This window comes from Cryobacterium zongtaii (genome assembly GCF_002909375.1).
Lineage (GTDB): Bacteria > Actinomycetota > Actinomycetes > Actinomycetales > Microbacteriaceae > Cryobacterium > Cryobacterium zongtaii.
In genome coordinates, this window is the sequence record NZ_PPXD01000023.1 from 1 (window position 1) to 56,849 (window position 56,849).

Below are 56,849 nucleotides of genomic sequence, written 5' to 3' on the forward strand. Positions count from 1 at the left end.
ACCGAGCTCCTCGTGATCGATGAAACCACCACCCTGCGGGACTTCTCCCGCGAGGTCCGATGGAACCAGGCGTACTACCGCCTGGCGCAAGGCCTGTAACGCTCGGCCGCCGACCACTTGGGCGAAATGGGTCAGGCGCCGGCGTGCACCACGCGGTTGCGGCCGTCCCGCTTGGCCACGTACATGCGCACATCGGCGGCCCGCAACAGCGACGAGCTCGTGGCCGCATCGTCCGGGGCGAGCGCGACGCCCAGACTCACGGTGACCCGCAAGCCGGCGTCGATGGGCGACCAATCGTGACCGGCCACATCCAGCCGCACCTTTTCACACAGTGCGCCCGCGGCGGCCGCGTCGTGGGCGGGCAGAATGAGAAGGAATTCTTCCCCGCCCAGACGCGCCGCGATCGCCCCGGGAACCGACGCGACAGCCTGCGTCAGAATGCGGCCGAGCGTCCGCAGCACGTCGTCACCGACCTCGTGCGAAAGCGTGTCATTGATGCGCTTGAAATGGTCGACGTCGATCATCGCGATGGCGATGGGTGCGCCACCCTCGCGGAGGAGGGACAACAGGTTGCTGAGGTGCTCGTCGACGAACCGACGATTGCGCAGCTCTGTCAACGGGTCGCGTTCGGCCATCTCGCGGTAGCGCTCGCTTTCCCGGCGGGACTCAGCGGTCTGGAACATCGCCTCGAGGATGCGTCCGCGCGCCTCGTTCTCGCTGGCGCCGAGAGCGATGGACTGTTCGTGGTAACTGCGGTAGGCCTGGAACGCCGCCCGAAAATCCTCTCGTTCGGCGTAGATCTCCGCCTGCTCGCGCATGAGCTCGGTGGCCCAGCGCACGAGCCCGTTCTCCCGGGTGAGCTCCCGACACTGGTCGACGACGGCCTGGGCCTCATCCAGATGACCCCGCCTGCGACAGGTCTCGGCCAGGGTGACCTGGGCGGCGGCGATGCTGTCGGGGTGGAAGTCGACCGGCTTGGCCTCGATGGCCGCCACCAGGGTCGCTTCGGCTTCCTCCAGCCGTCCGGCAGAGAGGTAAACCCTGGCGATAGTGTCGCGGGCGTACATGCCGATCGGGCGGTTGTTGAGTTCGGACAGCGCGAGCAGGCTCTCGACAGCGACGAGTGCGTCGTCCTGATTGCCGGCCAGGTACTCCGTGAAGGCGAGGTTGTTCAAGATCATGTAGCGGATGCTGGTTTCAGGGTCGTCGATGACCAGACGAAGTGCCTCGTTGTAGCGGCGGCGTGCCTCGTCGAACGATCCGGTGGAGCCGAGGGCGTCGGCCAGGGTCAGGCGGGCGGCGGCCCGCATCAGGGGGCTCTCGGACTCGCTCAGAAGGTCGTTCGTGGCGACGGCGTGTTCCAGGGCCAGGGCCCGGTCGCCCACCATCTCGAATACCGATCCGAGAACGTCGTGGCAGCGGGACTGCAGGGTGAGCTCGCCGTGCCGCTCTGCCCAGCGCAGAATGCGCTGCACATCGGTGGCTCCCTGGCTCGGATCTCCCCTGCGGGTCATGATCGAGGCGATCTGCACCTCGAGGCGCCGGCTCAGCGCACCGTGCTCGCCTGCTCCCAACTCCGCCAGCCAGTCTTCGGCTGCAGCGAGCGCGACATCCTTGTCGATCCAGTACTGGCGCTCGACCCACGCCAGCCGGTCATCGACCGTCAGTTCGATTGCCGTCACTGCGTCCCCCTCCCCAACAGTCGGTTCCGATGTGTCAAAACCCGCCGGAGGTCTTCTCGAGGGAGAGGACGCACTGTTGACGCTCAGCCTAGCCGTCCACAGCCTCCCCCAACCCAGGTTGACGCGGTGCCCTTCTCACCCATTCCGGGTGATCCAGAACCGCCCTGTGTGATTAACGTGATTACCAGCCAAGGACTGTGACACGCTGCCCCATGCGGCGGCAGGGCCTCGGCCAGACGTTACAGGGAAAGGTGCCGACCATGAGTTTCTGGTCTAATTTTTGGGATTTCATCGGATTCTTCTTTTGGACATTCGTGTTCGTGTCCTACCTATTCGCACTGTTCGCTGTGATCATCGACGTGTTCCGGGATCGAACCCTGAACGGATGGGCGAAGGCGGCATGGCTGCTGTTCATGGTCTTCGTGCCCATACTGACCGTGCTCGTGTACGTCATCGCACGCGGCCGCGGTATGGCGGAGCGCCAGGTCAGCGCCGGGATGCAGGAGAGGGCGAGTACCGACGAGTACATCAGAAGTGTCGCCGGCAGCAATCCCGCGCAGGACATCGCCCAGGCCAAGCAGCTCCTCGACTCCGGAGCGATCAGCCAGGGCGAGTACGCGGTCTTGAAGGACCGGGCGCTGGGTAACACCCAGGCCCGATCCGACGTCGTCTGATCCGGTCGACCGACGAGCACAGACAGCGGGCGGCGCATCCGAGATGCCGCCGCCTGCTGTCGCTGCGTTCGCGCTCGGGTTAGAACGCGCGTCCGCCGGTGACCGGCAGCACGGCACCGGACGTGTACGACGAGTCCGTCGACGCCAGGTAGACGTACGCCGACGCCAGCTCGGCGGGCTGCCCGGCCCGGCCCAGCGGTGTGTCCTGACCGAAAGTGGGCAGTTTCTCCGGCCACGAGGTCGCGGGGATCAGCGGGGTCCAGATCGGCCCGGGTGCTACGGCGTTGACTCGCACCCCGGTGGATCCCAGCTGCTGGGCGAGGGCCTGGGTGAACGCGACCAGCGCCGCCTTGGTCATCGCGTAGTCGATCAGTTCCGGTGACGGGCTGGACGCCTGGATGGACGTGGTCGTGATGATCGACGACCCCGCATTGAGGTGCGGGATCGCGGCACGGGCGATCCACAGCGTCGCGTAGAGGTTGGTTTTGAAGACCCTGTCGAACTCCTTGGTCGAGAGCGTCTCCAGACCGTTGCGGTTCTCCTGGTACGCGGCGTTCAGCACGAGAACGTCGAGACCGCCGAGCTGAGCCGTGGTGTGCTCCACAATGTCGATGCAGTGCTGTTCGTTGCGGATGTCGCCGGCCAGCAGCACCGCGGTGCGGCCGGCAGCCCGCACGAGCGACGCGGTGTCTTCGGCGTCTTCCTGCTCTTCGGGAAGGTAGGAGATGGCCACGTCGGCACCCTCCCTGGCGAAGGCGATCGCGACGGCACGGCCGATCCCCGAGTCACCACCGGTGATCAACGCCCGCTTGCCCACGAGCTTCCCGGTGCCGACATAGGTGTCTTCGCCGTGGTCGGGGCGCGGCACGGTCGCCGTGGTGAGGCCGGGCTGGTCCTGCTGCTGCAGCGGGAAGCCGCCGGTGTGATAACTGGTGACGGGGTTCTGGACGTCGGTCATGAAAGCTCCTTGCTGGCGAAGGGTCGAAGCCGGTACTCGGCTTGCCAGGTTCATGACTAAGACGCGTCCAGCCCGCCGATCGTCACGGCAGGAGCCGGATTCAGTTCACGGCGCCCGGTTCCAGATCGTGGCGAGTCGCTAACCACTCGTCCAGTTCCAGGGCCGGAATCGGCCGCGACATGAAGAAGCCTTGCGCATGATCGCAGCCGTATCGGGCCAGCTCGTCGTACGCCACACTGCTCTCGACACCCTCGGCAACCATTCGCAGGCCCAGGCTGTGCGCCAGCTCGATGGTGGACGCCACCAGCGAGGCCGCGCGGGCGTCATGGGTCATCGGCAACACGAATGACCTGTCCAACTTGAGCTCGTCGATGGGCAGGTCGCGCAGGTAGGAGAGCGAGCTGTAGCCGGTGCCGAAGTCGTCGACCGCGATCTGGATTCCGGCTTCCCGCAGCCGGGTGAGCACGTCCCTAGCCCGGTCCCGGTCGCTCATCAAGAAGTCTTCGGTGACCTCCAGCATCAACGCCGACGCCGGCAGCCGTCGTGCGTTGACCATGCGCACGACCTCCTCCGGGAACTCGACGTTGACGAGGGAGCTGGCCGAGATGTTGACCGCGATGGTCAGGGCGTGGCCACCAGCGTGCCAAAGCACGGCTTGATCGAGAGCCTTGGTCAGCACGATCCGGGTGAGTGTGTGCATCAGCCCCGATTCCTCGACGAGGTCGAGGAAGTCCTCGGGCAGCAGCAGCCCGCGGGTCGGATGCTGCCAGCGCACGAGTGCCTCGACACCGGTGACCTCACCGTTTTGCAGGCCGATCTTGGGCTGGTAGTACACCACGAGTTGGTCGTCGGTAAGGCCCAGGCGCAGGTCTTGCAGGGTGCGCAGCCTGGTGTCGCCGTGACTGTCATCTTCGGACTGGTACACGTGGTGGCCGTGCCGGCCGGACTTGGCCTTGTACATCGCCATGTCGGCACGGCGCAGCAGATCGCTGAGGTCGCGGCCCTGCTCGGGGAACAACGCGATGCCGATGCTGACACTGGTCTGCACGGCCAGCCCCTCGAGGGCGAAGGTTTGGGCGAGCGCGTCCCGAAGGCCTAACGCCACGACGGTGGCCTCGGCCTCGCCGGCATCAGCGAGCAGGATGGCGAATTCGTCGCCGCCGAGCCGGGCCAGCCTGGCTCCCGGCGGCAGCGCTGCCGCCAGGCGGCCGCTCACCAGCACCAGCAGCCTGTCGCCGACGTCGTGTCCGAGGCTGTCGTTGACTTCCTTGAACCTGTCGAGGTCGAGTAGCAGGAGCGCACTGTGCCGTTGACGGGAGGGTGTGCGACTGAGGGTGAGCAGCGCGGGCGCATCCGTGTACAGCGCCCGCCGGTTGGGCAGCCCGGTCAGGTCGTCGGTCCGGGCCTGCCGGCGCAGCAGCCGTTGCCGGAATACCAGCGGGATCGCGGCCAGGGACACGGTGAGGCTGGCCAGGATGACCGCGGCAACCGGCTGGACGACCTGCGTGCCGAGGATGAGTACGCCCAGTCCGGCGGCGACGGCCACCGCGGGAACGAACAGGGCCGGGGTCTTTCGGTCGCCCACGACGGTGCCGCGTTGAGGGCGGTCGGTCGCGTCGACCCACACCGCCATCAGGGCGAGACCGAGCGCCCACGCGGCATCGAGCGGAACGCCGACGATGTAGGTGCCGCTCACCTCAAGCAGCGCATAGACCACGTCGGCGCCGGCGAAGACGACGAGGCCGCCGACCAGAAACGCCCAGCGCGGGCCGATGTGCAAGCCCGGGGCGGCGGCGATGCCGGCGATCGCGGCGACGAGGAGCAGGTCGAAGACCGGGTAAGCAACCGCGACGGCTGTGGCCAGGATGGCGGACTCATCGGCCGCCTCGGTGAGCACCGGGCCGAGGACGGCAGCGAGGACCGCGGCAGCGCCGAGGGCCCCGACCGCGCTATCCAGTAGGACGGACCAGGCCAGGCCGCGCATCTGTCTGCGGACAAGAGCCACGAGGGCGACGAGCATCAGCGGGTAAAACAGCAGATACCCGAAATCGGCCGGGGACGGGAACGGCAGTTCGCCGCCCGCATCCATAGCGAGCACGTAGTAAGTGTCGGCGGCGGCATTGAACGTCACCGCGAGCGTGGCGAAGAGCACGTCGCCGCGGGTGAAGCCCGTGCGCACAACGGCCACCCAGAAGACCGCGACGGGCACCCATTGGGTGAGCTCGCCCAACCAGATGTCAACGAGGGGGCTGGGGCCCGTACCGTGCAGAAGCAGTCCGAGCGTGTACGCCGCCACAAGCACAAAAACGGCCCAGATCAGCCATCGGTCCCCGTCGCCGCGATGCGTTCTGTCACGCCAGCTCACCCACACGTGACTCTCCCTCAGATCTCCGCTCAGCCTACCGCCCGGCCGGCCGTGACTTTGGTCCCTGGCGACCGGAACGGGCCCCGCGACCGTGCGGTCGCGGGGCCCGGGTGATGCGAATTGTTATTTGCGGGTGCCGGCGATCAGGGCGCGCACAAGGTCGAGCTGGGCGTCGTCGGCGAAAGCGCCGGAGAGGCCGACCACGCTGGTGCCCGCGGCCAGGAATTCCGGCGCGTTCAGGGCGGTGACGCCGCCGGTGGCGATGAAGTTGGTGTCCGGGTACGGACCCTTCTGGGCCTTGACCCAGGCCGCTCCGAGCAGGGACGCGGGGAACGCCTTCACCCAGGTGAGACCCAGGGCGCGGGCCTGCAGGATTTCGGTGGCCGTGGCGATGCCCGGCAGGTGCGGGATGCCGCGGCGCACGCTTTCGGCCACGATGGCCGGGTCGAGGCCGGGCGAGACCGTGAACGCGACGCCCACGTTCGTCGCAGCGTCGAGCTGGTCGATCGTGGTCACGGTGCCGGCGCCGATCACGAGGCCTCGTTCGGCAGCAGCGTCGGCGACGGCCTGCAGCACGGGGACGGCGTCGAGGGTCTGGATCGGGATTTCGACGTGTTCAACCCCGGCGTCCCAGGCGCGCACCGACAGGCGTACGGCTTCGGCGGCCGACAGCCCGCGGAAGACCGCGATGACGGGGACTCGGAAGAAGTCGCCGGGGAACCACTGGGTGGCGCCAAGCGGCTGGGTGGTGGTGGTGCTGGTGAACGAGGTCATGCGGGTTCTCTCCTGAGGTCGAACGTACGGTCGTGGGTGGCTGGCGCGGACGGTTCGTCGGCCGACATCCGCTGGCCGAGTCCCGGGCGGAAGTCCTGGCGGCTGCCCAGCGCCCAGGCGGCGCGGGAGTGACCGCGCTCCAGGCGCTCCGCGGAGGGTTCCGCAGAGAGCAGGCTGGACAGGTAGCCGGCGGCGAAGGCGTCGCCCGCGCCGACGGGTTCGACGACGTCGACCTTGCGGGCCGGCACCACCGTGACGGTGTCGGTGCCGTCCGCGGCGAGGGCGAATTCGGTGGCATCGATCGAGGAATCCTTCACCACCAGATACGGCAGCCGGGGCAGCAGGGCCCGCACGTCGGCCGCGGTGGCACAGCCCCACAGCACGGCGGCTTCATCGAGTCCGACGAGCACGACGGTTGCCTTCTCGGCCAGGGCGAGCAGCCGCGGCGCGGCATCCAGAACCGACCAGATACCGGGGCGGAAGTTGATGTCGAACGAGACCGACGCCCCCCAGTCCGCGGCGTGGTCGAGCACGTGTTCCACAAGAGCGGAGCAGCTGTCCGACAACGCGGGGGTGATCCCGGTGGTGTGGATCCACCGGGCGCCGGCCAGGGGCCAGCCGGCGGCATCCGCGATCTTCAGCGTGGATGCCGCCGAGCCTTGGCGGTAGTAGAACACGTGTGCTCCGCTGCCGGTGTCGGGCTCCTTGAGGTAGAGCCCGGTTGGTGCGTCGGCGGTGCGGCCGACCCACCGGGTGTCGACGCCGGCGGCGCCGAGGGCGTCGATGATCTTGGTGCCGACCGGGTCGGTGCCCACGGCGCTGGCCCACGCCACGGCGTGGCCGAGTTCGGCCAGGTGCATGGCGACGTTCGATTCGGCACCGCCGGTGCCCAGGGTGAAACCGGTCGCGGTGTTCAACGGCACCGAGCTGGTGGGCGTGAACATGCCCATCGTCTCGCCGAAGCAGACCACGGTTGGCGCTGAGGCACCCATTAGGTCACGGCCCCGATGTGCCACGGCACGAACTCTTCCTGGCCCACGTCGAATTCTTCGCTGACGGTCTGGGTGCCGCTGGCGACGGCGATGATCATCTCGAGGATCTCGGCGCCGACCTCGTCTACGGTGGCGTTGCCGTCGGCGATCCGGCCGGCGTCGATGTCGATGTCGTCGCCCTGGCGCAGGAACAGTTCCGTATTGGTGCCCACCTTGATGCTCGGGGTGGGCTTGCAGCCGAAGACCGAGCCGCGGCCGGTGGTGAAGACCACGACGGTGGCCCCGCCGGCGACCAGGCCGGTGACCGAGACCGGGTCGTACCCGGGGGTGTCCATGAAGCCCAGGCCGCGGGTGTCGATCGGTTCCGCGTACTCGTACACGGCGGCGAGATCGGCGTGGCCGGCCTTGGCAACGGCGCCCAGCGACTTCTCCAGAATGGTGCTGATACCGCCGGCCTTGTTGCCCGGGGAGGGGTTGTTGTCCATGGTGCCGCCGTTGGCGTGGATGTAGGTTTCCCACCAGTCGATCCGGTCGATCAGCTTGTGACCGACCGCGGGGGTGGTGGCGCGGGCGGTGAGCAGGTGCTCGGCGCCATAGATCTCCGGGGTCTCGGCGAGAACGGATGTTCCGCCGTGCGCCACGAGCACATCCGACGCCCAGCCCAGGGCCGGGTTGGCCGTGATGCCGGAGTAACCGTCGGAGCCGCCGCAGTTCAGGCCCAGCACCAGCTCGGAGATGTCGATGGGTTCGCGGTGGCGGTTATTGATCTGTTCGGCCAGGGCCAGGATCTTCTCGACGCCGGCGGCGACGGTGTTGCGCATGCCGCCGGTCTCCTGGATCGACAGGGACTCCACCACGGTGTCGCTGGGCAGGGCTCCCTCGGCGAGGACCAGGCTGGTCGGGGTCATCTCGCAGCCGAGGCTGAGCATCAGGACGCCCGCGATGTTGGGATGGCTGGCATAACCGTTGAGCGTGCGGAGCAGCACCTGGGCGCCTTCGCTTTCCAGCACGAGGCCGCAGCCGCTCTGGTGGGTGAGGGCGATGACGCCGTCGACGTTCTCGAACCCGTCCAACGCGCCACCGCGGAATCTGTCGGCGATGAGCTTGGCAGTGGTTCCGGAGCAGTTGACCGTGGTGAGGATCGCGATGTAGTTACGCGTACCGGCCCGGCCGTCGGCCCGGCGGTAACCGTCGAAGGTTCGGCGGGCCGTCGGGGCCGGCAGCTCGGTGTGCACGGTGCCGAATTCGTGGGTGCGGGCAGCGAGGTCCATGCCGATGTTGTGGCTGTGCACCTGCTCGCCCCGGCTGATCGGCGCCGTGGCAACCCCGATCGACTGGCCGTACTTGTGCACGGTGGCGCCGACATCGAGGTCGGTGAGGGCGACCTTGTGGCCGCTCGGGATGAGCGTGGTGACGGTGAGGAGACCGTCGCCGACGGGGAGGGTCTCCCCTGGCTGGAGGTCTCGGAGGGCGACCGCGACGTCGTCGCCCTCGGCCATGACCAGCACGGAAGTGCCGGTGGTGATGCTGTCGATGTGTGACATGAAATGAGTCCTTAGATAAGCGAGACGGTCGGGCTTACGCCTGGCCGATGATTCCCTTTTCCCAGCGGCCTGCTTCGAGGTCGTGGGCGATGGCGGTGTACTTGTCGTCGGACAGGTTGTAGAGGAAGTAGACGATCACGGCGGCCAGGGCGAGGGCGACGGCCGGGTAGAGGGTCATCACGGCCTTGATACCGAAGAGGGTTTCCTCCGACTGGCTGGCGCCCTGGGCGATGTAGCCGGTTACTGCGAGCATCCCGGCGCCCACGAGGGCGGCAATGGACTGGGCGATCTTGCGGGAGAAGTTGAAGGCCGCGTAGGTCATGGTCTCCTTGCGCACTCCGGTGTGCCATTCGCCGTAGTCGATGGTGTCGGAGACGAACGCCCAGGTGACGGCGTTCGGGATGGCCAGGGCCATGTAGCCGATGGTCACCAGCAGCATGAAGGTCCACAGGTTGGTGGGGATCATGAAGTTCAGGCCGTTGGCGATCACACCGATGATGAATCCGCCCATGGCGGTGCGCTTCTTGCCGAATCGGCCGACCAGGCGGGGCACGAACATGATGCCTACGATGGAGGCGCCGATCATGACCAGGTTCAGCACCGGTTGCAGGGCGATGTTGCCGAGGTTGTATTCGGCGAAGAAGATCATCATCATGTTGTTCACATTCATGGCGGAGATCGTGAACAGGGTCATCAGCACCAGGCCGAGCAGCGGCCGGTTGGTGAAGATCGCCTTGGCGTAGTCCTTCATGCCGTTCTGCTCGAAGCCCACGGCGCGGTTGACGTAGACGCGTTCCTTGGTGCCGCGGTAGCAGATGTAGAAGGAGATGATGCCGATGAGGGCGAACACCGCGGACGCCCACATGTAGTTGGCGCCGGTCATGCCGCCGAACACCATCATGATCGGGATGAAGGCGAAGCCGCAGATCCACTGAGCACCGAGCGAACCGGCCTGGCGGGTGGTGGCCAGCTGGGCGCGGTCCTTGATGTTGCGGGTCATCACCGAGGCCAGCGACCCGTAAGGGTCGTTGGTGAAGGAGTAGATGAGGCCCCAGATGGCGTAGGTGCCGGCCGCGTAGGCGATCTTCCAGCCCATGCTGACGTCGGGCATCGTGAAGGTGACCACGGTCATCACGCCGAGGAGGATCGAGGAGACCATCATCACCGGGCGGAACTTGCCGCGCTTGCCGAACTTGCGGCTGTCGATGTAGGCCGCCGCGATCGGGTCCATGAACGCGTCGAAGATCTTGGCGAGCGAGAAGATGAGGGCCACGACGCCCGCGGCAATGCCGGCGGTGTCGATCCAGAACTTGGTCAGGTACGACTGGCCCAGGTCGAACATGAAGCCGTTGCCGAAGTCGCCGAACCCATAAGAGACCTTCTCCTTGGTGGAGATGCGCTCGATGGTGGCGGTGCCGGGCTGAGGAGCAGCTGGGGCTGATTCCCCAGCTTCAATACCAGTTTGAATTGCCATGACTCACATACACACTTTCGATTTGAACGGATATCGGGGAGTGGCCTGGTTACAGACCGAAGTAGTTGTTCGCGTTGTTGAAGCAGATGTCTTCGACCATCCGGCCGAGGATGGCCTCGTCGTCGGGGACCTCGCCGAGTTCGACCCATTCGCCAATCAGCTCGCAGAGGATGCGACGGAAGTACTCGTGCCGCGGGTAGGACAGGAAGCTGCGGGAGTCGGTGAGCATGCCGACGAAGTTGGAGAGCAGGCTCTCGTCGGCGAAGGTGGACAGCTGCAGCCGCATGCCGTTGCGGGTGTCGTTGTGCCACCAGGCGCTGCCCAGCTGCATCTTCTGAACGGTGTCCTTCTGGTAGGCGCCCATCAGCGTGACGAGCGGCATGTAGTCGTTGGGGTTCAGGGAGTAGAGCATTGTGCGCGGGATGGCGTCTTCGAGTTCCATCGAGTCGAACAACGCGGCGAGCGGCTCGGCGACACTGCGGTCGTTGAGGCCGTCGTAGCCGGTGTCCGGGCCGAGCTTGCCCAGCATCACGGTGTTGGTGTTGCGCAGGGCGTGCAGGTGCAGCTGCATGGTCCAGTTCTTGCGGTGGTACATGCGCATCAGCGCCTTGAGCACCGCGGTGCGGTACTGGGCGATGCCGAGGTCGGTGAGCGTGCCGCCGGTCCTGGCCGTCGTGACGATGACGTCGAGCTCGGCTTCGGTCGACTCCGCATATACGACGGTGTCCAGGGCGTGGTCGGAGAGCCGGGCGCCCATGGAGTGGAAGAAGTCGACCCGGGCCGACAGGGCGTCGACGATGTCGGCGAAGGAGCCGATCTTGACCCCGGCGGCCGTGCCGAGGGTGACCAGGTAGTCCGCGAAACCGGCGGCGTGGATGTTCATGGCCTTGTCCGGGCGGAACGCGGGGACGACGGTGAAGGCCGTCTCGCTCTGGAGCAGTTTGTGGAAGTGCAGGTCGTCTGCGGGGTCATCCGTGGTGCAGATGGCCGTGACGTTGCTGGACCGGATCAGGCTGCGGCGGGAGAACCCGGCCGTGGCCAGCAGGGCGTTGGCGCGGTCGTAGACCTCGCGGGCGGTTTCGCGGCTGAGGACCAGGTCGATGTTGAAAAAGCGCTTGAGTTCGAGGTGGGTCCACACGTAGAGCGGGTTGCCGAGAGCCTTTTCGACGGTACCGGCCCACGCGTAGAACTTGTCGAAGTCGTCGCCGTCGCCGGTGATGAGGTTCTCCGGCACGCCGTTGGCACGCATCAGGCGCCATTTGTAGTGGTCGCCTTTCAACCACACCTCGGTGATGCTGGCGAAGTTCTGGTCTTCGTAGATCTCCTGGGGGTTCAGATGGCAGTGGAAATCGATGATCGGCATGTGCTTGGCGTGATTGTGAAACAGCTTCTTCGCCATGTCGGTGCCGAGCAGGAAGTCGTCGTTGAGGAGCATGATCTGCGGTCCTTTGTCTGGGGTCGGTCGGGGGTTAGGCGCGGACGGCGAGGTCGGCGATGGTGGCGCGCACGCCGCGGTCGCGCAGGGCGTCGAGGCCGGCAGCGACCTGGTCGACGAGGCCGTCGAGCTCGGTGAGGTCGGTGCCCCACAGGGTGGTGTCGGCCAGGATCGTGGCGACGTAAGCATCCGTGGCGTAGGCGGCGTGGAAGGCCGCGATGGTCTCAGCGCTGTCGACCGGGGTGATCGTGACGGCCGGGTCGCCGCTGTAGGCGAGCAGGATGGCGGAAAGCGCGAGCGTGACGCGGGGCGGGAAGGTGCCGTTCTTGGTGTGGAAGCCGGTGAGGACCGGCAGCAGGCGGCTCTTGAACTTGGAGGCGCTGTTCAGGGCGATTGCGGAGAGCTCGTGGTGCATGAACGGGTTCTCGAAGCGCTCCTTCACCGACTCGGCGTATGCGGCGAGTTCGTCGTGCGGCAGGTCGAGCACGGGCATGATCTCCTCGTACATCACCGCTTCGACGAGCGGGCCGAAGTCGGCATCGAGCATCACGTCGCGCACGGTCTCAACGCCGGCGAGGCGGGCGAGGGAGGCCATCGTGGTGTGCGGGGCGTTGAGCAGGAACACCTTGCGTTCGCGGTACGGGGTCATGTCGTCGGTCACGGTGACGTTGAGGCCGGCCCGGGCCAGCGGCAGGGTCTCGGTGAGTGACTGCGGGCCCTCGATGACCCAGAGCAGGAACGGTTCGGCCTTGACGATGAGGCGGTCTTCGAAGCCGAACTCGGCGCAGAGTTCCTCGGCGCGGTCCTTGGGGTAGCCGGGGACGATCCGGTCGACCAGGCTGGAGTAGAAGGTGTTGTCGGTGTTGACCCACTGGATGAAGTCGGCGCTGAGGCCCCAGTTCGCGGCGGTTGCGAGAACGGTTTCCTTGAGTTTGTCGCCGTTGCGCTCGATGAGCTCGCACGGAATCAGCTGGAAGCCCTTCTTGCCGAGCTCGAACCGGCGGAACAAGAGCGCGGTGAGCTTGCCGGGGAAGCTGGCGTGGGGCGTGTCGGCCGGCTTGTCTTCTGCGTTGTAGACAATGCCGGACTCGGTGGTGTTGGAGAAGATGAACTCGATGTCGTCGTCTTCGGCGAGGGCGAGGTAGGCGTCGTAGTCGGTGTACGGGTTGACGGTGCCGTTGACCAGAGTGATCACCTCGTGGGACTGCACTTCTTCGCCGTCCTGCTTGCCTTCCAGCAGCACCGTGTACAGGCCGTCCTGCTCCTCGAGCATGGCGACGAGGCCGCCGGCCAGGGGCTGCACGATCTTGACGCCACCGTTGAACAGCCCCTGCTTGTTCATCTGCTGCAGCTGCCAGTCCACGAATCCGCGCAGGAAGTTGCCCTCGCCGAACTGGATGGCGCGGGTGGGCAGGGTCTGAACCGGGTGGATGGCGCTGGTGAGTCGTTCCATGACGAGCTGTCCTTCGTGGTGCTGTTCGGTGTGTTGCGGGTGGGGTGCGACAGCGATGCTGACGCTCATGCTGGTGCTCTGGCCCGGGGCGAGGATGGCGGCCTGGTCGCGCACGTTGCAGGCCTCGACGCAGACGGTCTCGGTCCATTCGTCGTCGCCGTAGTCGCCCATCGCGGCGGCCTTGACGGTGCCGGGGTTCCAGACGACGGTCTGGGCGGCATCGGTGTCGCCGACCGTGATGGTGCGTGCATTGGTGACGTCGTCGATGGTGACGGTGCGGGGCATCGGGTAGATCCGGTCGATCTCGGCGCCGACGACGGAGACGGGCAGGGCCGAACTCGACGTGACGGCCGGGGTGACGCTGCGGTCGAGGTAGGGCAGGTCAGTGAGCCCGAGGAGCTGAGTCGTGCGGGCGTCGCCGACGGCGAAATAGGTGTGGAGTGCGGTCTCCACCGAAACTGTGGCGGTTCCCTCGTTGAAAACCACGAGCTCGAGAGTGAGCTGGGCGCCGATGGTAACGGTGTATCGCAGCGACACCGGCTGGGCAGTGCCGGCCTCATCGGGCTGCGTACCGGCCAGGTCGAAGGTGAGCACGGCATCGGGGCCGACGATGGCTGCAGCGGTGAGGGTCCAGGGCGAAATACGTGCCCAACCGTGGTTGGGTGCCGTGGCGTCGGTGGGATTCGGGCCGAACCAGGGGAAGCACACCGGAATGCCGCCGCGAAGGGCCGCGGAGGATGAGTATGCGCTGTGTCCGCTCATCCACAGCACCGGTTTCTGGCCGGTGGGGGTCCACTGGGCGACGTGTGCGCCGTGCAGGTAGACCAGCGCGGTGGCCGCAGGAAGAGCGACTTCGACGGCCGGCAACGAGCCTGCCCCTGTCACCATTCGGATGCCGCTCGGCAGCGGGAGAGCGCTCTCGCTTGCCGACCCAGGTTCGTGCGCAGTTCCCTGCATGAGTTCCTCCACTGTGAGAATCAGCCAGATCTATTCTGAATCTGTTCCGCGTGATGGAACTAGAGTCCGTCACGTGAACCCAACATAACCCCGTGCGATTCCTTTTCGCAACTTGGGCGGCCGAGGAATCGACGTCAGACCGGAACGACGCGTCCGAAACAGGCGTTTGTCGCGTTGTCAAGGGTCTGACGGCATCGAATCCGGCTCGGGGCGCGGTGGGATGCCAGCGAGATTCCGCAATCGTGGTTAAATGGTCCGCAGGGCAGAACTTGAGAACAGAGGTGGGACACATGACGGTGGCGAACGAGATCGAGGCCACGAACGCGCCTGAGCTCGACGGGCTTGGCAACCGGGCCAAGGACAATGCGGCACAGAAGCTGCTGCGGGTACTTGAGGCCGTGTCCAACCCGGGCGACTCCCACCGGCTCAGCGACTTGGTGAAGGAAACCGGCCTGGCCAAGACCAGCGTGTTCCGCTTGCTGAGCGAGCTGATCGACAGCGGGTACGTCACCCGTCGCCCCGACGGCAGCTACGCGCCCGGTCGCTCGCTGCGCCTCCTCGCGCTCAAGCTCACCGCCGGCCCCAACGACTCCGACCTGGTGGGAGCCAGACTCCGGCAGCTGCAGACCGACGTGCGCAGCACCATCCACTTCGCGCTGCGCACCGGGGACTTCGCCACCTATGTGGAGAAGATCGAGGACACCGCCCAGCCCATTCAGATCGCTTCGCGGGTCGGCGGCCAGATTCCGCTGCATTCGACCGCGATCGGCAAGTCGATCCTGGCGCACCTCCCCGAGAGCGAGGTGCGCAATTACGCGACCCGCACCGGTCTGCACTCCCGCACCGCGTTCACCATCACAACCGTTGCCGATCTGCTCGCCGACGGTGCGCTGGTGCGCAACCGCGGCTTCTCCATCGACGACCAGGAAAACGAGGAGCACATCCGCTGCATGGCGGTTCCGGTGTTCGACACCCAGCAGCACCTCATCGGCGGCATCGGCATCACGACCATCGCCCCCCTGGTAGCCAGGGAGACGCTCGAGTCCTACGCTCCGCTGCTGATGACGGCGGCCCGCGACGTGATGACGCTGCTCTAGGCAACCGGCGCGGTCAGCCTCGCGCTGGCCGGATACGCAGAATGACCCCGGCGCTGCCGGGGTCATTCGTTATGGGCTGGAAATGCCAACTCGCCACTCGAGCGGCTGCACGGATCGGCCGGACCCGCGCACCGCAGTCGACGGGACTAACCCTGGCGAGCCTTGAATCGGGGGTTCAACTTGTTGATGACGAATGTGCGCCCATGGCGCCGCACCGTCTGTGAACCCTGCATCTTCTTCATCGAACCCAGTGCGTTACGTACCTTCATCCTGGCTCCTTTCCGTCGGTTACCCAGAGCAACGCACAACGGTCGAAATTATTCCGTTCCGGCGGCTTCCGGCACGTCGAGCACCCGGCGCGGGCCGGCACCGTCGGTGCGCAGGCGGTCATCGGAGTTCACGACGGCGCACCGGGTTTGCGACAGGCAACCGCAGCCGATGCAGCCGGTGAGTTCGGCCTGCATCCGCTCGAGCACGGCTTGCTGCCTGGCCAGGTGCTCCCCCCAGGTGGCGGAAATGGTGCCCCACTCGGCCCGGCTCGGTGGGCGGCTGTCCGGCAGGTCCTTGAGGATCACGGCGACCTCGGCCAGCGAGATCCCGTAGCGCACCGAAACCTGGATGAGGGCGATGCGCCTCAGCACGTGCCGCGGGAAGAGGCGCACGTTGCCGCTGGAGCGCAGCGCGGGGATCAGCCCCAGCGTTTCGTAGTAGCGCACGGTGGAGACCGGGACTCCGGCGCGGGCGGCAATCTGCCCGATCGGCAGGAGATCCTTGCTGGACAAGTGCTCTGACAGTGGGCCTTCTCCTTGATCTCAAGTGCACTTGAGACGATATCGTAAACAAATGACCGCATATACGCTTCCCACGCTGACCTATGACTATGCCGCCCTCGAGCCCGCCATCAGCGGGCGCATTATGGAGCTCCACCACAGCAAGCACCACCAGGCCTATGTGACCGGCGCCAACGCCGCACTCGACCAGCTCGCTGAGGCCCGCGAATCAGGCAACCTCACCTTCGTCAACAAGCTTCAGAAGGACCTTTCCTTCAACCTCGGCGGCCACGTCAACCACTCCATCTTCTGGACCAACATGTCCCCGAACGGTGGCGACAAGCCCACCGGCGAGCTCGCTGCCGCGATCGACGACACCTTCGGTTCGTTCGAGAAGTTCCAGGCTCACTTCACCGCCGTGGCCATGGGCGTTCAGGGCTCCGGCTGGTCGATCCTCGCCTGGGACACCCTGGGTCAGCAGCCCATCATCGTGCAGCTCTATGACCAGCAGGGCAACCTGCCCGCCGGCATCGTCCCGCTGCTCATGCTCGACGTCTGGGAGCACGCCTACTACCTCGACTACCAGAACGTGCGCGCCGACTACGTCAAGGCGTTCTGGACCGTCACCGACTGGGAGAACGTCTCCGCCCGCTTCACCAAGGCGCGCGACACCACCTCGGGCTTGATCACGCTGTAACCCCGGCGCCCCTCTGGCGAGCCGTGAGCAAAGCCCCGAAAACCTGAGATTTTTGGGGCTTAGCTCACGGCTCGCCTGCGTCTGACGCGGTCAGTCCGCCGACACGGCCTGCAGCACGGGCAACCGCGCCGCGTGGATCGCCGGCCAGAGCGCGGCCAGCACGCCGACCAGGGCGGCAACCCCGAGCATCGACGCGAGCTGGCCCCAGGGGATGGCGAGCTCGGTGAGCCCGATCCCGGTGAACACCGCGGGCATCAGCGACGCAATGCCCACCCCGACGGCCATGCCCAGGACGGTGCCGAACAGGGCCGTGAGGATCGATTCGATGGTGATGATCCCGGCCAATTGCATCCGCCCCAGCCCCACCGCGCGCATGAGCCCGATCTCCCGGGTGCGCTCGATCACCGACAGCGCCAGGGTGTTCACGATGCCGAGGATCGCGATGATGATCGACAGCGCCAGCATCGCGTAGAGGATGCCGAGGATCTGGTCGACCTGCCCGGCCAGCTGGCCGGCGAACTCCTCCTTGTCGAGCACCGAGAGTACGACGTAAGGCGCGGCCGCCCCGGTCAGGTCGTCGCGCACCTCCGCCGGCGTGGCGGACGCGGCCGAGGTGATCAGCAACGAATCGATCGCGATCTGCGACGACGGCACGATGCGTTCGAAGGCGTCGTCGGGCATGATGATCGGGGCGCCGATCACGGCGGTGTCGACAATGGCGCCGATCGGAGCGGATGCCTCGCCGGCCGCCGTCGTGAAGGTCACGTCGTCGCCCACCGTCCACCCGCGGTCGTCGGCCACGCTGCGCTGAACGGCAAGCTGCCCCGCCGCGAAGCCCGCCAGCGTGCCCTCGACGGCGTCGAAGTCGAGGGTGTGCCCGAGCGCGGCGGGCGGCAGCGCCACCACGATGATGGACCGCTCGGCGACGGTGCCACCAGCTGCGGGGGCCAGCATCGCCGGGCCGTAGCGCAGCTCGTCGACGGAGTCCACTGTGTCCAGGGCGCGCAGGTCGGCCACCACACCCGTCGGCACCACCCCTGCGGCAGACTGCACCGAGAAGTCCGCGATCCAGCCGTCGTCCACGATCGCTCGGGTCGAGACCGTCGCCGACGCGGCGAGCACCGAGGCCGCGCCCACCAGGGCCATGCCGATCATGAGCGCCCCCGCGGTGTTCGCGGTGCGGCGCGGGTTGCGGATCACGTTGCCGCGGGCCAGCCGGCCCAGCGGTTTGACCGCCACGACGAAGACCGCGGCCATAGCGCTCAGCGAATACCGGGCGATCACCGGGGCCAGGACCAGCACCCCGACCACCACACCGGCGGCACCGAGGCCCAGCAGTGCCGGACCGTCGGGGTCGGGCCTGGACCAGGCGGCGACCAGTCCGGCCAGGCCGGCGACGGTGAGAACGGATCCGACGATGGACCGCAGCCGAAGCGACCTGGACCTGGCGCCGCCGGCCTCGCGCATGGCCTCCACCGGAGGGGTGAGCGCCGCCCGGCGGGCCGGCAGCGCCGCCGCCGCGATGCTCACCAGGGTGCCCACCAGTAGCGAGATCACCACGGTGGCGGGGTCGAGCGGGATGCTGCCGGACAGGTTCATGCCGATCTGGGCGACCGCCATCCGCACGAGCGACACCAGGCCGAGGCCGGCGGCAATGCCGAGCGCGGAGCCGACCAGGCCCACCACCGCGGCCTGGATGAGGATGGAGGCGAACACCTGACCGGGCGAGGCGCCGACGGCGCGCAGGAGCGCGAACTCGCGCATCCGCTGCTGCACCGACATCGCGAAGGTATTGGAGATGATGAACGCGCCCACGAACAGGGAGATCCCGGCGAAAACCAGCATGAACGTCTGCACGAAGCCGAGCATGTCGTTGATGTCTGCCGTGGCCTCGGTGCGCATAGCGGTGCCGGTGACGGTCTCGACGCCGGCCGCATCGGCGGCGGCCAGGGCCGCGCCGACCCTCTCGACCAGGATCTGCTCGTCCACCCCGGTGTCCCCGTAGACGTCGACACTCGCCACCAGGCCTTCGGGCGCATAGGCGGCGTTGGAGGTGGCGACGTCGAGGAAGACGATGGTGGCGCCGGCCATCGGCGCCCCGAGCGACACCTCTCCCACGACCGACACGGCCTGGACCTCACCGGCGAGCACCACCGAGGTCTCATCGCCGACGGTCAGGCCCGACGACTCGAGGGTCGCCGATTCCAGCGCGATCTCCCCAGCGCCGACGGGTGAACGCCCGGCGACGATGTCGAGGGTGTCGTCGTCGGGGTGGAGAGCCATCCCGAAGGTGGGGGCCTGCGAGCTCACCACGGCCGTGCCGTCCGCGCCGACGAGCACGATGGGCCCGGAGACCGCGGGCAGGGCGTGCCGCACACCGTCGACGGTGTTGAGGGTCCGGGCGAGATCGGCCGGGATGGCCTCGCGCACGTCACCGGCCGAGCTGCCGGCCTGGGCGGCACTGGCGGCGGGCTCGCTGCCGCGCACGTAGACATCCGCTTGCATCGAGCTGGCCACGATGCCGGAGAAGGTGGAGCCCATCATGGTGCGAAGCGACAGGGTGCCCGCCACGAAGGCGACCCCGAGGGTCACCGCCAGCAGCGACAACAGAAAGCGCACCAGGTGGGCGCGGATGCCGCGCAACGCGACCCGGGTCATCGCCGGGCGCCGTCGTGCTCGTGCTCGGTCTCGGTCTCGTCGCCCATCGACCGCATGACGTCGAGCACCGACGCCTGGGTGGGGTCGGTGAGTTCCTGCACGAGTCGGCCGTCGGCGAGGAACAGGACCCGGTGGGCGTAGGCCGCCGCCCGGGCGTCGTGGGTCACCATCACGACCGTCTGACCGAGGTCGTCGACCGACCCGCGCAGGAACCGCAACAGGTCACCGGCTGATTTCGAGTCGAGGTTGCCGGTGGGCTCGTCGGCGAACACCACGGCCGGCCGGGCCACCAGGGCTCGGGCGCAGGCCACCCGCTGCTGCTGGCCGCCGGAAAGTTCGCTGGGTCGGTGGTGCAGGCGGTCCTCGAGCCCGACCGCCGCGACGATCGCGGCGAAATGCGCCCGGTCCACCGGGCGCCGGGCGATGTCCAGCGGCAGGGTGATGTTCTCGGCGGCGGTGAGGGTGGGAATCAGGTTGAACGACTGGAAGATAAAGCCGAGCCGGGTGCGGCGAAGCGCCGTCAGCTGCCGCTGCGACATGCGTCCCACGTTCATGTCGTCTACGATCACGGTGCCGGCGGTGACGGTGTCCAACCCCGCCATGCAGTGCATCAGCGACGACTTCCCCGACCCCGACGGGCCCATGATCGCGGTCAGTTCGCCCCGGGCGAAGTCCACGTCGATGCCGTCCAGGGCGCGCACCTCGGTCTCGCCGGTACCGTAGGTCTTGACCAGGCCCCTGGCGTACGCGATCACGGATGCCGGCGGTGCGGTGAGCGAGCGCGCCGGGTGGTTCGAGGTGAGCGTATGGGCGGTCATGTACGGTCCTTCACGGTCGGAGCGCGGGCGCGCTGGGGTCGATCCCCAGTGTTGCCCTCCGCACCGCGTGGCGGTATCGGGACAAACCCTGACTCGACCCTGAGCGGACCCTGAGCGCCGCCCGCGGGCTAGCCGGGAAGGTCGTAGCGGTGTCTGATGTGCCGGCGGTCGGCGCTGGCCTGCCAGAACTCGATCTCGGTGGGGCGCAGCGCGTAGAGCTGCCAGGCCGGGTTCGGTGCCGCATCGGCGGCCGGGCGTGCGGCCCAGTCCCGGGCGGATGCCTCGGCAGAGAGCTCGACGACCGGGCCGACCAGGCGCACCTGGCGGCCGAGCTGGGACCAGTAGAAGTTCATCGCCGCCTGCGGGTTGGCCGCCAGCTCGCGGCCCTTGCGGGAGGTGCGTGCGGTGGCGAACTGCCATCCGTCGTCGTCGAGGTCTTTGAGGATGAGCATCCGCGACGACGGCGCCCCGGCCCCGGAGCCGGCACTGGCCCCGACGGTGGCGAGGCTGAACGCGTGCGGCTGACGCACCCCGGCGGCGAGCGCCGCCTCGAACCAGCTGAGGAACAGCTCCACCGGGTCGGCCGGGGCGGTGGCCGGGTCGAATGCGGGCAGGTCGTCGGGGAAGTCGGGCAGGGCCCGCAGCCGCGCTCTCAAGGTGTCACTCACGTTCGCGAGCCTACCCATCCGCCCCTCGCGAACCGTGAGAAAAGCACCTGAAATCCGAGATTTCTGGGGCTTAACTCACAGTTCGCGAGACCCAGGAGCCCTCGAGGAGGGTCGCGTGCACGTGCAGGTCGACATCGAGCAGCACCAGGTCGGCGCGCAGGCCCGGCACGATCCGGCCGCGGTCGGTGAGGGCGAGCAGGTCGGCGGGGTTCTGGGTGGCTGCCCGGATGGCGACCGGCAGCGGCACCCCGGCGGTGAGCACCGCGTACCGCACCGCGTGGCTGATGGTGAGCACGCTGCCGGCGATGGTGCCGTCGACCAGCCGCGCCTCGCCGTTGACAACCCGAACATCCAGGGCCCCTAATTTGTAGTCGCCGTCCGCGGCGCCGGCCGCGGCCATCGCATCCGACACGAAAACCGTGCGGGCGGGACTCTCGGTGATCAGGCGCAGGACCGCCGGGTGCAGGTGCACCCCGTCGGCGACCAGCTCGGCGAACACCGTCGGGTCCTCGAGCAGCGCCAGGGCGGCGCCCGGCTGGCGGTGGTGCAGCGGCCGCATGGCGTTGAAGACATGGGTGCCCGCGGTGGCCCCGGCCGCGATCGCCGCCTGCGCGAGGTCGTAGTCCGCGTCGGTATGGCCGATGGCGGCCACGGCGCCGTGCTGCACAATGCTCGCCACGGCGGCCAGCCCGCCCTCCAGTTCCGGGGCGATGGTGACCATACGCACCGCGCCGCCGCCGGCCCCCATCAGCCGCTCGACACCCGCCGGGTCCGGCAGCAGCAACAGCTGCTCGGCATGCGCACCCCGGTGCGCGGGGCTCAACCAGGGGCCTTCCAGGTGGATGCCGGCCAGCAGGCCGTCGCGCACCAGCTCGGCGAGCGCTCGAACAAGGCGCTCCATCTCGTCGATGGGCGCGGTCACCAGGCTGGCCATCATGGTGGTGGTGCCGTGGTCCAGGTGGGTCCGCGTGATACGCCTGGCGACGGCGTGAGTGTCCGCATCGTTGAAGCTGACCCCACCGCCACCGTGGTTGTGGGCGTCGATGAAGCCCGGCGCGAGCACCCCGGCCGGCAGTGAGACATCCGCGGGCCGGGGTGGTTCGCCGGCTCCGCAGTCGACGATCAGGCCGCCCCGCACCTCGACCCAGCCGGGTGAGTACTCCCGGTCGGGCAGGACCACTGTGCCGGCAGCGAGAAGCAGCGGCGTCTCGGTGCCCGGTCCGGCGTCGCCCGGCAGCGCGGGCGCGTGCCCGGGCTCTGCGGTGTCGGGTCGGGAAATGAGCGGTGTCATGACGGGGTCTCCAGGGTTGTCGGTGGCGGCTGAGGGTCAGCCGCGGACGGTGAGGAAGGTGTCTCCGGCCTCGAGCTCCAGACCGGCTGCCACGGCGTCGGCCAGGGTGATGTTCTCCGCCTGGCGCTCCAGGATGATCACCGGAACGATCGGGTCGCGGCCGCCGGCCACGATGGCGGGGACGTCATAGCTGACGATCACGTCACCGGCGGTGACGGTGTCGCCCTGCTGGGCGCGCAGGGTGAACCCCGCGCCTTTCAGCTGCACGGTGTCGATACCGAGGTGCACGAGCACCCCGACACCCTCCGGTGCCACGATCACAAAGGCGTGCGGGAACACCTTGAGCAGCTTGCCGCTGATCGGCGCGATAGCGTCGACGACCTCGCGGGGAGGGTCGATCGCCCCGCCGGGCCCGACGATCGCTTGGGCGAAGGTGGGGTCGGGTACCAGGCCGAGCTCCACGGCGCGGCCGGGAACGGGCGCGAGCACGGTCAGGGAGGCGACGCTCACCTGAGGTCCTCGATGTCGTCGGCCAGGTTTTCGGCCTCGGGGCCGACGATGACCTGCACGATGGTTCCGGACCTGAACACGCCGTGCGCACCGGCGGCCTTGAGCGCGGGCTCGTTGACCAGCGTGGGGTCGGTCACTTCGGTGCGCAGCCGGGTGATGCACGCCTCGATGTCGACGACGTTGCCGGCGCCGCCGAGGCCGGCCAGGATCTGCTCTGCCTTGCTACTCATTAGTTACTCCTCGGAAATGTATACGGATCTGTGGGTTGGATCGGTCGACAAGAAGGCTCTCATCTACGAGACGCCTGTGCGGGCCGGCCCTTGACAAACAGACCGCCGCACCTCCATTATCAAGTAATTGGACCGTACCAGTACGGACCACAAAGCGGAAGTGGTCCGGTTGGTTGTCAGCTGGATCACAGAAAGCCCGCTCCCCGAAAACCAACGCCCTGGAAAGGTGATGAAGTCGTGACACACCTCGACGGCCCGGTCCTCGCTAACGGCGCCGTGCCCAAGCACGTGCAGTTGCGGGCCATCCTGCTCGAACGTGTCGAGACCACACTGGCACCCCATGCCGCGATCCCGCCCGAACGAAAGCTCATGACCAAATACGGCGTGAGCCGGTCAACGGTGCGGGAGGCGATCCGCCAACTGGTCGACGAGGGCGTGCTCTACCGCATCCAGGGAAAGGGCACCTTCGTCGCCGGCGAGCGCGTGCAGAGCGACCTGCACCTCGCCTCGTTCACCGAAGACATGCGTCGGCGCGGCCTGGTGCCCGCCACCGTCGTGATGGGGTCCAGGTTGATCGATGCACCCCTCGAGGTGCGTGCGGCGCTGGGCCTGAGGGCCGGCGCGCAGGTGCAGCAGGTCGAGCGTCTGCGGCTCGCCGGCGGCATCCCGATGGCCTTCGAACGCGGTTACTACCCGACCGGCCTGCTGCCCGACCTCGGGAGCCAGGACCTCACCCGTTCGCTCTACGCCACCTTCGCCACCGAGTACGGTCTGCGCATCGATCACGCCGAACAGACCGCGTGGGCCGAGACCGCGAATGCCGAACTCGCCGAACCACTCGGCATCGACGTGGGTGTTCCCCTTCTCGTCTTCCTCCGCACGTCATCGGCGGGGTCCACCCCCGTTGAACACGTCACCTCGTGGTATCGGGGCGACCGCTACCAGATCCACATGACCCTCGACCTCAACCACGAACTGTAAGTCAGCCTGCTCCGCCCCACCCGGGTGGCCTGCCGAGCTCATCGGCAGCGCCAGCATGCCTTCCCGCAGCCTCTGGCCGCACACCATTCACCAGTCCACAAGACACACCACGAGCACCAACACAGGAGGAATCCATGTCCAGCACCACCGTAGATGCCGGAACGGGACGAAAAATCCCGGGCCTCGCCCAACTCCAGCGCATCGGCCGCAGCCTTATGCTGCCGATCGCCGCCCTGCCGGCCGCCGGTCTGCTCCTGCGCCTGGGTCAACCCGACCTGCTGGGCGCCATCCCGGGCTTCGAGACCGGCGCGGCGGTCATCGCCGCCGCCGGCGGCGCGCTGTTCGACAACCTCCCCCTGCTCTTCGCGGTGGGTGTGGCCATCGGCTTCGCCAAGAAGGCGGATGGCTCTACCGCCCTGGCTGCCGTCGTGGGCTACCTCGTGTTCAGCAACGTCGGCAAGGCGATGTCTCCGCTCGTGATGGGCCTGCCCGACAAGGGTGCCGACCAGGTTCTGGTGAACTACAACGTGCTTGCCGGCGTGCTCATGGGCGTCGTCTCCGCCGTGCTGTGGCAGAAATACCACCGCATCAAACTGCCCAGCTATCTGGCCTTCTTCGGCGGACGCCGGTTCGTGCCGATCGTCACCGCCGTTGCGGCCCTGGTGCTCGGTGTTCTGCTCAGCTTCCTTTACCCGGCGTTCAGCAGCGGCCTCACCTCGTTCGGCGCGTTCGTCAGCTCCAACGACATCTGGGGCGGGTTCCTCTATGGAACAGCGAACCGCCTGCTCATCCCCGTCGGCCTGCACCACATCCTCAACTCGATGATGTGGTTCGTGATCGGCGACTACAACGGCGCCACCGGCGACCTGCACCGCTTCTTCGCCGGCGACCCCACCGCGGGTTCGTTCATGACCGGGTTCTTCCCCATCATGATGTTCGCCCTCCCCGCCGGCGCCCTGGCCATCTGGCACGAAGCCAAGAAGTCGCAGAAGAAGATCGTCGGTGGCATCATGCTCACCGGCGCCCTCACGGCGATGCTCACCGGCGTCACCGAGCCGCTGGAATTCTCGTTCATGTTCGTCGCCTTCCCGCTCTACGTCATCCACGCTGTGCTCACCGGCACCTCTCACGCCCTGGTGAACTTCCTCGAGATCCGGGACGGCTTCAGCTTCAGTGCCGGCGCCTTCGACTACATCCTCAACTTCGGCCTCGCCGAGAAGCCGCTGCTGCTCATCCCCATCGGATTGGCTTACGCGGCGCTGTACTACTTCCTGTTCCGGTTCGTCATCCGCCGCTGGAACCTGAAGACGCCGGGCCGCGGCGACGACGTCGTGGAGGAGGCCGCCCCCGACTCCACCTCGAAGGCCGCGGTCTAGCCTGACCGGCCGGTGTCTCGAGCCTCGCTCGCGGCACCGGTCGGCACCATCGTTTCTCGCACCATCCACCCTTCTCAATCGCATCTGGAGCATCCCTTGGCTGAAGTAGTCATCCTCGAATCCCCCATCGACGCCGGCATCCTGGCCGCCGCATCGATTCGGTCACTCATCAGTCAGAAAGCGGATGCCGTCCTCGGTCTCGCCACCGGCTCCACGCCGATGTCGCTGTACAGCGCCCTCGCCGACTCGCTCAGGTCCGATCCGCTGGACGTGTCCAAGGTGCGCGGTTTCGCGCTCGACGAATACGTGGGCCTGCCCAGCGGACACCCGGAGAGCTACCGGTCCGTCATCACCCGCGACGCGGTGCTGCCGCTCGGTCTCACCCCCGGCAATATCCGGGTGCCCAACGGCGACCTGGCCACCCTCGAGACCGCGGGCAGCGAGTACGAGGCCGCCATCCGCGCCGCCGGCGGCGTCGATGTGCAGATCCTCGGAATCGGCCGCACCGGCCACGTCGGCTTCAACGAGCCCGGCTCCTCATTCGCGTCGCTGACCCGGGTCAAGACCCTCACCGAGAAGACCCGGATCGACAACGCCAGGTTCTTCAGCTCCCCCCATGACGTTCCCGTCCACTGCATCACCCAGGGCCTGGGCACCATCCGCCGGGCCCGTCACCTGATCCTGCTGGCCTTCGGCGAGGAAAAGGCCGAGGCCATCGCCGCGGCGGTGGAGGGTCCGGTCACCTCGAGCAGCCCGGGCTCCGTCATCCAGTTGCACCCGCACGTCACCGTGCTCGTCGACGAGGCCGCGGCCTCGCGCCTGGCCAACCTCGACTACTACCGGTACACCTACGCGAACAAGCCGGCCTGGCAGGTCATCTAACCGGCCACCAGACCCGGCAGCGCGGCGACGACGGCGGCCGCACCGAGCACCATCACCAGGCCGTACCCGCAGGCGCTGAGCACGGACTGGCCCCGCACGCCGATCCGGCCGCCGGCGAAGGCCCCCACCGCGACCAGAACCAGTTGCCAGCCCAGGGAAGCCGCCACGGCGCCCGCCACGAACACGGCCGGCGCGCTGTCCAGGCCGAGGGACGGCGGCAACGCCGCGGTCAGTGCACCGAAGTACAGCAGCGTCGCCGGGTTGATCGCGGTGAGCCCGGCGAACGTCGCAAAGACCCGGCCCGGCGACGGCGGTCGCGGCGGCTTGTCGCGCGGCTGCGCCGCCGCGGGCCGGCGGCTCAGCCCAAGGGCTCCCAGCAGCAGGAGGATCAGCCCGGCGCCCACGGCCGGCGCCGCTCCCCAGGAGTCGAGAACCGGGGCGGCGACCGCACCGATCGCCAGTGCGGCGACGCAATAGAGTCCGTCCACCAACGCCACCGCCAGCGCGGCTATGGCCCCGGCACCGAAGCCGCCGGCCAGAGCCTCCCGCACCAGGAGCACGCCGATGGCGCCGAGCGGCACGGCCACTCCCCACCCGGCCAACAGCCCGCCGACAAACAGTGGCCCCAGCTCGATCTCCATGCCACGATCCTGCCCTGGCCGCCGACCCTGCCCCTAGATTTTCTCCGCGGCACGGCTACGATCGCGGCATGGACGATCTCGACGGCGAAATCATCGGCATTCTGCGCACCGACGGGCGCATTTCCTTCAGTGCCCTCGGCACCGCGGTGGGGTTGAGCACGAACGCGGCCGCCGCGCGGGTGCGGAAGCTCGAAGCCACCGGGGTCATCGTGGGGTATCGGGCTGTGCTGGCCGATGACGCGCCGCTGGGCCCGCTCGGGCTGGAGGCTTTCATCGACGTTCGGCTCCGCACCGACGCGGACTCCGATTCCTTCCTCCTCGCCGCTCTGGCCGAGCCCGAGGTGCGTGATGCCGCGCATGTGACCGGTCCGTACGACTACCTGCTGCACGTTTGGGTCAATGACACCACGCACCTGAACGAGCTGCTGCACCGCCTGAAGAAGCAGGCCGGGGCCGGTCAAACCCAGACTCGGCTCGCCCTGCGGCCACCAGCCACCGCCAGGGAATGACCCGGTCCGGGCGCCGCTTCGGCTAAAATCGGCCGGTGTCCACGTCCCTGCGCCAGTCCCCCGGAGCCCGGGTCGGCCTGTCCATCGCCGTGGCCACCGGCCTGTACGGCGTCTCGTTCGGCGCCCTGTCCGTCGCGTCCGGGCTGACCGTGTGGCAGACCCAGGCGCTGAGCCTGCTGCTGTTCTCCGGCGGCTCACAGTTCGCGTTCATCGGCGTCATCGCCGGCGGCGGCACGCCGGTGGCCGCCGCGAGCGCGGCGGCACTGCTGGGCATCCGCAACGCGGTGTACGGGATGCAGATCAACGTTCTGCTGCAGCCGCGCGGGTGGTGGCGCCTCGCGGCCGCGCAGGTGACCATCGACGAGTCCCTGGCCACCAGCACCGGTCAGACCGACCCTCTCGAGCAGCGACGCGGTTTTTGGGTGGCCGGGGTCGGCATCTTCGTGCTGTGGAACCTATTCACCCTGGTCGGCTCCCTGGCCGGCGACGCGCTCGGCGACCCCAAGCGGTGGGGCCTGGACGGCGCCGCTGTGGCCGCGTTCCTGGCCCTGCTCTGGCCGCGGCTGCGGTCGCGGGACGCCGGCGCGATCGCGGCGGCCTGTGCGCTCGCCACGATCCTTGCCATACCGTTTGTGCCACCTGGCGTGCCGATTCTGGTGGCAGCCGTGGTGGCCGCCGCGGTCGGCTGGTTCGGCTATCGGGCCGGACCCGACGGTGAGGGCCTGGAGCCCGATATCGACCCGTATCCCGACACCGTGCAGACCGACCGGACGGACCCCTCGTGACGCTGTGGTTCTGGATCGTCGTCGCCTGCGTCGTCGGGTTCCTCACCAAGCTCCTCGGCTATCTCGTGCCGAAGAAGTGGCTGGCGAATCCGCGGGTTGCCCGGATCGCAGGCACCCTCACCATCGGCCTGCTGGCCTCCCTCACCGTTGCCAACTCGGTGGCGACCGGGCAACAGCTGGTGCTCGACGCCAGGCTGGGGGCCCTGGTGGCCGCCGCCGTGGCCCTGTGGCTGAAGGCGCCGTTCCTCGTCGTGGTGATCGTGGGTGCGGCAGCGGCGGCCGGGCTCCGGCTGCTCGGCCTGCCGTAGTCCTGGGCGGGATCGGCCCCGCCCGTGTGCTAGTATAGGAAGTTGCGCGTCGATCCTTACCACGATCCGACCACTCCGCTGCCCCAATCCATGGCCGGAGTCACGCACCGCTCGAACGGGTACTACCCGCTCGGACGCACTCGACCGGGACTTACGGTCGATCACCTACGCTGTTCGAATTTCGGCGCACGCAATGCTGCGCGCCGCCTTCACACGTCATAACGAAAAGTACGATTCATGTTCACAACCACTCATACCCTCGACCACGCCACGGACGCCATCGACACCCTGTCGCCGGAACACCGCCAGGCGATTCACCTCGCCTACTACTCGGGCTTCAGCAACAATCAGGTCGCCGACCTGCTCGGCGTGAGCGTCGACGTCGCCGATTCCCGTCTGAGCGAGGGCCTCACGCACCTGCGTTCGGCCCTGCGCGTCGCCGCCTGACTACTACCGGGAGACGGGCAATCCTTCTCCTGACACCTCGGAAGGAACCGACAATGTTTCTCCTCTTCGGCATCAATGCCTCGCAGAAGGTCATCAACGTCGTCACGTTCGTCTGCGCATTCTGCGGGGAGCGAGCGCCGCAAAATGTCGTGAAGTCTGCGAACCGGTTCACGGTGTTTTTTCTGCCGCTGTTCTCGTTCTCCACCAAGTATTCCAACGAGTGCACGAACTGTGGCGGACAGACCCGCCTCAGCGCCGACCAGGCGCGACATTCACTGGACTGGGTGCAGTCCCGCATGTCTTCCTAGAGGCTGCGACAGGCGCTCCGGTCGCCTCGAGACCGGTGCGCCACCTCCTCGTCAACAGATGTCCGCACGGGCAACAGTTGTCGGCGGGCTTCGGCTGGTGCAGAGCCGGCTACGAGGTTGATCGCTTCTCGAACACCCACAGGCCGTTCGTGGCCGGGAACCACGGCCGGTCGCCGCTTGTGACTCTGAGGCAGGAGAGGGCGTCGACGTATCCCTGCTGGGTGACCGCCTCGCTGTGCACGAGATCGAAGCCCAGGTCCCCTGCGTATTGGCTGTACCCGCCCAGAGTGAAGAGCTGATAACGCTCCAGGGCTTCCCGCGGGAAGGTCTCGATGCCCCAGGTGAGCGTGAGCAGAAACTCGGCGACGGCATGCCGGGTGCCGGTCAGGCTCCGCCCGCGCAGGTGCAGTGCCCGCAACAACGGGTGCGGGCTGCGCCGCAGGTAGTCGTGGAACGCCTCGACGTCCTCGTCGGACAGTCCGTCCACGGTCGCCGGCTCCGTGGGCCGTTCCGGCATGACACCGTCGCGGATGATCAAGCGGCCCCGGCCGCGCAGGCTCTCGCGGCACCGGGTCACGGTGAGCGCCAGCGCGTCGTACCCGCGCAGGATTGGTTCGGTATTCGGCGACGTTCCGTAGGAGTAGACCTCATGCAGCAGGGCGCTCACGACGATCGTGTCGAACGGCTCGTCGAAGAGCTGCGGCACCTGCTCGGCGTAGCCGCGCCGCACCTCGTGCAGCATCCCGAGCGCAGTCAGCCTGGTGATGGCGTCCGGCGCGGCGTCCAGGGCGGATGTCCGGAAGCCGGCACCCGCGATCGCGGCGGTGAGCTCGCCACCGCCGGCTCCGACATCCAACACCAGGGGGCCACGCAGGTGCGGCAGCACCATCCGCGCCTTGTCACCGAGCGAGGAGCCCATCCGGTCGAAATAGCGAGGCTCCAGCGCAACTGTCGGCATGGGTAGGCGTGCTCCTCGCGGGCGGCGGTCGGGAAGGCTCAAGGCTAGCGAAAACGACGGGTCCTCGTCCGGCTCCGGTGCGTCCCGGGCCGGCTCGCCACCTGCCGGGCGAACGCGGAGTGGAATCGTCTGAGAAACCAACCGTCCGGACGGTCTTTTTTGGTACGATGTTCGCATGGATCGCAAAGCACTCATCCTCGGCGCCGCTCGACAGCTCACACTAGATCGCGGAGTCGTGCCCTCGCTGAACGAGACGGCGAGCAAGGCCGGCGTCTCGAAGGGTGGCCTCCTGCATCACTTCCCCTCCCGGGCGGCGCTTGTGCAAGGACTGGCTGTGGCTGCTCTTGAGGAAATCGACGCCATAATGGTCGCCGCATCGACGGAGGGCCGAGCGGCGGAAACGTGGTTGCGAATCTCGGTGCCGGCCGGGGAGGACGTGGCGTTGTTCCGGGCGTTGGCCATCGCGCACCGCGCGGTCGAGACGCCCGGCGACGACGTCGCGGCCGCATCGCGGGAGGCGATCGCACGGTGGGAGTCGATGATCCAGGACGACACGGGAGACGCGACTCGAGCGCGGATCATCCGTCTAGTCGGAGACGGACTCGCCGCGAACGTCGTCGCCGGCATCGAAACCGCCCCCACGGAGGCGGAGCTCGACGCCCTGATCGACGTCCTCGTGCGCCGTCCGGGGCAGGACAGTCGGTGACCGCGCCCCTTCTGCTCGCGATCGCCGGGCTCGCGGTGCTGGACTCGTTCAACCCGGCCACGATCGTCGCAGTGACTCTGATCCTCCTTGCCGCCCCCCGGCGCCCCGTGCTGACGGCGCTGGTGACGGTGCTCGGTGCAGCACTCACCGTGTTCGGCGCCGGCGCTGCTCTGTTCCTCGGCGCGGGCGCTGCTTCCGGAGCGGTCGACGGCATCGTACAGGGCATCCGATACGTCGCCTTCGCCGCCGCCGGCCTCGTGCTGATCCTCGCCGGCATCCGGCGGTTCCGCACCAGACCCCGCACCCCCATCGCACTGCCCGCTTGGTTCACGCCCTGGACGGCGCTTCCGTTCGGCGCGCTACTGACCGGCGCCGACCTGCCCAACGCGTTTCCGTACTTCATCGCGATCGAACGCCTCCTCAACGCCGGTGTCACTACCGGGGCAGGGCTGCTGATCCTCGCTGGCTACGCCGTGATCTACTGCCTCCCCTGCCTCGTGCTTCTCACCGTGGGCATCCTCTCCCACCGGCGGACGCACGCTTTGCTTTCCCGCATCACCACGCGCCTGGGCACCGGTGACGTCACGGCATCGCCGGTGATAGCAGTCGCGTTGATTCTGCTCGGCGGGGTGGTCGCCTCGCTGCCCTTCTGGGCGCTGCGCTGAACGTGGCGTCGATCCAGATCTCTTCGTTGATGACCTGGACGCCGTCTCGGTAGCTCTCGATAACGCAGAACGAATTTCAGCAGTGTCCGATCCGCGGCCGACTCATCGAGCGACTCCCCCGTGATCGTGAACTACTGGGCAACATCCTCGAGGAGGATCGCGAGCTCGGCGAGTTCGACGTCCCAGCCCTCTCGGTTCTGCTCGAGACGTTCGCGACGGTAGCGAGTACCGCCGGGGAGCGTATCGAAGCCCGATTCGATCACCGTGACATCCGTCCCGGTACCAGCATCGGCGATGGTGAAGCGCACGTGCGTCGAGTACTCGTCGAGCTTTTCGGCGGGGATTCCGGACCAACGGAAGCCGAACGAGTCGTCGGGCACCACCTCGGTGATTTCGATCGGGAAGCTGCCGTAGTCATCCCAGTCGATGCTGCCGGTAGCGCCGGGCTCGAGCGCGGCGAACACCACACCGTCTCCGAACCACTGGACCATCACCTCGGGGTCGGTCAGCGCCTTCCAGACGCGCGCGCGCGAAGCCTCGATGTGCACGGTGCGGGTCACGGTGTGGCCCTTGATTCTTGCGTGATCAGACAAGGTGTTTCCTTCACGTTCGAGCTGAGCGCGACGGGACATTGCCCGCCGAGCGGCGCGTGAACTAGTTCCGCAAACGCGCCTCATCGAGCGTACCCATGATTGCGAACCTGTTCACGGGCGAGAGAACCGCGCGAGCTCGATCAGTTGTGGGATTTCCGTGGGGTGTGACCGCGTCCGGGGACAAAAAAACCCCGTGATCACAAGGATCAACGGGGTTTTTCGTGGCGGTACCGGTGGGATTTGAACCCACGGTGGAGTCTCCCCCACACAACTTTTCGAGAGTTGCACCTTCGGCCGCTCGGACACGGTACCGAGAGCGATTGTAGTTGAGAGGAGGGGTCCGGCGCCAATCCGGGCAATTGTCAGAGGCCGGCGGTACTCTCGCGGGGTGACAAACGACAGTTCCACTCCCCGCACTCTTGCCCTCGCCGCCGGCGCCCTGGCCACCACCGCCGGCATCACAGCGGTGGCGGTCGCCAACTACAGGCGCTTCAAGCTGCACCTGGCCGCCAACGCCGCCGAGCTCAACGAGACCTTGCCGATCAATTCGCTCTGGTGGCGCACCCACGCCAAGGAGAAGGGCGACCTGCTTTACGTGGCCATCGGTGACAGTGCCGCGCAGGGCATCGGCGCCAGCGCGCCCAACCGTGGTTATGTCGGCATCCTGGCCGACCACATCCGTCTGGCCACAGGCCGCACCCTGCGGGTGATCAACCTCAGTGTCTCAGGGGCCACCGTGGAGCTGGCCGTGCGCGACCAGCTGCCGCGGTTCGCCAAGCTGCAGCCCGACTTCGTCACCGTCGCCATCGGCGCCAACGACATCGCCCAGTGGGATGCGGAACGCTTCGAATCCGGCATTCGCACAGTGTTCGCGGCCCTGCCGCCGCACGCGCTCGTGGCCGACCTGCCGTGCTTCCACCTGCCCCACAACGAACGCAAGGTGGCCGTGGCCAACCAGATCGTGCGCGACGTGGCCGCCGAGCACGGCCTCACCGTCGTGCCGCTGCACGCCACCACCAAACGACAGGGCTGGCGGAGCGTGCTGACGCAGGTGGCCAACGATATGTTCCACCCGAACGACCGCGGCTACCGCACCTGGGCGGAGGCCTTCCTGCCCCTGCTCAGCTCGGCCGTGGCCCGACGAGTCCCCCAGGAGGCCCTGACCGAGTGAGGCGTGTCTGCGGCCGCGGCTAGGCTCGCAGCATGGCTAAACCCGTCTCCAACTTCCGCTGCACCGAGTGTGGTTGGACCACCCTGAAATGGGCGGGCCGCTGCGGCGAATGCCAGCAATGGGGAACCGTGGTGGAAACCGCGGAGAAGACTGGCATCAGCCGGTCGGTCGCTCCCTCCGTTGTGAGCGGCACCGGCGTAGCCCGGCCGATCACCCACGTCGACACGACGGCGGTAGCGCACTGGCCCACCGGCATCAACGAGTTCGACAGGGTACTCGGCGGCGGCATCGTGCCCGGCTCGGTGATCCTGCTTAGCGGCGAGCCCGGGGTGGGCAAGTCCACCCTGCTGCTCGAGGTGGCGTCCAAGGCGGCCGTAGCCAAGTCCCGGGTGCTCTACGTCAGCGCCGAGGAGTCCGTGGCGCAGGTGCGCCTGCGCGCCGAACGCACCGGGGCACTGCAGCCGGAACTCTTCATCGCCGCCGAGACCGATCTGGCCACCATCCTCGGCCAGATCGACGCGGTCAAACCCGATTTGGTGATCATCGACTCCGTGCAGACGGTGTCCAGTTCCCTCAACGACGGCCAGGCCGGGCAGCCCGGCCAGGTGCGCGAGGTGGCGTCCACGCTCATCCGGCTCGCCAAGGACCGCAACCTGCCCGTGCTGCTGGTGGGGCACGTCACCAAGGACGGCACCATTGCCGGCCCGCGGCTGCTGGAACACCTGGTGGATGTGGTTTGTCAGTTCGAGGGCGACAGGCATACTGCGCTGCGGTTCGTGCGGGCCCTCAAGAACCGCTTCGGCTCCACCGACGAAGTGGGCTGTTTTGAAATGACCGGTGACGGCATCAGCGAGGTCGCTGACCCGAGCGGGCTGTTCCTCAGCCGCGGCACCGCCGCGGTCTCCGGCACCTGTGTGACCGTGGCGATGGAGGGACGTCGCGCCCTGCCGGTGGAGGTGCAGGCGCTCGTGATCGACACCGCCATGCCCAACCCGCGCCGGGTGACCAACGGCGTGGACGGCTCCCGCGTGGCGATGCTGCTGGCGGTGCTGGAGAAGCGGGCGGGCTATCCGCTCTCGAAAAAGGACGTGTACGTGTCCACGGTGGGCGGGGTACGGCTGGTGGAACCGGCCGCGGACCTGGCCATCGCGATCGCGGTCGCATCGGCGCTCAAGGACGAACCCATAGCGCACAACGTGGTGGCGTTTGGCGAGATCAGCCTGGCCGGTGAGATCCGTCCGGTGTCCGCGGCCAAACAGCGCGCCGCCGAGGCCGCCCGGATGGGCTTCAGCACCCGTATCGACGCGTCCAGCAGCACCGTGCAGACCGCGGTGAACCGGGCGCTGGGCACGGGTATCTCCCGGCGCGACGCCGAGCTGGACGACGCGTTCCGGTAGCGGGTCGGGTCAGTCCGTCGACGGCTCGATCGGTCCGAGTGCGCGCAGCAGGTCAGCCGGAGCCGCCTGCATCACGGCGGGGCCGGCCACGTCGAAGAAGACCATCTCCAGCGTCTGGCTGTGCACGGTGAGGAACTCCCGCAGCCACTGACCGTTGGCCACCATCACCTGCGGATCGACCTCGTCGGGGATCATCCGTGCGTAGTTCTCGCCGGAGGAGAAGAGCAGCAGGGTGCGCTTGTCGCTGCCCTCCCGACCGAACACCCGCACCTGCTCCGCGGAGCCCTTGACCACGAGCAACGGCGCGATCACTACATCGTTGCGGAGCGCGTACGCCACCGCCGCGACATCCTGCTTGGCCAGGGCGCTGGCCAGGGCATCCGATCGGGTATCTGAAGTCGCGTCTGTCACGTGCTCCATTCAATCATTCACGGCCGGAGCGGGGCCACTCGAGGCCTCAGCCCGGAGCGAACACCGCGGGCCGGCGGTCAGTTGAGCAGGAACTGGGTGGGGCCGGCCGATTCGACGCCGCCCACGCTCACAGAGAGGTAGTACGACGCGCCCTCGCCGGGCACGGGCTCCCGGTCGATGATCTCGCAGGTCTCCGGGCTGGAGCGGGTACGGTCCCAGGTGAGCGGCGTCTTGGTGCTCACCGCGACGCCTGGCTGCAGGGTGACCTCGGCGTCTGCCGGGTCGGACTGGCAGTCGGTGGAGGACCAGTACACGTCGGCGCCGCTGGTGATCGTGAACACCTGCGTGGCGGTGCCGGCGTTCAGGGTGCAGGGTGTGCTGCCGGTGTTGGTCACGCTCAGGGAGAGCTCAGGTTCGTCGCCCGCGTCGTAGGCGTCCTGGTCGGTGATCGCCTCGACCTGCACGGCCGCCGGGTCGCACGCCGCGCCGGCGGCGCCGGGGGCGGCCGGGTCGGCGGCAATTGCCGGATCGGCCGCGTTTCCGGTCGGCGTCGGCGCCGCCGTCGACGCCGGGTCACTGCCGCCGCCGGGGCGCACGACGATCAGGATGACGATCAGGATCACGGCGAGCACACCGAGGCCGACCACCAAACGACGGCGCCGGTAGACGGTGCTGGCCTGGGGGCCGACGGGATGCTTGATCGTCGACATGGTCCAAGGCTAGCGAGGTCTACCGGCGCCGCCGGTAATGCTCTGCGTGTCGGTTACGAATCCATCGAAACCCGGCGACGACTGACCAGAACAGCACCGAGCAGCAGCATCAGCGCGCCGCCGGCCAGCCACGGGCTCGCGTCCAGTCCGGTCTGGGCGAGTGTCGCGGCCGGGGTGACGCCGGCGACGGTGATCTCGGTCCAGCCGATCACGGCGCCCGCGGCATCCTGCACGATGATGCTGTGCGTCCCAGCGGCGAGACCGGCCGGCACCACCGCGGCGACGGTGCCCGCGGCGCTGACCTGCTGCCAGCCGCCCAGGTTGATCGGCGTGGAGCGAACCCAGACGGAGACGTACTGACCGGCGAACGCGGTTCCGACGCCGATGGTGAGCTTGTCACCGGCGGCCACCGTGGAGTCATTGACCGTGATCTTGTTCTGCAGGGCCTTGGTCAGAGCGGACTCCGCCGCGGCCGTCGGTGCGCTCGTGGGAGCGGACGATCCGGTCTGGGGAAGCTCGGTGGGGGCGGGGGTCGGAGCCGTCGTCGGAACCGGGGTCGGCTCGGGCGTCGGAACCGGGGTCGGCTCCGTCACCGGAACGGTGACGGCCAGGGGCACCCGCACCGTGGTGCCGGATTCCTTGGCCGTGAGGGTGATCTCACTGGCGGCCGCGGCGTCGGTGGGCACTGTGACGGTGACCGTTGCGGCGCCGGTGGCGTCGACGGATGCCGGAGCGAAGACCGTCTTGCTGCCAGCCCAGGTGACGGCGAGTTCGGTGTTCTTCGGGGCGCCTGTGGAGGTCAGGTTGAGCTGCGACACGGTGAAGCTCACGGTGTCACCGGGCTTGACCGCCGTGCTCGGCACCCCGGTCACGGAAGCCTGGTTGGCGGCGAACGACGGCGACAGCGGGCTGTTGGCCGTGATGTAGGACATCCAGGCGTCGCGGTCGACGAGGGCGGAGTCGGTGGTGCCGGTGCCCTCGGTGAAGACGCGGAAGTTGTCTCCACCGGTGAGCAGGAAGTTGAACGAGCCGATGGTGTAGCCGGCGGCCGGGTCGATGGGCTTCCCGTCGATCCAGATGCCGGTGATCCGGTCGCTCTCTGGACGGGTCGCGTCGAACGTGTAGTTCACGTTGTCGGAGAGACCCAGCTGCAGGTAGGGACGGCTGGGCACGGCGCCCTTGCTGTCGCGCTGCCACTGCTGTTCCAGGGCGATCTTGAACTGAGCTCCGGTGAGGGTGGTGGTCCACAGGTTGTTCGCGAACGGCAGAACGGCGTTTGCTTCCGAGACGCTCACGTCGGTGTCCGGTGTGGTCAGGAGGTCCTTGCGCAGTCCACCGGGGTTGACGACACCGATATCAGCGCCGCCCTTCTTCTCGTCGGACAAAGTCGCGAGCAGTGCGTTGGCCACCAAGGTGCCCATGGTCGACGGGGCGGCCCGGTCCTCGACAACGGGGGTCGCTCCGCCGATGGAGGCGCGGGTGATCGGCGCAGAGATGGTGCCGACACTCACGCTGCCTGTGACGGCCGCCTTGGCGATGGCCGCGTCGGTGATGTTCTTGACGGTGGCGACCCTGGGAAATGCGCTGACCAGAGCGGCGTCGGCGGCCGTGCTGCGCTTGACGTTCTGGTTAGTGACCGTGGTGGTGGCCCCAGTGACGGTGTCGTAGCTGAGCACAACTTGGCCGATGTTCTCACCATAGTTACCGGTCTGCAGCACCGGGCGGGTCACGCCCGTCGCGGCACCGGGGACCTGGGCGTTCCAGGCGTACAGCTTGTGGGTGTGGCCGGTGAAGATGGCGTCCACCGCCGCTGAGGTCTTCGTGACGATCTTGGCGAAGGCGCTGCCGGTGAGGGCCAGCTCCTGCTCGAGGGTGGCGTTCTCCACGGTGCCGGCACCGGCGCCCTCGTGGTACTCGGCGATGATGACGTCGGCCTCGCCGTTGGCGTCGTCGCCGTCGGTGAGCTGGCCGGCGACCCGGTTGACCGCGTCGACAGGGTCACCGAAGCTGACGGATGCGATGCCGTTGGGCGAGACCAGGGTGGGGGTTTCCTCGGTCACGGTACCGATCACGGCAACAGTGACGCCCTGCACCTCGCGGAGCGCGTACTCCTGGAGAGCGGGCGTCTGGGTGCCCACCTTGTAGACGTTGGCACCGAGGTAGTCGAAGTTGGCTTTCTCCGAGACCCGACCGGTGAGGTCGTCCATGCCCTGGTCGAATTCGTGGTTGCCGACCGCGGAGGCTGACAGCTCGAGGGCGTTCAGTACGTCCAGGGTCGGGGTGTCCTGCTGCGACGCCGACTCGTAGGGCGAGGCGCCGATGTTGTCTCCGTCGGAGAGGAACAGGGTGCTCTCGGGGTGCTGGGCGCGCAGGGTCTCCACGGTCCCGGCAAATTTCACGGTGTTGGCGTCGATTCGCCCGTGGAAGTCGTTGATGTTCAGCAGGTTCAGCTGCACCGGGAGCGGGGCCGCGACGGCCGGGACGGCAACGACGGGCGCGCCCACCAGGCACGCTCCGATCACTGCAGCGAAGGCCAGCCGGAGCGGGCGGGACGGGTTGAGCGACATTGTTCTCCTCGAAAGTGGTGCCGTGGGGTGACGGGGATGCAGATGAAGGGCCGGTGTGGCGCGCGTGAAAATCGGCGACAACAGCGGACGGACTGACTGTGGGGGCAGCCTAACGACGCCGGATGTCCGGCGGGTTACGGCGAGGCAACTTGCTCAGATGAGCACAGGAGGGCAGACGAGGCCAACTTCTGAGCGGTGGGGAGCGGGCGTCCCCCGGCTGGGGGACGCCCGCTTGCGCCGGCCGGTTAGGCGCTCGGCAGGGTGGAGCGGCGACGACGGGCGAGCAGCGCGCCGAGCAGCAGCAGGAGCAGGGCCCCGGCCAGCAGTGGGGCGCTCTCCACACCCGTGCTGGCGAGGGTGCCGGCCGCCCCAGAACCGGGGGCGACGATCGTGATCTCGGTCCAGCCGATGACCGCGCCCGCTGCATCCTGCAGGACGATGCGGTGCGTGCCAGCGGCCAGGTCCGTCGGCAGCGCCGTGGTCACGGTGCCCGCAGCGCTGACCTGCAGCCATCCACCCAGGTTGACCGGGGTGGAGCGCACCCAGGCCGACACGAAGTCACCGGTATACGCGGCACCGGCCGTGATGGTGATCGCCGAGCCGGCCGAGTAGCGCGACGCGTTGGTGCTGATCTTGTCGCGCAGGGCGGCGGTGAGGGCACTCTCCGGCGCCGCGGTCGGGGCAAGCGTCGGTGCGGTGGCTGCTGGGACCGTGGGCGTCGACGTGGGTTCGGTCGTCGGGACAGGGGTCGGCGCCGTCGTGGGAACCGGGGTGGGCTCGGTCGTGGGAACCGGGGTGGGCTCGGTCGTGGGAACCGGGGTGGGCTCGGTCGTCGGGACCGGGGTGGGCTCCGTCGGGCTGGCCAGGTTCAGGCCCAGGATCGCCGGGTCGTGGTCCGAGGACCTGAAGGCGTCTGCGACATAGAAGTCGGTCACGTTGTTGTTGTACCGGCTGTACTCCAGCGCCACGGATTCGACCGAGTTGATGTTCCAGACGTCCACGTCGGTCACGACGGCATCCGCTTCGGGGGAAGCGAAGACGTGGTCGAGCGAACCGACCGACCCACCGAACGCGTAGGTGTACTCGCCGCTCTTGGCTTCCTGGTTCAGGTAACCGGCGTCGGTGATCACCTTGATCGGGTCTTCCTGGTCGTAGGCGTTGAAGTCACCGGTGAGGAACACCCTGTCGATGCCGGACTGAGCCGACATCGTGTCGGCGAACGCGACAAGCGCGGTCGCCTGGTTGACGCGGGAGGCGTTCGAGGCGCCCTGACCGTCGCCCATGTCGGCGTCCACGCCGGTGCCCGACCCCTTGGACTTGAAGTGGTTGACGATCGTGAGGAAGCGGCTGTCGGTATCGCCGACCAGCTGGAAGGCCTGGGCGAGCGGCTGGCGGGCGTTGCTGAACGCTGCGGATCCGGTGAGGATCGTGGATCCGCCCACGGTTTCAACAACTGCCTTCTGGTAGATGAAGGCGGTGCGGATGACGTCTTCGTTGGCCGGCAGCGCGGCCGGGGACGGCACGAACGCCCAGGCATCCTGGCCGAGGTCGGCGTTCAACGCGGCGACCAGGGTGGCCAGGGCGGTGTCCCGGTTGGCGCCGAAGACAGCCGAGTTCTCGATTTCCTCGAGTGAGATGACCTGCGCGTCGAGGGCGTTGATGGCCGCGACAATCTTGGCCTGCTGGCGCAGGAAGTTCGCCTGGTCCGCCGCGCCGCGGGCGTCGCATCCGCCGCTGACGGTGATCTTGGCGCCGGCACGGTCGGTGTAGTACTGGCACCCGGTGAGGGTGTCCCCGGTGGTGGAGAAGTAGTTCAGCACGTTGAAGGTGCCCAGGCGGATGTCGCCGCCCACCTTCTCCGGCGCCGAGCTGCGGGTGTTCTCGAAGGTGGCCGGCTGCACGATGGCGGCGTTGGCGGGCACCAAGGCTGTTGTCGGCTGCAGCTTCCAGGCGCTGTTGCGATAGTCCAGGATCGTCGGCTTGGTGAAGGTGACCGCGGCGCCGATGCGTACCGGGGCGGTTGTGGAGAGGTACGGAACCGGCAGGCCCTTGTTGGACGAGCTGAGGTAGTTGGTGCTCGCGCCGTCGTCGAGGGTGACTGCCCGCGCCGCGTTGGCAGCGATGGCGGCCGTGTAACCGGCACTGCCGGGGCGGTCGGTGACGGTGGGGTTGACCAGGGGCGTCGTGCCGGCGGCGAGGCCGATTTCGGCGTACTGGTTAGTGGTGTAGTTGTTCGTCACCGTGAACGCACCGGCGGGGGCGACGAGCATGCCCTCCAGGCGTTCGCGGTCTGCGTCAGCGGCCGGGAGCCGGAGTTCGGCAGCGACCGGGGCGGTGATGCCGGCGCCGTCGAGCCGGGTGATGTCGCCGAGAGCGTTGATGGTCAGCTGGGTGAGTCCGTAGTACTCGCTGACGGCGCCCGTGACGCTCACGTAGTCGCCGACAACAACGTCGACGCCGAGGGTCTTGGTGTAGACGAAGATGCCGTGCGAGGCGGGATTGTTGGCACCATCGGTGCCGGGGGTCTGCAGGTAGAAGCCGGCGAAGCCGCCGGTGGGGTAGGCGGCGGTGACGACGCCGACGGTCTTCACGGTGCTGCCGGCCAGCGGGCTGGCATCCGCGGTGCCCTGGATGGCGCTGATCGCGGTGGTGTCGGTGGGCGGGGCCGTCGTCGGGGTCGGGGTGGGCGTGACGACGGGCGGGTCGGTCGGGGCCGGTGTGGGTGTTCCGCCGGTCGGGCCGGCCGAATTGGTGGGGGTGATCGTGGCCGACAGGGTGATGTCTGCGGCGTTGTTGTCGGTGTCGGCGGCGGCGCTGCGGTTGAGCGACTTGACGTCGGTGTTGGAGCTCGGCGCCGGCGCGACGGCGCCTTCGAAGGTGAGGGAGGCGCCGTAGCCGACCAGGTCGATCACGTTCGGGTTACCGGCGGCGTTGCCGGACTCGAGGCTGAGCGGCGTGGTGGAGTTGGCGAGGATCAGGGTGCCGGTGGTGCCGCTGGGGTTGAGGGTGGAGACCTGGTCGGGGGTGGGTAGGGCCGCACCGTTCGCGCCGTTCGCATTCGACCCGCCGGAGACGAGATAGTACCCCTTGGCCGGGATCGTTCCGGTCAGAGCGACGGCCGCCGGGCTGTCGGTGACGACGCCGGTGGCCTTGCGGTACTGCAGCGACCAGGCGGAGAGGTCGATGGCGGTGTTGGTGGGGTTGTACAGCTCGACGAACTTGGCCGAGAACGCCGCGCCGGCGCTGCCGCCGCTGAGGTAGGCCTCGTTGATGACGACGCCGGTGCCGGCGGTGTTGGCCTGGGCGGGGAACGCTACGACCGGGGCGACGGCGAGGCACGCTCCGATCAGCGAAGCGAGGGCCAGCCGAAGCGGGCGGGGCGGGGCGAGCGACATGGAGTCTCCTGGGTGGGTGCGATGAACGGTCTGGCGGAACAGAGAGCAGGGCAGGGCAGGGCGCAGGGCAAGGCGCGGTGGAGCTCGGGTTTCTGGCACGCCGAACGAGCCGGTGGGCGCGCTACGAACCCCGCAGGGCGGGCGGCGCACAAACCGTGCGGGTCGGCCGGAGTGCTTCGGGGGGCAGCCTAACGACCGACTATGTCCGGTTGGTTACGGCGCAGACAACATGCTCAGATGAGCAGAGAAATGCCGACGGCGCCCACATCTGAGCGGGCCGGGGCGACTCAGGCCAGGCGCTTGAGCATTCGGGTGTTGCCGAGGGTGTTCGGCTTGACGCGGGCGAGGTCGAGGAACTCCGCGACGCCCTCGTCCGGGGAGCGCACCAGCTCGGCATAGATGGCGGGGTCCACGGTTTCGGTGCCCATGTCGACGAACCCGTGCCGGGTGAAGAAGTCCACCTCGAACGTGAGGCAGAACAGGCGCGTCAGGCCCAGTTCCCGGGCGTCCGCCTCCAGTCGGCCGATGAGCGCGTGCCCGATACCGCGCCCGAGCCAGTCCTCCGACACGGCGAGAGTGCGCACCTCGCCGAGGTCCTCCCACATCACGTGCAGGGCGCCGCAGCCGACGAGGTTTCCCTCGAGGTCCTCGACCACCCGGAACTCCTGCACGGCCTCATAGAAGACGACGCGGTCCTTGCCGAGCAGGATGCGTTGCTGCACGAGAGGTTCGACGAGTGCCTGGATGCGCGGCACGTCGCGGGTCTGCGCCCGGCGCACGATGAACTCCTGGTGTGTCACGTCCGCCCGCTCCCCTGGCCGCCAGCCGCGACCGATTCTGTTGTGCCGGAAGGTCAAGTCTAGGGGCGGACGACAAACGGCCCGGCGGATGTCCGCCGGGCCGTTCGTGTGGAGCTGTTGTGCCTATTCGCTGGTGATGGCCAGATCGGGCGTGCCCGGTCCGGTTCCGACAGCCGCGGCGGTATTGATGCCCACCGAGACGGCCTCGTTGCGGTTCGTCGTGGTTAACACGTACTCCCCATCGACGAAGTCCACGTGCACGTGGTCGCCGGCGTTCAGTTCGCCGTGCAGGATCTTCTCGCTCAGGCGGTCCTCCACCTCACGCTGGATCGCGCGACGCAGCGGCCGGGCGCCCAGCGCGGGGTCGAAGCCGACCTCGATGAGGTGCTCCTTCACCGCGAGGGTGAGGTCGATGGTCATGTCGCGGTCGAGCAGCCGGTCGCCCAGGCGCTTGATGAACAGGTCCACGATCTGCAGCAGTTCGGGCTTGGACAGCTGCGGGAAGACGATGATCTCGTCGACGCGGTTGAGGAACTCGGGCTTGAAGTGCTTCTTCAGTTCCTCGTTCACCTTTCCGCGCATCCGGTCGTAGCTGGTGGCCGTGTCGCCCTCGAGCTGGAAACCGACGGGCGAGCCGCTGATGTCCCTGGTGCCGAGGTTGGTGGTCATGATGATGACGGTGTTCTTGAAGTCGATCACGCGACCCTGGCCATCCGTCAACCGGCCCTCTTCCAGAATCTGGAGGAGCGAGTTGAAGATGTCGGGGTGAGCCTTCTCGATCTCGTCGAACAGCACAACGGAGAACGGCTTGCGGCGCACCTTCTCGGTGAGCTGGCCACCCTCTTCGAAGCCGACGAACCCGGGAGGAGCACCGAACAGGCGCGAGACCGTGTGCTTCTCGCCGTACTCGCTCATGTCGAGCGAGATCATGGCGGCCTCGTCGTCGAAGAGGAACTCCGCGAGCGCCTTGGCCAGCTCGGTCTTGCCGACACCGGTGGGGCCGGCGAAGATGAACGAACCGCTCGGACGCTTCGGGTCCTTGAGTCCCGCACGGGTGCGACGGATGGTCTTGGCGAGTGCCGAGATGGCCTCTTCCTGACCGATGACTCGCTGGTGCAGTGCCTTCTCCATGAAGACCAGCCGCGAGGACTCTTCTTCAGTGAGCTTGAAGACGGGGATGCCGGTGGCCTGGGCCAGGACCTCGGCGATCAGGCCCTCGTCGACGACCGCGGTGGTCTTGACGTCGCCGGATTTCCACTTCTTCTCCAGACGCAGACGCTCGCCGAGGAGGTTCTTCTCCTCGTCGCGCAGGCCCGCGGCCTTCTCGAAGTCCTGGTCCTCGATCGCGGTTTCCTTGGCGGCACGCACCACGGCGATCTTCTCGTCGAATTCGCGCAGCTCCGGCGGGCTGGACAGGATCGACAGGCGCAGGCGTGCGCCGGCCTCGTCGATCAGGTCAATGGCCTTGTCCGGCAGGAAGCGGTCGGAGACGTACCGGTCGGCGAGGTTGGCCGCGGCCACGAGGGCGCCGTCGGTGATGGACACCTTGTGGTGCGCCTCATACCGGTCGCGCAGCCCCTTGAGGATGTTGATGGTGTGCGGCAGCGACGGCTCGTTCACCTGGATGGGCTGGAAGCGGCGCTCGAGCGCGGCATCCTTCTCGAAGTGCTTGCGGTACTCGTCCAGCGTGGTGGCGCCGATGGTCTGCAGTTCACCGCGGGCGAGCAGGGGCTTGAGGATCGACGCCGCGTCGATGGCACCCTCGGCGGCACCGGCTCCGACGAGGGTGTGGATCTCGTCGATGAACACGATGATGTCGCCGCGGGTGCGGATCTCCTTGGTGACCTTCTTCAGGCGTTCCTCGAAGTCACCGCGGTAGCGGCTGCCGGCGATGAGCGAGCCGAGGTCGAGCGAGTAGAGCTGCTTGTCCTTCAGCGTCTCGGGCACATCGCCCTTGACGATCGCCTGGGCGAGGCCCTCGACGACGGCGGTCTTGCCGACGCCGGGTTCACCGATGAGCACGGGGTTGTTCTTGGAGCGGCGGGAGAGGATCTGCATGACCCGCTCGATCTCCTTCTCGCGCCCGATGACGGGGTCGAGTTTGTTGTCGCGCGCCGCCTGGGTGAGGTTGCGCCCGAACTGGTCGAGAATCTGGCTGCCCGCGGGGTTGGCCGCGGTCTCGTTCGCACCCACCTGCACCTGCTCCTTCCCCTGGTAGCCGGAAAGGAGCTGGATGACCTGCTGGCGCACCCGGTTGAGGTCGGCGCCGAGCTTGACCAGCACCTGGGCGGCCACGCCCTCGCCCTCGCGGATGAGCCCGAGCAGGATGTGCTCGGTTCCGATGTAGTTATGGCCGAGCTGCAACGCTTCGCGCAGGCTCAGCTCGAGGACCTTCTTGGCGCGCGGCGTGAACGGAATGTGCCCGGTCGGCTGCTGCTGACCCTGGCCGATGATGTCCTGCACCTGTTCGCGCACGGCATCCAGCGAGATGCCGAGGCTCTCCAGGGCCTTGGCGGCCACGCCTTCACCCTCGTGGATGAGCCCGAGCAGAATGTGCTCGGTTCCGATGTAGTTGTGGTTGAGCATCTTGGCCTCTTCCTGGGCCAGGACGACGACACGACGAGCTCGGTCGGTAAATCTCTCAAACATATGAACACTCCCTTGGCGCCAGGGCGGTTATGGCACCGATACAAAGAGAGTAACCAGCGGATGCCCGGATGCGTGCCTCTGTTCGCCATGGGCGTGACACATGTGACTCCCGCGCTCGCCTCCGTCTCCTGCAGCGCCGGCGGTTCCGCGGCATTTTCCCCGACCTGCCCCCGTTCGGACGAGTTGCGCCGGCGCAACGGAGCAGGTGGACCGCAGCGGGGCAGCTCGACTGAGGCCCTTGCTCAGCACAACGACAAACGATATGGTCGTGATCGGTATTCATATCGATAATCGTTAGGAGCATCTCGTGATGAAAACAGCCCAGGCTGAGAGGGCGCAACGCACGTCCCGGCTGGAACACCGGCTCGGCAGGGTTCTCACCTGGCTGGTACTGATCGGGGCCGTGCTCTCGGGGCTTCTGGCGACCGGCATCGGCGCCGTCACCCTGGTCGGGCAGCTCCTCACCGACAGGTTCGTCGTCACACTCTTCGCGGATGCTCCCCTGCCGTCGGCAGCGTCAACCGGCACCGCGCAGATCCACGGCGGCAATTTCGACACGGCCGAGGTCACCGTCACCGGGCTCAGCGCACTGCCCAGGTTTCTGCTCACCCTGGAGGGCTCCACCGCGTTGGCCACGGCGCTGCTGGTCTCGGCGACGGTTTTCTATTTCTGCTGGAGCGTACTGCGCCGCCGCCCGTTCAACCGTCCGGTCTTCTGGCTGGTCGCCCTGGTCGGCTACGCATTGCTGCTGGGCACCGTGCTGGGGCAGGGCTTGGGCGGGCTGGGCCGCATGATCGCCGCGGGCGAGCTGAACGGCGACGCCCCTGACGGCTTCTGGCCACTGGCCACCCTCGTCGACCTCGCACCCGCCGGCACCGGACTCGTGCTCCTCGTCGCCGCCGCCGCCATTTCCCTCGGCCAGCGTCTGCAACGCGAGACCGACGGACTCGTCTAGTGGCGCCCGCCGCCGACGACGAGGCCACGGGCATCCACTGCCGGCTCGACGCGCTGCTCATCGAGCGCGGGATGACACTCACCAGGCTCAGCGAGCTTGTCGGAGTCAGCGTGGTCAACCTGTCGGTCCTCAAGAACGACCGGGCCAGGGCCATCCGGTATTCGACCCTGGCCGCGGTCTGCGCCGCCCTGGACTGCGAGGTCGGCGACCTGCTCGTGCGCGCCGACTGAGCCAGGCCAGCAGCGTGATGCCCTTGCGAGGGCACCGGACTGCGCAAATACTGTGAGCACTCAGGCTCCACGATTTTGCGACCTGCACCCGCAGGCGAAAGGCGGCGGCACATGGACGGCTCCTCGAACCTCGCCAAACCGGCTCGCACGAACGGCCGCGCCGACCCCGCCGCCGAGATCGCCCGGCTCTCCGCCGAGAACGCTCGGCTGCGCGGACAGCTCGGCCCGGCCGCTGAACACCGAGCGTCCGCCAGGTGGCGGGCGTTTTTTGCGGCGCTGCTGATCACGATCGGGGTGCTCCTGGCCCCGGTGAGCGTGGTGGCCTACTGGACCAAGGGCTACATCAATGACACCGACAGGTTCGTCGCCTCGCTCGCCCCGCTCGCGGACGACCCCGCGGTGCAGGCGTACCTGGTTGACGAGATCGTCGCGGTGGTCAACGAGAACGTCGACATCAACACCATCACCAGCGATCTCTTCACCGGGCTGGAGAGCCTCGACCTGCCGCAGGCCGCCAAAGACGCCCTGGCGCTGCTCGAGACACCCGCCGCGCAGGGGGTCCAGCAGCTGATCGAGTCCGCAGCCACCAATATCGTCGCCTCGGATGCCTTCGCCGAGCTGTGGGAACAGGCGCTGCGCACCAGCCAGACCCAGGTCATCGCGGCGCTGGAGGGTGACACCTCCACGGCGCTGGTGATCAGCGACACCGGCGAACTCGGCATCCAGCTCGGGCCGATCATCGCAGAAGTGAAGAAGGAACTGGTCGACCGGGGCTTCTCGTTGGCGACGAACATCCCCGAGGTCGATCGCACCATCGTGGTGGCCCAGTCCGACTCGTTGGTGCAGGCGCGCACCGGGTATCAGCTGCTGAACGTGCTCGGTTTCGTCCTGCCGCTGGTGAGCCTAGGCCTGATCGTCCTCGGCGTGCTGGTGGCCAAACGACGCTCCCGCACCATGATCTGGGCCGGACTCACCCTGGCCCTGGCCATGGCCGTGCTCGCCGCCGGGATCGCGGTGGGGCGGATCCTCTTCATCAGCGCGCTGTCGCCCACGTACCTCCCCAACAACGTGGCACAGGCGCTGTATGACGCCGTGGTGCCGTTCATCAACACCACGGCCCTGTCGGTGGGGCTCGTCGGCTTCACCGTGGCCGTGGTGGCGTACCTGGCCGGGCCTTTCCGTGGGTCGACGATCGTGCGGCGGGCCACCATCGGCACCAGCGCCCGGCTCCGGGCGGCGGCGGCGAACGCCGGGGTCACGACGGGCAGCTTCGGGGACTTCCTCTATCACTACCGGCGCCTGGCCCACGTGCTGATCGGGCTTGCTGCAGCCGCGGTCGCTATCTTCTGGCGCCCGCTTGCTGTACCGGTGATCATTTGGACGGCGGTCCTGGCGCTGATTGCCGTTCTGCTCGTCGAGTTGCTGCAGCGGCCGCCGGTCGCGCCCGGGATTCCGCCGGTCCCCGGGACGAGGCCGGGCACGCCCCCGGGGCCGCAGGAACCGACGGCCGAGGCCGGCACCGAACCGGTCAACCCCACCCTCCCGTTGCCGCCGGCAGACCCCGACGATCTGCGCGGGCAGACCGGCCCGACCGAGCCGCTCGAACCGCTACGCACCCCGGCACGCCCGGAATAAGCTCACAGTGTGAGCAACCTCGAAACCGAACCGGTCGAACTCGTCTGTGACCCCAGCACGACCACCGAGGTGGGTATTGTCATCCTGCAGCCCCGGGATGTTCCCCTGGGCGGTCTGCGGGCGATGGGCGTGCGTCGCACTCTCCCCCAGCGCGCGAGAAGCCTGATCGGCGCCTGGTGCTTCGTCGATCACTACGGCCCGGACGACGTGTCGGTCACCGGCGGGATGGTGGTGCCCCCTCATCCGCACACCGGGTTGCAGACGGCGAGCTGGCTGTTCGCCGGCGAGGTCGAGCACCGTGACAGCGTCGGCAGCCTCGCCCTGGTCCGGCCGGGCGAGCTGAACCTGATGACCGCGGGTTCCGGTATCAGCCACTCCGAGGTGTCCACACCAGACACCACGGCGCTGCACGGGGTGCAGCTGTGGATCGCCCTGCCCGAGCTCACCCGACACCAGGCGCCGCACTTCGAGAACCACGTCATCACACCGGTGACGCGCGGCGCGGTCACCCTGCACGTGTTCCTGGGTACCCTGGCCGGACAGACCGCCGCCGCCACCGGGGACACCCCGCTGGTCGGCGCTCAGATCGACCTGCCGGCCGGGTCGTCGATCGACCTCGACGTCGACCGGTCTTTCGAACACGGGGTGCTCGTCGACGTCGGCACCGTCAGTGTCGGCGGCGCACCAGTGCACCGGAACGAACTGGGCTTCATCGACAGCGGACGTCCGGTCATCCGCCTGGAGAACACCGGCGACAGCCCGGCCCGGGTGCTGCTGCTGGGCGGTGAGCCGCTCGGCGAGCAGATCGTGATGTGGTGGAATTTCATCGGCCGCAGCCACGAGGAGATCTCCGCCTGGCGGGACCAGTGGCAGGCGGAGGTGATCGACGGCTCGGATGCCGCCGGCCGGTTCGGCCACGTCGCGTACCATGGTGCTCCGCTGCCTGCGCCGATGCTGCCCACCGTGCGGCTCAAACCCCGCCGCTGAACCGCGGTTCGCCGGCCGCGGCTACTGCACGGCGGAGGTCAGCCTGGCCAGGTTGTCGAGGATCGTCGAGCGCAACGGCTGCTTCATCCACTCGTCGAGGGTGAGCTCCCGACTGTCTGCCCGGTAGCCGTCCTCCACCGCCCGCAGCGCCTGCACGAACGACGCCCCACGCACCATCAGGGACACCTCGAAGTTGAGGCTGAACGAACGCATGTCCATGTTGCTCGAGCCGATCACGGCGACGTCGTCGTCGATGGTGAAGTGCTTGGCGTGCAGAACGTACGGCGCCTTGTACATGTAGATCTTCACGCCCGCCTGCAGTAGTTCCTCGTAGTAGGAACGTTGTGCGTGGTAAACGAGAGCCTGGTCGCCGATCTCGGAGACGAAAAGTTCCACGTGCAGGCCGCGCTGCACGGCTGTCGTGATCGCGTACATGATCGACTCGTCCGGCACGAAATACGGGCTGGTGATCACGATGCGTTCCTGCGCGTAGTACAGCAGCGCGAGGAACAGGCGCAGGTTGTTCTCGCCCTCGAAGCCGGGTCCGCTGGGCACGACCTGGCAGTCGATGGCATCCGAGATGTCCTCGGGGTGCACGGGCTCGATGTCGCGGGTGAGCAGCTCGTTGGTCTCGCTGTACCAGTCGGTGATGAAGATCGCGTTCAGGCCCGAGACGATGGGGCCTTCGAGCCGCACCATCAGGTCTTTCCATTTGAGGCCGCGGCGGATGTTGCTCTTCATGTTGTAGGTGCGGTCGATCACGTTCTGCGAGCCCATGAACCCGACCCGGCCGTCGACGATGACGAGTTTGCGGTGGTTGCGCAGGTCGGGCCGCTGCCACTGGCCCTTGAACGGCTGCAGCGGCAGCATCAGCTGCCACTGCACCCCGGATTCGGTGAGCCGTTTCTTGGTCTGTTTGAAGCCCGGCTTCCGCATCGACTGGATGTGGTCCATCAGCACCCGCACCGTCACGCCGCGCTTGACGGCGTTCTCCAAAGCGTCGAAGAACGGCGTGGTGGTGGGGTCGAGGGAGAGGATGTAAAACTCGACATGCACGTACTTCCGGGCCTTGTCGATGTCGGCGACCATCGCGGCGAAGGTCTCCTCATAGTTGCCGTGCAGCCGCGCCCGGTTGTCGCCGACGAGCGGCATTGCGCCGAGATTGCGGTTGAGCGCGACCACGGATTCGAGCCAACCCGGCCACGGGTGGTCGCGTTGCACGCGTTCCATGCCGGCGGTGCTGTCGAGGATGAACTGGTTGATCTCGGCCTGCATTTCCACCCGACGCTTGGGCAGGGTGCGATAGCCGATCAGCAGGAAGAGCAGGAAACCGAGGTAGGGGATCAGGAAGATCGCCAGCAGCCACGCCATGCCGGAGGTGGGCCTGCGGTTGCGGGGTACGACGATGATCGCGATCACCCGGATGGCGAAGTCAACAAGGAATGCCACCACGAGAAGGATGGTGGAAAGGTCAATACCGAACACGGTTAGGCGGCCGGTTTGTCAAGGCCGAGTCTGGCCCGCTCCTCGGCTTCGACCCGCGCGTAGGCGTTTCGTTCGGTGCGGTCTGAACGGATGATGGCGCGCACGATGATCCAGAAGAGCACCCCGACCAAAACCGTGGGCGCGAGCGAGTACAAAGCGTTGGCCCAGAAGCTATCCATAGTCCCTTCAGCCTACGCGATCTGGACGCGCCCGCCGCCGGGCTACTTGGTGAGGATGCCGAAGATCCCGGAACCGAGCAGGTACAGGCCGACGCCACCCACCACGATCCAGATCATGATCCGGTTGGTCGACGGGCCCTTCTTCTTTCCGTCGTCATCCGGCTTCAGCTGGTCCTTGGGCAGAAAAGTCATCATGCGGGTTACTTTACCAACGGGAACAGAATGGTCTCCCGGATACCGAGGCCGGTCAGGGCCATCAGCAACCTGTCGATGCCCATTCCCATGCCACCGGTGGGCGGCATGCCGTGCTCCAGGGCCCGAAGGAATTCTTCGTCCAGACGCATCGCCTCCGGGTCGCCGCCGGCGGCGAGCCGGGCCTGCTCCACGAAGCGTTCGCGCTGCACGACGGGGTCGACGAGCTCGGAGTAGCCGGTGGCCAGTTCGAAGCCACGGATGTAGAGGTCCCACTTCTCCACGACGCCGTCGATCGAGCGGTGGCCGCGCACCAGCGGGCTGGTGTCCACCGGGAAGTCGAGCACGAAGGTGGGCCGGACCAAGTCGCCCTTGACGAAGTGCTCCCACAGCTCTTCGACGTACTTGCCGTGGATGGGGTGGTCGACCTCGACGCCTTCGGCGGCGGCCAGGGCCTGCAGCTCGGCCAGCGGGGTGGCCGGGCTGATGGTGCGTCCCACGGCGGCGGAGAGGCTGTCGTACATGCTGATGCGGTCCCACTGGCCGCCCAGGTCGTACTCGGTTCCGTCGGCCCAGGTCACCACGTGCGAGCCGCCGGTGATGGCCGCAGCAGCATCCTGGATCAGGGTCTGGGTGAGCTCGGCGATCGAGGTGTAGTCGCCGTAGGCCTCGTAGGCCTCGAGCATCGCGAATTCGGGCGAGTGGGTGGAGTCGGCGCCCTCGTTGCGGAAGTTGCGATTGATCTCGTAGACCCTGTCGATGCCGCCGACGACGGCGCGCTTGAGGAACAGCTCCGGTGCGATGCGCAGGAACAGTTCGGTGTCGAACGCGTTGCTGTGGGTGGAGAACGGCCGGGCAGAGGCGCCGCCGTGCAGGGTCTGCAGCATCGGCGTTTCGATCTCGAGGAAGCCGCGCGCGGTGAAGGTGGCGCGCAGGCTCGCGACGGCCTGGGAGCGCTGCACAACGGTGCGGCGGGCCTGCTCACGGGCGATGAGGTCGAGGTAGCGGCTGCGCACCCGGGTCTCTTCGCTGAGTTCGGAGTGCAGGTTCGGCAGCGGCAGCAGCGCCTTGGCGGCGATCTGCCACTCGGTGACCATGACCGACAGTTCGCCGCGGCGGGAGGAGATGACCTCACCGGCGACAAAGACGTGGTCGCCGAGGTCGACGAGGTCCTTCCAGGCGGCCAACGATTCGTCGCCGACGGCGGCGAGCGACACCATGGCCTGGATGCGGCTGCCGTCGCCGGCCTGCAGGCTCGCGAAACAGAGCTTGCCGGTGTTGCGCAGATGCACCACCCGACCGGCCAGGCCAACGGTCTCGCCGGTGGCGGCGTCCGCTTCGAGCTCGCCGTACCGGGCGCGCACGGCGGGGATGGTGTGGGTGACGGGCACCGACACCGGGTAGGCGCCGCCGGCCGGGCTGGTCGCGGCCGCGTTCAGGCGGTCACGCTTGGCCAGGCGCACGGCCTTCTGCTCGGTCAGTTCGGCCGCGGCCTGTGCGTCATCGTTGCTGGGCGTGTCGCCGGGCACGGCGTCGGGGGTGGTGCTCATGCGGTTCTCCGTCGGTGGGCGTACACGGGCCAGGCCCGGCACCCCGTTGAAAGCGGTTAGGGGATGTCCAGTGAAATGTTGTCGATCAACCGGGTGCTGCCGACCACCGCGGCGACCAGCATCCTGGCCTGGCCGCGGTAGTCGTCGTCGACCGGCAGGAAGGTGTGCGGGTGCACGACAACCAGATAGTCCAGTTTAACCAGAGGCGCGGCCCCGATCACCGCGTGGGCGGCAACGATCGCGGCGGGAACCCCGGAGTGGGCCGCGGCCGCGGCCGCGGTCAGGCCCACGAACAGCGACCTGGCCGCGGTGCGGGCGGGCTCGTCGAGGTTGCGGTTGCGGCTCGAGCGGGCCAGGCCGTTGTCTTCCCGCACCGTGGGCACGACCTCGATGCGCACCCGCAGATTGAGGTCGGCGACCATCCTCTCTACCAGGAAAACCTGCTGGGCGTCCTTCTGACCGAAGACGGCGATGTCGGGTTCGACGATGTTCAACAGCTTCGCGACGACGGTGAGCATGCCGTCGAAGTGGCCGGGCCGGGCGGCACCCTCGTAGAGACCGCCGACCGCGCCTGCGGTCAGTCGGGTCGACGAGGCGCCGTCCGGGTACATCTCCTGGGCGTGCGGGGCGAAGACGAATGCGGCGCCCTCCTCCGCCAGCGCCGCCACGTCGGCGTCGAGGGTGCGCGGGTAGGTGTCAAGGTCTTCGTTCACCCCGAACTGCAGCGGGTTGACGAAGACCGACACGACCACGATGTCGCCGACGGCGACTGCACGCCGCACGAGCTCCCGGTGCCCGGCGTGCAGGGCGCCCATGGTGGGAACGAGCACGACGTGGGCATCGCCGCCCCTGGCCGCGGCGTTCTGTTTGGCGAGGCAGAGGCTATTACGCAGCTCGTCTATCGTGTCGATGACTTCTGGCTTGGTGAGCACGGTCACTGGTCCTCCGGGTCAAACGGGTGGGGCGGGTATGGCGGGTCGAGCAGGTGGGTGGTGTCGCCCAGATCGGCGAGGTCGTCGAGCGGATGCCTGGCGCCGGTGCGAGTGAGGGCGTTCTCGATGGCCGAGCGCACCAGCGGCGCGATCACGGCTCCCGGCGCCTCGATGCCGATCTCGCTGAGCAGCCGGGTGGATTGGTCGACGATCGAGCTGGAGAACGCCGTGGCGGTCTCGATGGCCTCGGAGTAGACCTCCCGGTCGCCCTCGGCCACGATCACCGGTTCGCCGCCCATCTCCACTACCAGGGCCTGCGCGATCGGCAGCACGGGGGCTGGGGCGGTCACGGCAAAGTAGCTGTCGGCCAGGCGGCTGATGTCCAGGCTGGTGCCCGTGAACGCCATCGCCGGGTGGATGGCCAGCGGGATCGCGCCGGCCCGCTGGGCGGGCAGCAGCACGTTGGTGCCGTAGCGTGCGGAGGTGTGCAGAACGAGCTGGCCGGGCTGCCAGGTTCCCGTGGCCGCGAGGCCGGTCACGAGGCTGTCGAGCTGGTCGTCCGGCACCGCGATGATCACCAGTTCGCTGCGCTCCACCACCTCGGGCACCGTGAGCACGGGAACGCCCGGCAGGATCGCTTCCGCGCGGTCACGGCTGGCCTGCGAGATCGCGGAGATCCCGATCAGGGCGTGCCCGGCGCCGGCGAGAGCGGCGGCGAGGATGGGTCCGACATGGCCCGCGCCGATGACGCCGATCCCCAGACGGCCCGGTCGCACCGTCACGAGGTCACCTCCGCGGCGGCGGCGGGACCGACCGGGCTGGCGGGTCGCGGGGTCGGCGCTGGGTCCTGGTCGATGCGACTCCAGTGGTGGCTGGTGTCTGACTCCGCGGACGCGACGGCACCGGCGGTGACGGTCTCCAGCAGGCGCACGGCCTCCCCCACGTCGAGCACGCCGAGGGTCGCGGTCACCGGTCCGGTCACGGTGTGCAGCCTGGCGGTGGCCAGTCGAAGACGGCGTCGGACGGGTCCCTGGTTGATGCCGACGCTTTGCAGACGGGCCAGGGGCACCAGAACGAGTTCCCTGGACAGCACGCCGCGGCGGAGCAGGACGGCGCCGGCGGATACCGCGTAGCCGGTGCGGCGCCAGGAGAACGGTCGCAGCCAGGCCGCCCGGCGGGGCGCGTTGCGGAAGCCGTCGTCGCCGCCGCGGGAGATGAGGCCGTGCTGGATCAGGACCCGCTGCTCGTCGAGCGCGAACCCGGGCAGGATCAGCTCGAGGACCTTCGCCACGTCGGTCAGCGACCCGACCGGCAGCACCGTGGTCGCCGCCTGTCCGGCTGCGCCGTCGTTGGTGGAGTGGCCGGCCTTGTTGATGCTGATCTGCCACCACCCGAAGGGCCGCCAGGCCAGCGGCTGGGTCACGCCGATGGCGTGGATGCGTCCGGGCGGCAGGGTCTCGTTGCTCGTGGTGAGCAGCCCGAAGCCCACCCGCACGCCGTCCCTGGTACCGGCAATGCTGTACCGCAGCGATTTGGTGAACCTGGAGACGTAGTATCCGATGCTCGCGATGAGGCCGGGGAAGATCGCGATCAGCAACCACTCGCTGCCGCCGACGATGACGCTCACGATGAGAGCGACGATGGCCACGGCGACGAAGACCGTGAAGCCGCTGAACACTATCGAGCCGATCAGCCGCAGCACCGGGATCCGGACGACCGACTCCGGCGGGGCGGCGTCAGGGTCCAGTTCGGGGGCGAGGAATTCGCCCACCCGGCTGGTGGCGTAGTCGTTCAGGGCCTGGCGGCGGCCGGCGTGCGCGGCGGTCGCCGTGTCGGCGGGGATCTGTGCGGGGTCGCCGGCCGGCAGCGGCGCCTCTGGCACGCTCTCGCCTGCGACGGGCCGGGGCTGGCGTGCACCGGAGGCCAGCTGCAGGATGTCGCGGCGCAGCCCGTCGGCCAGCGCAGAGCCGAGATAGGCGAGCTGCACGTTTGCGTCCTGACCGGCCACGCTCACCTCGAGCTTGGCCGCACCGAACAGCCTCGGGATGAGGGGGCGCACGATGTTAACGCCCTGGATGCGGTCCAGGCGCGCCTGCCGGTGGCTGCGGAACAGGATGCCGCTGCGGACCTCGACGGATTCGTCGCTGACCCTGAAGGTGTGCATCCGCCAGGACAGGGTGAAGGCGATGAGGATGACGATGAGGATCGCGGCGGCGATGAGCAGCGCCCAGCCCACGGCGCCGCGCTCGTAGATCTCATCGAGGGGGTCGCCGGATTGCCGTGGGATCCCGAAGACCACGTCGACGAAGCGCTCGCGCAGGTTGGCGATGACGAAGCCGAGCAGGGCGAAGACGAAGATGCCGCCGCGCAGCACCGGGCTCGCTGGATGCAGGCGGTGCCAGTCCCCGTCGGCGAGGGAGGTCACAGCCCGGCCCGCCTGCTCTCGGCCAGTTCCACCAGGCGGTCGCGGAGGGCATCCGCGTCGGCCTCGGCGAGGCCGGGGATCGCGACGCCGGAGGACGCGGCAGCCGTGACGAACTTGAGGTCGGCGAGGCCGAGCAGGCGCGCGACCGGACCGCGGGTGATGTCGACCAGTTGCATGCGGCCGTAAGGCACCGACACGAACCGCTGGTACATGATGCCGCGCCGAAAAAGCAGGTCGTCGGCGCGCAGCTGGTACCCGATCGAGCGCACCCGGCGGGGCTCGAATGCCAGCGAGACCAGGGTGATCAGCGCGATCAAGCCGCCCACCCAGGCGGCCCAGACCTGGTCAAGCAGCAGCCAGAGGGCCCCGGCGGCGGCGCACACTATGAGCAGGAAGATGACGGTCCCCACGATTTCGACCATGACGTACTTCGGCGACACGCGCTTCCATTCGCCCGCCTCCGGCAGGTCGAGGCGGGCACCGACGGGCGCCACGGCCTCGATGGGATCGCTGCCGGGGTAGTCAGGCACGGGCTGCTCCGCCATCGTTCGGTCCCCCATTGTCGTGATCGTGGTCGTCCGGCGGCAGTGTGCAGAAATGCTCCGCTACGAGACCGCCCGCGAGGAGGAGCACGGCGCCGAGCGCCATCCCGATTGCGAGCCACAACGATGTTACCGCCGGTACCACCGACCGGGTGAGGATGAAAGCCACGATGCCGAGGCCCACGCCGAGCAGGAGCGCACTGGACAGGCTGGATGCCTTGGCGAGCAGGGCGATCCGCATTGCCAGGAACGGGTCGACGCGTTTTGTCGCCCGACCTCTGGTGGCCTGGCGGATGGGCCAGGCCAGGCAGACGAGGATCACCGCGATCAGGATCAGGGCCAGGGGCAGGGTGAACGGCGGAACTATGATCGGCGCGCTCCAAGCCGTCGCCGCCAGTTCGACCAGGAACCCGACGACGAGCCCGGCCAGG

Annotated in this window: 54 protein-coding genes and 1 tRNA gene (1 of these 55 running past the window's edge); 19 read left to right on the top strand and 36 right to left on the bottom strand. The window is 68.0% G+C overall.

Translation table 11 applies throughout. The annotated features are described in order from the left end of the window. Positions 1-131: 131 nt before the first annotated feature. Positions 132-1,682 carry a GGDEF domain-containing protein gene (locus tag C3B61_RS14270; protein WP_103461286.1) on the bottom strand — a complete coding sequence of 517 codons (1,551 nt, stop codon included), beginning with the start codon at positions 1,680-1,682 and terminating at the stop codon, positions 132-134. Positions 1,683-1,942: 260 nt separating this feature from the next. Here C3B61_RS14270 and C3B61_RS14275 point away from each other — a divergent pair, with 260 nt between their 5' ends. Then, positions 1,943-2,356, top strand: coding sequence for a PLDc N-terminal domain-containing protein (locus C3B61_RS14275; protein WP_088458119.1), 414 nt, complete (start codon positions 1,943-1,945; stop codon positions 2,354-2,356). 79 nt (positions 2,357-2,435) lie between these two features. Here C3B61_RS14275 and C3B61_RS14280 read toward each other — a convergent pair whose 3' ends face one another. From C3B61_RS14280 to C3B61_RS14315, 8 genes are all read right to left on the bottom strand, one after another. Beyond that, entirely contained in the window at positions 2,436-3,314 is an 879-nt protein-coding gene (locus tag C3B61_RS14280; RefSeq protein ID WP_103461287.1) for an SDR family oxidoreductase, read from the bottom strand. Positions 3,315-3,414: 100 nt separating this feature from the next. After that, a complete protein-coding gene (locus C3B61_RS14285) occupies positions 3,415-5,679 on the bottom strand; it encodes a putative bifunctional diguanylate cyclase/phosphodiesterase (protein WP_133160306.1) in 2,265 nt (754 codons plus the stop codon). Between the two features lie 123 nt (positions 5,680-5,802). Further along, on the bottom strand, positions 5,803-6,453 hold the full coding sequence (locus C3B61_RS14290) for a bifunctional 4-hydroxy-2-oxoglutarate aldolase/2-dehydro-3-deoxy-phosphogluconate aldolase (RefSeq protein ID WP_103461289.1): 651 nt from the start codon (positions 6,451-6,453) through the stop codon (positions 5,803-5,805). Beyond that, positions 6,450-7,445, bottom strand: coding sequence for a sugar kinase (locus C3B61_RS14295; RefSeq protein WP_103461290.1), 996 nt, complete (start codon positions 7,443-7,445; stop codon positions 6,450-6,452). The genes C3B61_RS14290 and C3B61_RS14295 overlap by 4 nt, the downstream gene beginning before the upstream one ends. Continuing rightward, positions 7,445-8,989: a UxaA family hydrolase gene (locus C3B61_RS14300; protein ID WP_103461291.1), complete on the bottom strand. Its 1,545-nt coding sequence runs from the start codon at positions 8,987-8,989 to the stop codon at positions 7,445-7,447. The genes C3B61_RS14295 and C3B61_RS14300 overlap by 1 nt, the downstream gene beginning before the upstream one ends. 34 nt (positions 8,990-9,023) lie before the next feature. After that, complete coding sequence (locus C3B61_RS14305) at positions 9,024-10,463, bottom strand: glycoside-pentoside-hexuronide (GPH):cation symporter (protein WP_088457275.1); 1,440 nt, start codon at positions 10,461-10,463, stop codon at positions 9,024-9,026. 49 nt (positions 10,464-10,512) lie between these two features. Then, the gene (uxaC, locus tag C3B61_RS14310) at positions 10,513-11,898 is read right to left on the bottom strand and encodes a glucuronate isomerase (RefSeq protein WP_103461292.1); all 1,386 of its coding nucleotides are present in this window, start codon (positions 11,896-11,898) and stop codon (positions 10,513-10,515) included. A 34-nt stretch (positions 11,899-11,932) separates the two neighbouring features. Next, on the bottom strand, positions 11,933-14,308 hold the full coding sequence (locus tag C3B61_RS14315; RefSeq protein ID WP_133160307.1) for a tagaturonate reductase: 2,376 nt from the start codon (positions 14,306-14,308) through the stop codon (positions 11,933-11,935). Between the two features lie 290 nt (positions 14,309-14,598). Here C3B61_RS14315 and C3B61_RS14320 point away from each other — a divergent pair, with 290 nt between their 5' ends. Then, positions 14,599-15,405 carry an IclR family transcriptional regulator gene (locus C3B61_RS14320; RefSeq protein ID WP_103461294.1) on the top strand — a complete coding sequence of 269 codons (807 nt, stop codon included), beginning with the start codon at positions 14,599-14,601 and terminating at the stop codon, positions 15,403-15,405. 146 nt (positions 15,406-15,551) lie between these two features. Here C3B61_RS14320 and C3B61_RS14325 read toward each other — a convergent pair whose 3' ends face one another. Both C3B61_RS14325 and soxR read right to left on the bottom strand, forming a co-directional pair. After that, entirely contained in the window at positions 15,552-15,674 is a 123-nt protein-coding gene (locus C3B61_RS14325; protein ID WP_103461295.1) for a ribosomal protein bL36, read from the bottom strand. Positions 15,675-15,722: 48 nt separating this feature from the next. Next, a complete protein-coding gene (gene soxR, locus C3B61_RS14330) occupies positions 15,723-16,187 on the bottom strand; it encodes a redox-sensitive transcriptional activator SoxR (RefSeq protein WP_103461296.1) in 465 nt (154 codons plus the stop codon). Between the two features lie 61 nt (positions 16,188-16,248). Between soxR and C3B61_RS14335 the strand changes: the two genes are divergently transcribed. Continuing rightward, a complete protein-coding gene (locus C3B61_RS14335) occupies positions 16,249-16,872 on the top strand; it encodes a superoxide dismutase (RefSeq protein ID WP_103461297.1) in 624 nt (207 codons plus the stop codon). 90 nt (positions 16,873-16,962) lie between these two features. On the opposite strand, the gene C3B61_RS14340 is transcribed toward C3B61_RS14335, so the two are convergent. The 6 genes from C3B61_RS14340 to C3B61_RS14365 form a co-directional block, all read right to left on the bottom strand. Beyond that, on the bottom strand, positions 16,963-19,530 hold the full coding sequence (locus tag C3B61_RS14340) for an ABC transporter permease (RefSeq protein ID WP_103461298.1): 2,568 nt from the start codon (positions 19,528-19,530) through the stop codon (positions 16,963-16,965). Next, positions 19,527-20,348 carry an ABC transporter ATP-binding protein gene (locus tag C3B61_RS14345; protein WP_103461299.1) on the bottom strand — a complete coding sequence of 274 codons (822 nt, stop codon included), beginning with the start codon at positions 20,346-20,348 and terminating at the stop codon, positions 19,527-19,529. Before C3B61_RS14345 ends, C3B61_RS14340 begins: the two co-directional genes overlap by 4 nt. A gap of 128 nt (positions 20,349-20,476) precedes the next feature. After that, positions 20,477-21,016, bottom strand: a complete 540-nt coding sequence (locus C3B61_RS14350; protein ID WP_103461350.1) for a pyridoxamine 5'-phosphate oxidase family protein — start codon at positions 21,014-21,016, stop codon at positions 20,477-20,479. Positions 21,017-21,086: 70 nt separating this feature from the next. Continuing rightward, positions 21,087-22,307, bottom strand: coding sequence for an N-acetylglucosamine-6-phosphate deacetylase (gene nagA, locus C3B61_RS14355; protein WP_103461300.1), 1,221 nt, complete (start codon positions 22,305-22,307; stop codon positions 21,087-21,089). Between the two features lie 36 nt (positions 22,308-22,343). Beyond that, positions 22,344-22,817 (bottom strand): PTS sugar transporter subunit IIA, encoded by a 474-nt coding sequence (locus C3B61_RS14360; RefSeq protein WP_103461301.1) that lies wholly within the window; start codon positions 22,815-22,817, stop codon positions 22,344-22,346. Then, complete coding sequence (locus tag C3B61_RS14365) at positions 22,814-23,047, bottom strand: PTS sugar transporter subunit IIB (RefSeq protein ID WP_103430187.1); 234 nt, start codon at positions 23,045-23,047, stop codon at positions 22,814-22,816. The genes C3B61_RS14360 and C3B61_RS14365 overlap by 4 nt, the downstream gene beginning before the upstream one ends. Before the next feature lie 237 nt (positions 23,048-23,284). On the opposite strand from C3B61_RS14365, the gene C3B61_RS14370 reads away from it, so the two are divergent. From C3B61_RS14370 to C3B61_RS14380, 3 genes are all read left to right on the top strand, one after another. Next, positions 23,285-24,028, top strand: coding sequence for a GntR family transcriptional regulator (locus tag C3B61_RS14370; protein WP_103461302.1), 744 nt, complete (start codon positions 23,285-23,287; stop codon positions 24,026-24,028). A gap of 134 nt (positions 24,029-24,162) precedes the next feature. Further along, positions 24,163-25,404 (top strand): PTS transporter subunit EIIC, encoded by a 1,242-nt coding sequence (locus C3B61_RS14375; protein ID WP_103461303.1) that lies wholly within the window; start codon positions 24,163-24,165, stop codon positions 25,402-25,404. 96 nt (positions 25,405-25,500) lie between these two features. Further along, positions 25,501-26,286 (top strand): glucosamine-6-phosphate deaminase, encoded by a 786-nt coding sequence (locus C3B61_RS14380; protein WP_103461304.1) that lies wholly within the window; start codon positions 25,501-25,503, stop codon positions 26,284-26,286. On the opposite strand, the gene C3B61_RS14385 is transcribed toward C3B61_RS14380, so the two are convergent. Further along, positions 26,283-26,927 carry a LysE family transporter gene (locus C3B61_RS14385; protein WP_103461305.1) on the bottom strand — a complete coding sequence of 215 codons (645 nt, stop codon included), beginning with the start codon at positions 26,925-26,927 and terminating at the stop codon, positions 26,283-26,285. The two genes, C3B61_RS14380 and C3B61_RS14385, sit on opposite strands and share 4 nt — an antisense overlap. Before the next feature lie 68 nt (positions 26,928-26,995). Between C3B61_RS14385 and C3B61_RS14390 the strand changes: the two genes are divergently transcribed. From C3B61_RS14390 to C3B61_RS14410, 5 genes are all read left to right on the top strand, one after another. Then, on the top strand, positions 26,996-27,436 hold the full coding sequence (locus C3B61_RS14390; protein ID WP_103461306.1) for an Lrp/AsnC family transcriptional regulator: 441 nt from the start codon (positions 26,996-26,998) through the stop codon (positions 27,434-27,436). 35 nt (positions 27,437-27,471) lie between these two features. Beyond that, a complete protein-coding gene (locus C3B61_RS14395; RefSeq protein ID WP_103461307.1) occupies positions 27,472-28,221 on the top strand; it encodes an AzlC family ABC transporter permease in 750 nt (249 codons plus the stop codon). Next, positions 28,218-28,529, top strand: coding sequence for an AzlD domain-containing protein (locus tag C3B61_RS14400; RefSeq protein ID WP_103461308.1), 312 nt, complete (start codon positions 28,218-28,220; stop codon positions 28,527-28,529). The genes C3B61_RS14395 and C3B61_RS14400 overlap by 4 nt, the downstream gene beginning before the upstream one ends. Positions 28,530-28,766: 237 nt before the next feature. Further along, positions 28,767-28,976 (top strand): RNA polymerase sigma factor, encoded by a 210-nt coding sequence (locus C3B61_RS14405; protein ID WP_088457294.1) that lies wholly within the window; start codon positions 28,767-28,769, stop codon positions 28,974-28,976. Between the two features lie 53 nt (positions 28,977-29,029). Beyond that, the gene (locus C3B61_RS14410) at positions 29,030-29,284 is read left to right on the top strand and encodes a zinc-ribbon domain-containing protein (protein WP_088457295.1); all 255 of its coding nucleotides are present in this window, start codon (positions 29,030-29,032) and stop codon (positions 29,282-29,284) included. Positions 29,285-29,393: 109 nt separating this feature from the next. Here C3B61_RS14410 and C3B61_RS14415 read toward each other — a convergent pair whose 3' ends face one another. Next, positions 29,394-30,242 (bottom strand): methyltransferase domain-containing protein, encoded by an 849-nt coding sequence (locus C3B61_RS14415; protein ID WP_165791182.1) that lies wholly within the window; start codon positions 30,240-30,242, stop codon positions 29,394-29,396. A 175-nt stretch (positions 30,243-30,417) separates the two neighbouring features. On the opposite strand from C3B61_RS14415, the gene C3B61_RS14420 reads away from it, so the two are divergent. Further along, positions 30,418-30,948: a TetR/AcrR family transcriptional regulator gene (locus C3B61_RS14420; protein ID WP_103461351.1), complete on the top strand. Its 531-nt coding sequence runs from the start codon at positions 30,418-30,420 to the stop codon at positions 30,946-30,948. Further along, the gene (locus tag C3B61_RS14425; RefSeq protein WP_165791183.1) at positions 30,945-31,613 is read left to right on the top strand and encodes a GAP family protein; all 669 of its coding nucleotides are present in this window, start codon (positions 30,945-30,947) and stop codon (positions 31,611-31,613) included. The genes C3B61_RS14420 and C3B61_RS14425 overlap by 4 nt, the downstream gene beginning before the upstream one ends. A 131-nt stretch (positions 31,614-31,744) precedes the next feature. Here C3B61_RS14425 and C3B61_RS14430 read toward each other — a convergent pair whose 3' ends face one another. After that, complete coding sequence (locus C3B61_RS14430; RefSeq protein WP_165791184.1) at positions 31,745-32,206, bottom strand: SRPBCC domain-containing protein; 462 nt, start codon at positions 32,204-32,206, stop codon at positions 31,745-31,747. Between the two features lie 222 nt (positions 32,207-32,428). After that, a tRNA-Ser gene (locus C3B61_RS14435) sits at positions 32,429-32,518 on the bottom strand. 76 nt (positions 32,519-32,594) lie between these two features. Here C3B61_RS14435 and C3B61_RS14440 point away from each other — a divergent pair. Both C3B61_RS14440 and radA read left to right on the top strand, forming a co-directional pair. Then, on the top strand, positions 32,595-33,377 hold the full coding sequence (locus tag C3B61_RS14440) for an SGNH/GDSL hydrolase family protein (protein ID WP_088457298.1): 783 nt from the start codon (positions 32,595-32,597) through the stop codon (positions 33,375-33,377). Between the two features lie 32 nt (positions 33,378-33,409). Beyond that, positions 33,410-34,774 carry a DNA repair protein RadA gene (gene radA, locus C3B61_RS14445; RefSeq protein ID WP_103461312.1) on the top strand — a complete coding sequence of 455 codons (1,365 nt, stop codon included), beginning with the start codon at positions 33,410-33,412 and terminating at the stop codon, positions 34,772-34,774. A 9-nt stretch (positions 34,775-34,783) separates the two neighbouring features. Here the strand turns inward: radA and C3B61_RS14450 are convergent, their stop codons facing one another. From C3B61_RS14450 to C3B61_RS14475, 6 genes are all read right to left on the bottom strand, one after another. Then, a complete protein-coding gene (locus C3B61_RS14450; protein WP_425266423.1) occupies positions 34,784-35,185 on the bottom strand; it encodes an SseB family protein in 402 nt (133 codons plus the stop codon). Between the two features lie 77 nt (positions 35,186-35,262). Then, complete coding sequence (locus C3B61_RS14455) at positions 35,263-35,895, bottom strand: DUF4232 domain-containing protein (protein ID WP_103461314.1); 633 nt, start codon at positions 35,893-35,895, stop codon at positions 35,263-35,265. A 53-nt stretch (positions 35,896-35,948) separates the two neighbouring features. Next, on the bottom strand, positions 35,949-38,462 hold the full coding sequence (locus tag C3B61_RS14460) for a bifunctional metallophosphatase/5'-nucleotidase (protein ID WP_103461315.1): 2,514 nt from the start codon (positions 38,460-38,462) through the stop codon (positions 35,949-35,951). A 245-nt stretch (positions 38,463-38,707) separates the two neighbouring features. Beyond that, positions 38,708-41,857 (bottom strand): ExeM/NucH family extracellular endonuclease, encoded by a 3,150-nt coding sequence (locus tag C3B61_RS14465; protein WP_103461316.1) that lies wholly within the window; start codon positions 41,855-41,857, stop codon positions 38,708-38,710. Positions 41,858-42,144: 287 nt separating this feature from the next. Beyond that, complete coding sequence (locus C3B61_RS14470; RefSeq protein ID WP_088457303.1) at positions 42,145-42,657, bottom strand: amino-acid N-acetyltransferase; 513 nt, start codon at positions 42,655-42,657, stop codon at positions 42,145-42,147. A gap of 123 nt (positions 42,658-42,780) precedes the next feature. Next, entirely contained in the window at positions 42,781-45,306 is a 2,526-nt protein-coding gene (locus tag C3B61_RS14475) for an ATP-dependent Clp protease ATP-binding subunit (RefSeq protein WP_103461317.1), read from the bottom strand. A gap of 307 nt (positions 45,307-45,613) precedes the next feature. Between C3B61_RS14475 and C3B61_RS14480 the strand changes: the two genes are divergently transcribed. The 4 genes from C3B61_RS14480 (at position 45,614) to C3B61_RS14495 (ending at position 49,113) form a co-directional block, all read left to right on the top strand. Beyond that, positions 45,614-46,261 carry a hypothetical protein gene (locus C3B61_RS14480; protein WP_133160308.1) on the top strand — a complete coding sequence of 216 codons (648 nt, stop codon included), beginning with the start codon at positions 45,614-45,616 and terminating at the stop codon, positions 46,259-46,261. Continuing rightward, on the top strand, positions 46,261-46,491 hold the full coding sequence (locus C3B61_RS14485; protein ID WP_088457306.1) for a helix-turn-helix domain-containing protein: 231 nt from the start codon (positions 46,261-46,263) through the stop codon (positions 46,489-46,491). The genes C3B61_RS14480 and C3B61_RS14485 overlap by 1 nt, the downstream gene beginning before the upstream one ends. A 111-nt stretch (positions 46,492-46,602) precedes the next feature. Next, positions 46,603-48,126: a hypothetical protein gene (locus tag C3B61_RS14490; protein ID WP_103461319.1), complete on the top strand. Its 1,524-nt coding sequence runs from the start codon at positions 46,603-46,605 to the stop codon at positions 48,124-48,126. Between the two features lie 9 nt (positions 48,127-48,135). Continuing rightward, positions 48,136-49,113: a pirin family protein gene (locus C3B61_RS14495; protein WP_103461320.1), complete on the top strand. Its 978-nt coding sequence runs from the start codon at positions 48,136-48,138 to the stop codon at positions 49,111-49,113. A gap of 21 nt (positions 49,114-49,134) precedes the next feature. Here the strand turns inward: C3B61_RS14495 and cls are convergent, their stop codons facing one another. From cls to C3B61_RS14530, 9 genes are all read right to left on the bottom strand, one after another. Continuing rightward, a complete protein-coding gene (gene cls, locus C3B61_RS14500; RefSeq protein WP_103461352.1) occupies positions 49,135-50,589 on the bottom strand; it encodes a cardiolipin synthase in 1,455 nt (484 codons plus the stop codon). A gap of 11 nt (positions 50,590-50,600) precedes the next feature. Continuing rightward, on the bottom strand, positions 50,601-50,777 hold the full coding sequence (locus C3B61_RS19755) for a hypothetical protein (protein ID WP_165787932.1): 177 nt from the start codon (positions 50,775-50,777) through the stop codon (positions 50,601-50,603). Between the two features lie 42 nt (positions 50,778-50,819). Beyond that, positions 50,820-50,972 (bottom strand): hypothetical protein, encoded by a 153-nt coding sequence (locus C3B61_RS19760; RefSeq protein WP_165787931.1) that lies wholly within the window; start codon positions 50,970-50,972, stop codon positions 50,820-50,822. A 5-nt stretch (positions 50,973-50,977) separates the two neighbouring features. Beyond that, a complete protein-coding gene (gene lysS / locus C3B61_RS14505; protein ID WP_103461321.1) occupies positions 50,978-52,519 on the bottom strand; it encodes a lysine--tRNA ligase in 1,542 nt (513 codons plus the stop codon). A gap of 56 nt (positions 52,520-52,575) precedes the next feature. Further along, positions 52,576-53,451: a pantoate--beta-alanine ligase gene (gene panC, locus C3B61_RS14510; protein ID WP_370290157.1), complete on the bottom strand. Its 876-nt coding sequence runs from the start codon at positions 53,449-53,451 to the stop codon at positions 52,576-52,578. A gap of 2 nt (positions 53,452-53,453) precedes the next feature. Further along, entirely contained in the window at positions 53,454-54,233 is a 780-nt protein-coding gene (locus C3B61_RS14515; protein ID WP_103461323.1) for a Rossmann-like and DUF2520 domain-containing protein, read from the bottom strand. Beyond that, the gene (locus C3B61_RS14520; RefSeq protein WP_103461324.1) at positions 54,230-55,876 is read right to left on the bottom strand and encodes a PH domain-containing protein; all 1,647 of its coding nucleotides are present in this window, start codon (positions 55,874-55,876) and stop codon (positions 54,230-54,232) included. Before C3B61_RS14520 ends, C3B61_RS14515 begins: the two co-directional genes overlap by 4 nt. Continuing rightward, a complete protein-coding gene (locus C3B61_RS14525; RefSeq protein ID WP_370290155.1) occupies positions 55,873-56,298 on the bottom strand; it encodes a PH domain-containing protein in 426 nt (141 codons plus the stop codon). The genes C3B61_RS14520 and C3B61_RS14525 overlap by 4 nt, the downstream gene beginning before the upstream one ends. A 100-nt stretch (positions 56,299-56,398) precedes the next feature. Then, positions 56,399-56,849 carry the 3' portion of a DUF3180 domain-containing protein gene (locus C3B61_RS14530; RefSeq protein WP_088457314.1) on the bottom strand. The gene runs 38 nt beyond the window's last position, so only the last 451 of its 489 coding nucleotides appear in the window; its start codon lies off the right edge, out of view; it ends in the stop codon at positions 56,399-56,401.

Coding starts and splice junctions, on each gene's coding strand:
- C3B61_RS14275 (WP_088458119.1), top strand. CDS start 1,943: ATGAGTTTCTGGTCTAATTTTTGGGATTTCATCGGATTCTTCTTTTGG.
- C3B61_RS14280 (WP_103461287.1), bottom strand. CDS start 3,314: ATGACCGACGTCCAGAACCCCGTCACCAGTTATCACACCGGCGGCTTC.
- C3B61_RS14290 (WP_103461289.1), bottom strand. CDS start 6,453: ATGACCTCGTTCACCAGCACCACCACCACCCAGCCGCTTGGCGCCACC.
- C3B61_RS14295 (WP_103461290.1), bottom strand. CDS start 7,445: ATGGGTGCCTCAGCGCCAACCGTGGTCTGCTTCGGCGAGACGATGGGC.
- C3B61_RS14300 (WP_103461291.1), bottom strand. CDS start 8,989: ATGTCACACATCGACAGCATCACCACCGGCACTTCCGTGCTGGTCATG.
- C3B61_RS14305 (WP_088457275.1), bottom strand. CDS start 10,463: ATGGCAATTCAAACTGGTATTGAAGCTGGGGAATCAGCCCCAGCTGCT.
- uxaC (WP_103461292.1), bottom strand. CDS start 11,898: ATGCTCCTCAACGACGACTTCCTGCTCGGCACCGACATGGCGAAGAAG.
- C3B61_RS14315 (WP_133160307.1), bottom strand. CDS start 14,308: ATGCAGGGAACTGCGCACGAACCTGGGTCGGCAAGCGAGAGCGCTCTC.
- C3B61_RS14320 (WP_103461294.1), top strand. CDS start 14,599: ATGACGGTGGCGAACGAGATCGAGGCCACGAACGCGCCTGAGCTCGAC.
- C3B61_RS14325 (WP_103461295.1), bottom strand. CDS start 15,674: ATGAAGGTACGTAACGCACTGGGTTCGATGAAGAAGATGCAGGGTTCA.
- C3B61_RS14335 (WP_103461297.1), top strand. CDS start 16,249: ATGACCGCATATACGCTTCCCACGCTGACCTATGACTATGCCGCCCTC.
- C3B61_RS14340 (WP_103461298.1), bottom strand. CDS start 19,530: ATGACCCGGGTCGCGTTGCGCGGCATCCGCGCCCACCTGGTGCGCTTT.
- C3B61_RS14345 (WP_103461299.1), bottom strand. CDS start 20,348: ATGACCGCCCATACGCTCACCTCGAACCACCCGGCGCGCTCGCTCACC.
- nagA (WP_103461300.1), bottom strand. CDS start 22,307: ATGACACCGCTCATTTCCCGACCCGACACCGCAGAGCCCGGGCACGCG.
- C3B61_RS14365 (WP_103430187.1), bottom strand. CDS start 23,047: ATGAGTAGCAAGGCAGAGCAGATCCTGGCCGGCCTCGGCGGCGCCGGC.
- C3B61_RS14375 (WP_103461303.1), top strand. CDS start 24,163: ATGTCCAGCACCACCGTAGATGCCGGAACGGGACGAAAAATCCCGGGC.
- C3B61_RS14385 (WP_103461305.1), bottom strand. CDS start 26,927: ATGGAGATCGAGCTGGGGCCACTGTTTGTCGGCGGGCTGTTGGCCGGG.
- C3B61_RS14390 (WP_103461306.1), top strand. CDS start 26,996: ATGGACGATCTCGACGGCGAAATCATCGGCATTCTGCGCACCGACGGG.
- C3B61_RS14405 (WP_088457294.1), top strand. CDS start 28,767: ATGTTCACAACCACTCATACCCTCGACCACGCCACGGACGCCATCGAC.
- C3B61_RS14410 (WP_088457295.1), top strand. CDS start 29,030: ATGTTTCTCCTCTTCGGCATCAATGCCTCGCAGAAGGTCATCAACGTC.
- C3B61_RS14415 (WP_165791182.1), bottom strand. CDS start 30,242: ATGCCGACAGTTGCGCTGGAGCCTCGCTATTTCGACCGGATGGGCTCC.
- C3B61_RS14420 (WP_103461351.1), top strand. CDS start 30,418: ATGGATCGCAAAGCACTCATCCTCGGCGCCGCTCGACAGCTCACACTA.
- radA (WP_103461312.1), top strand. CDS start 33,410: ATGGCTAAACCCGTCTCCAACTTCCGCTGCACCGAGTGTGGTTGGACC.
- C3B61_RS14455 (WP_103461314.1), bottom strand. CDS start 35,895: ATGTCGACGATCAAGCATCCCGTCGGCCCCCAGGCCAGCACCGTCTAC.
- C3B61_RS14460 (WP_103461315.1), bottom strand. CDS start 38,462: ATGTCGCTCAACCCGTCCCGCCCGCTCCGGCTGGCCTTCGCTGCAGTG.
- C3B61_RS14465 (WP_103461316.1), bottom strand. CDS start 41,857: ATGTCGCTCGCCCCGCCCCGCCCGCTTCGGCTGGCCCTCGCTTCGCTG.
- C3B61_RS14475 (WP_103461317.1), bottom strand. CDS start 45,306: ATGTTTGAGAGATTTACCGACCGAGCTCGTCGTGTCGTCGTCCTGGCC.
- C3B61_RS14490 (WP_103461319.1), top strand. CDS start 46,603: ATGGACGGCTCCTCGAACCTCGCCAAACCGGCTCGCACGAACGGCCGC.
- C3B61_RS19755 (WP_165787932.1), bottom strand. CDS start 50,777: ATGGATAGCTTCTGGGCCAACGCTTTGTACTCGCTCGCGCCCACGGTT.
- C3B61_RS19760 (WP_165787931.1), bottom strand. CDS start 50,972: ATGATGACTTTTCTGCCCAAGGACCAGCTGAAGCCGGATGACGACGGA.
- lysS (WP_103461321.1), bottom strand. CDS start 52,519: ATGAGCACCACCCCCGACGCCGTGCCCGGCGACACGCCCAGCAACGAT.
- C3B61_RS14525 (WP_370290155.1), bottom strand. CDS start 56,298: ATGGTCGAAATCGTGGGGACCGTCATCTTCCTGCTCATAGTGTGCGCC.